General features: G+C 57.6%; 56 protein-coding genes and 3 tRNA genes (1 of these 59 cut by a window edge). 36 read left to right on the top strand and 23 right to left on the bottom strand.

Annotated features, from left to right (window positions below; translation table 11 throughout):
- Positions 1-38 precede the first annotated feature (38 nt).
- The gene (locus ABSB80_RS09390; RefSeq protein ID WP_428370354.1) at positions 39-593 is read left to right on the top strand and encodes a hypothetical protein; all 555 of its coding nucleotides are present in this window, start codon (positions 39-41) and stop codon (positions 591-593) included.
- Positions 594-721: 128 nt separating this feature from the next.
- On the opposite strand, the gene ABSB80_RS09385 is transcribed toward ABSB80_RS09390, so the two are convergent.
- From ABSB80_RS09385 to tes, 3 genes are all read right to left on the bottom strand, one after another.
- A complete protein-coding gene (locus ABSB80_RS09385; protein WP_428370353.1) occupies positions 722-1,864 on the bottom strand; it encodes a glycosyltransferase family 4 protein in 1,143 nt (380 codons plus the stop codon).
- Positions 1,865-1,886: 22 nt separating this feature from the next.
- Entirely contained in the window at positions 1,887-2,069 is a 183-nt protein-coding gene (locus ABSB80_RS09380; protein ID WP_428370352.1) for a hypothetical protein, read from the bottom strand.
- A 175-nt stretch (positions 2,070-2,244) separates the two neighbouring features.
- Entirely contained in the window at positions 2,245-3,711 is a 1,467-nt protein-coding gene (gene tes, locus ABSB80_RS09375; protein WP_428370351.1) for a tetraether lipid synthase Tes, read from the bottom strand.
- Positions 3,712-3,854: 143 nt separating this feature from the next.
- On the opposite strand from tes, the gene ABSB80_RS09370 reads away from it, so the two are divergent.
- The 4 genes from ABSB80_RS09370 to argF are packed head-to-tail and all read left to right on the top strand — an operon-like array spanning position 3,855 to position 7,106.
- A complete protein-coding gene (locus ABSB80_RS09370; protein WP_428370350.1) occupies positions 3,855-4,355 on the top strand; it encodes a CDP-2,3-bis-(O-geranylgeranyl)-sn-glycerol synthase in 501 nt (166 codons plus the stop codon).
- Complete coding sequence (gene pyrE / locus ABSB80_RS09365) at positions 4,349-4,864, top strand: orotate phosphoribosyltransferase (RefSeq protein WP_428370349.1); 516 nt, start codon at positions 4,349-4,351, stop codon at positions 4,862-4,864. Before ABSB80_RS09370 ends, pyrE begins: the two co-directional genes overlap by 7 nt.
- Positions 4,865-4,911: 47 nt before the next feature.
- Positions 4,912-6,198, top strand: coding sequence for a phosphoribosylamine--glycine ligase (purD, locus tag ABSB80_RS09360; RefSeq protein ID WP_428370348.1), 1,287 nt, complete (start codon positions 4,912-4,914; stop codon positions 6,196-6,198).
- Positions 6,195-7,106 (top strand): ornithine carbamoyltransferase, encoded by a 912-nt coding sequence (argF, locus tag ABSB80_RS09355; RefSeq protein ID WP_428370347.1) that lies wholly within the window; start codon positions 6,195-6,197, stop codon positions 7,104-7,106. The genes purD and argF overlap by 4 nt, the downstream gene beginning before the upstream one ends.
- A gap of 502 nt (positions 7,107-7,608) precedes the next feature.
- On the opposite strand, the gene ABSB80_RS09350 is transcribed toward argF, so the two are convergent.
- A complete protein-coding gene (locus ABSB80_RS09350) occupies positions 7,609-7,848 on the bottom strand; it encodes a hypothetical protein (RefSeq protein ID WP_428370346.1) in 240 nt (79 codons plus the stop codon).
- A gap of 15 nt (positions 7,849-7,863) precedes the next feature.
- Positions 7,864-9,363, bottom strand: coding sequence for a methanogenesis marker 14 protein (locus ABSB80_RS09345; RefSeq protein ID WP_428370345.1), 1,500 nt, complete (start codon positions 9,361-9,363; stop codon positions 7,864-7,866).
- A gap of 81 nt (positions 9,364-9,444) precedes the next feature.
- Here ABSB80_RS09345 and ABSB80_RS09340 point away from each other — a divergent pair, with 81 nt between their 5' ends.
- Positions 9,445-11,706: a tetratricopeptide repeat protein gene (locus tag ABSB80_RS09340; protein WP_428370344.1), complete on the top strand. Its 2,262-nt coding sequence runs from the start codon at positions 9,445-9,447 to the stop codon at positions 11,704-11,706.
- Between the two features lie 436 nt (positions 11,707-12,142).
- Here the strand turns inward: ABSB80_RS09340 and ABSB80_RS09335 are convergent, their stop codons facing one another.
- The 4 genes from ABSB80_RS09335 to carA all read right to left on the bottom strand — a co-directional run bounded on the left by ABSB80_RS09335 (position 12,143) and on the right by carA (position 18,373).
- Positions 12,143-13,348, bottom strand: coding sequence for an argininosuccinate synthase (locus ABSB80_RS09335; RefSeq protein WP_428370343.1), 1,206 nt, complete (start codon positions 13,346-13,348; stop codon positions 12,143-12,145).
- 172 nt (positions 13,349-13,520) lie between these two features.
- Positions 13,521-14,024, bottom strand: a complete 504-nt coding sequence (locus tag ABSB80_RS09330; RefSeq protein ID WP_428370342.1) for a cupredoxin domain-containing protein — start codon at positions 14,022-14,024, stop codon at positions 13,521-13,523.
- 131 nt (positions 14,025-14,155) lie between these two features.
- Complete coding sequence (carB, locus tag ABSB80_RS09325; protein WP_428370341.1) at positions 14,156-17,317, bottom strand: carbamoyl-phosphate synthase large subunit; 3,162 nt, start codon at positions 17,315-17,317, stop codon at positions 14,156-14,158.
- Positions 17,318-18,373: a glutamine-hydrolyzing carbamoyl-phosphate synthase small subunit gene (gene carA / locus ABSB80_RS09320; protein ID WP_428370340.1), complete on the bottom strand. Its 1,056-nt coding sequence runs from the start codon at positions 18,371-18,373 to the stop codon at positions 17,318-17,320.
- A 209-nt stretch (positions 18,374-18,582) separates the two neighbouring features.
- On the opposite strand from carA, the gene ABSB80_RS09315 reads away from it, so the two are divergent.
- The 12 genes from ABSB80_RS09315 (at position 18,583) to ABSB80_RS09260 (ending at position 28,851) form a co-directional block, all read left to right on the top strand.
- On the top strand, positions 18,583-18,873 hold the full coding sequence (locus ABSB80_RS09315; RefSeq protein ID WP_428370339.1) for a ferritin-like domain-containing protein: 291 nt from the start codon (positions 18,583-18,585) through the stop codon (positions 18,871-18,873).
- A gap of 16 nt (positions 18,874-18,889) precedes the next feature.
- The gene (locus ABSB80_RS09310) at positions 18,890-19,078 is read left to right on the top strand and encodes a ferritin-like domain-containing protein (RefSeq protein WP_428370338.1); all 189 of its coding nucleotides are present in this window, start codon (positions 18,890-18,892) and stop codon (positions 19,076-19,078) included.
- Positions 19,079-19,291: 213 nt separating this feature from the next.
- Positions 19,292-19,573 (top strand): glutaredoxin family protein, encoded by a 282-nt coding sequence (locus ABSB80_RS09305; RefSeq protein ID WP_428370337.1) that lies wholly within the window; start codon positions 19,292-19,294, stop codon positions 19,571-19,573.
- Complete coding sequence (locus tag ABSB80_RS09300; protein WP_428370336.1) at positions 19,570-20,073, top strand: ferredoxin-thioredoxin reductase catalytic domain-containing protein; 504 nt, start codon at positions 19,570-19,572, stop codon at positions 20,071-20,073. Before ABSB80_RS09305 ends, ABSB80_RS09300 begins: the two co-directional genes overlap by 4 nt.
- Positions 20,074-20,155: 82 nt before the next feature.
- Positions 20,156-20,494, top strand: a complete 339-nt coding sequence (locus ABSB80_RS09295; protein WP_428370335.1) for a hypothetical protein — start codon at positions 20,156-20,158, stop codon at positions 20,492-20,494.
- A 465-nt stretch (positions 20,495-20,959) separates the two neighbouring features.
- The gene (locus ABSB80_RS09290; RefSeq protein WP_428370334.1) at positions 20,960-21,604 is read left to right on the top strand and encodes a GNAT family N-acetyltransferase; all 645 of its coding nucleotides are present in this window, start codon (positions 20,960-20,962) and stop codon (positions 21,602-21,604) included.
- Positions 21,605-21,691: 87 nt separating this feature from the next.
- Positions 21,692-23,635, top strand: a complete 1,944-nt coding sequence (locus ABSB80_RS09285) for a proton-conducting transporter transmembrane domain-containing protein (protein WP_428370333.1) — start codon at positions 21,692-21,694, stop codon at positions 23,633-23,635.
- Positions 23,632-24,573 (top strand): respiratory chain complex I subunit 1 family protein, encoded by a 942-nt coding sequence (locus ABSB80_RS09280; RefSeq protein WP_428370332.1) that lies wholly within the window; start codon positions 23,632-23,634, stop codon positions 24,571-24,573. Before ABSB80_RS09285 ends, ABSB80_RS09280 begins: the two co-directional genes overlap by 4 nt.
- Positions 24,570-25,262 (top strand): hydrogenase subunit, encoded by a 693-nt coding sequence (locus ABSB80_RS09275; protein ID WP_428370331.1) that lies wholly within the window; start codon positions 24,570-24,572, stop codon positions 25,260-25,262. The genes ABSB80_RS09280 and ABSB80_RS09275 overlap by 4 nt, the downstream gene beginning before the upstream one ends.
- On the top strand, positions 25,259-26,737 hold the full coding sequence (locus ABSB80_RS09270) for a proton-conducting transporter transmembrane domain-containing protein (protein ID WP_428370330.1): 1,479 nt from the start codon (positions 25,259-25,261) through the stop codon (positions 26,735-26,737). The genes ABSB80_RS09275 and ABSB80_RS09270 overlap by 4 nt, the downstream gene beginning before the upstream one ends.
- On the top strand, positions 26,737-28,317 hold the full coding sequence (locus ABSB80_RS09265) for a hydrogenase large subunit (protein WP_428370329.1): 1,581 nt from the start codon (positions 26,737-26,739) through the stop codon (positions 28,315-28,317). Before ABSB80_RS09270 ends, ABSB80_RS09265 begins: the two co-directional genes overlap by 1 nt.
- Positions 28,318-28,326: 9 nt before the next feature.
- A complete protein-coding gene (locus ABSB80_RS09260; protein WP_428370328.1) occupies positions 28,327-28,851 on the top strand; it encodes an NADH-quinone oxidoreductase subunit B family protein in 525 nt (174 codons plus the stop codon).
- Between the two features lie 574 nt (positions 28,852-29,425).
- Here ABSB80_RS09260 and ABSB80_RS09255 read toward each other — a convergent pair.
- Positions 29,426-29,614, bottom strand: coding sequence for a hypothetical protein (locus ABSB80_RS09255; protein ID WP_428370366.1), 189 nt, complete (start codon positions 29,612-29,614; stop codon positions 29,426-29,428).
- Between ABSB80_RS09255 and ABSB80_RS09250 the strand changes: the two genes are divergently transcribed.
- Both ABSB80_RS09250 and ABSB80_RS09245 read left to right on the top strand, forming a co-directional pair.
- Positions 29,546-30,622, top strand: a complete 1,077-nt coding sequence (locus tag ABSB80_RS09250; protein WP_428370365.1) for a response regulator — start codon at positions 29,546-29,548, stop codon at positions 30,620-30,622. The genes ABSB80_RS09255 and ABSB80_RS09250 overlap by 69 nt on opposite strands.
- Before the next feature lie 87 nt (positions 30,623-30,709).
- Entirely contained in the window at positions 30,710-31,990 is a 1,281-nt protein-coding gene (locus ABSB80_RS09245) for a sensor histidine kinase (protein ID WP_428370327.1), read from the top strand.
- Positions 31,991-32,191: 201 nt separating this feature from the next.
- Here the strand turns inward: ABSB80_RS09245 and ABSB80_RS09240 are convergent, their stop codons facing one another.
- From ABSB80_RS09240 to amrS, 4 genes are all read right to left on the bottom strand, one after another.
- Positions 32,192-32,455, bottom strand: a complete 264-nt coding sequence (locus ABSB80_RS09240; RefSeq protein ID WP_428370326.1) for a DUF4405 domain-containing protein — start codon at positions 32,453-32,455, stop codon at positions 32,192-32,194.
- A 65-nt stretch (positions 32,456-32,520) separates the two neighbouring features.
- Positions 32,521-33,264, bottom strand: a complete 744-nt coding sequence (locus tag ABSB80_RS09235) for a response regulator (RefSeq protein ID WP_428370325.1) — start codon at positions 33,262-33,264, stop codon at positions 32,521-32,523.
- Positions 33,265-33,347: 83 nt separating this feature from the next.
- The gene (locus ABSB80_RS09230) at positions 33,348-33,842 is read right to left on the bottom strand and encodes a Mut7-C RNAse domain-containing protein (RefSeq protein ID WP_428370324.1); all 495 of its coding nucleotides are present in this window, start codon (positions 33,840-33,842) and stop codon (positions 33,348-33,350) included.
- Positions 33,832-34,845: an AmmeMemoRadiSam system radical SAM enzyme gene (gene amrS / locus ABSB80_RS09225; protein WP_428370323.1), complete on the bottom strand. Its 1,014-nt coding sequence runs from the start codon at positions 34,843-34,845 to the stop codon at positions 33,832-33,834. Before amrS ends, ABSB80_RS09230 begins: the two co-directional genes overlap by 11 nt.
- Between amrS and ABSB80_RS09220 the strand changes: the two genes are divergently transcribed.
- Positions 34,844-35,173, top strand: coding sequence for a hypothetical protein (locus ABSB80_RS09220; protein ID WP_428370322.1), 330 nt, complete (start codon positions 34,844-34,846; stop codon positions 35,171-35,173). The two genes, amrS and ABSB80_RS09220, sit on opposite strands and share 2 nt — an antisense overlap.
- A gap of 198 nt (positions 35,174-35,371) precedes the next feature.
- Positions 35,372-37,219, top strand: coding sequence for a histidine kinase N-terminal 7TM domain-containing protein (locus tag ABSB80_RS09215; protein WP_428370321.1), 1,848 nt, complete (start codon positions 35,372-35,374; stop codon positions 37,217-37,219).
- A 77-nt stretch (positions 37,220-37,296) separates the two neighbouring features.
- On the opposite strand, the gene ABSB80_RS09210 is transcribed toward ABSB80_RS09215, so the two are convergent.
- Positions 37,297-37,512, bottom strand: a complete 216-nt coding sequence (locus ABSB80_RS09210; protein WP_428370320.1) for a hypothetical protein — start codon at positions 37,510-37,512, stop codon at positions 37,297-37,299.
- On the opposite strand from ABSB80_RS09210, the gene pyrH reads away from it, so the two are divergent.
- From pyrH to ABSB80_RS09190, 4 genes are all read left to right on the top strand, one after another.
- Positions 37,496-38,200, top strand: coding sequence for a UMP kinase (gene pyrH, locus ABSB80_RS09205; protein ID WP_428370319.1), 705 nt, complete (start codon positions 37,496-37,498; stop codon positions 38,198-38,200). The genes ABSB80_RS09210 and pyrH overlap by 17 nt on opposite strands.
- A 392-nt stretch (positions 38,201-38,592) precedes the next feature.
- A tRNA-Pro gene (locus ABSB80_RS09200) sits at positions 38,593-38,667 on the top strand.
- A gap of 10 nt (positions 38,668-38,677) precedes the next feature.
- The gene (locus tag ABSB80_RS09195) at positions 38,678-39,331 is read left to right on the top strand and encodes an endonuclease III domain-containing protein (RefSeq protein ID WP_428370318.1); all 654 of its coding nucleotides are present in this window, start codon (positions 38,678-38,680) and stop codon (positions 39,329-39,331) included.
- A gap of 90 nt (positions 39,332-39,421) precedes the next feature.
- Positions 39,422-39,910 (top strand): hypothetical protein, encoded by a 489-nt coding sequence (locus ABSB80_RS09190; RefSeq protein ID WP_428370317.1) that lies wholly within the window; start codon positions 39,422-39,424, stop codon positions 39,908-39,910.
- A gap of 762 nt (positions 39,911-40,672) precedes the next feature.
- Here ABSB80_RS09190 and ABSB80_RS09185 read toward each other — a convergent pair.
- The 6 genes from ABSB80_RS09185 to ABSB80_RS09160 all read right to left on the bottom strand — a co-directional run bounded on the left by ABSB80_RS09185 (position 40,673) and on the right by ABSB80_RS09160 (position 45,580).
- A complete protein-coding gene (locus ABSB80_RS09185) occupies positions 40,673-41,704 on the bottom strand; it encodes an inorganic phosphate transporter (RefSeq protein WP_428370316.1) in 1,032 nt (343 codons plus the stop codon).
- A gap of 31 nt (positions 41,705-41,735) precedes the next feature.
- Complete coding sequence (locus ABSB80_RS09180) at positions 41,736-42,365, bottom strand: DUF47 domain-containing protein (RefSeq protein WP_428370315.1); 630 nt, start codon at positions 42,363-42,365, stop codon at positions 41,736-41,738.
- 58 nt (positions 42,366-42,423) lie between these two features.
- Positions 42,424-43,614 carry an inorganic phosphate transporter gene (locus tag ABSB80_RS09175; RefSeq protein ID WP_428370314.1) on the bottom strand — a complete coding sequence of 397 codons (1,191 nt, stop codon included), beginning with the start codon at positions 43,612-43,614 and terminating at the stop codon, positions 42,424-42,426.
- Entirely contained in the window at positions 43,611-44,240 is a 630-nt protein-coding gene (locus ABSB80_RS09170; protein ID WP_428370313.1) for a DUF47 domain-containing protein, read from the bottom strand. Before ABSB80_RS09170 ends, ABSB80_RS09175 begins: the two co-directional genes overlap by 4 nt.
- Positions 44,241-44,319: 79 nt before the next feature.
- Positions 44,320-44,391: transfer RNA gene (locus tag ABSB80_RS09165), tRNA-Ala, on the bottom strand.
- Positions 44,392-44,455: 64 nt separating this feature from the next.
- Positions 44,456-45,580, bottom strand: a complete 1,125-nt coding sequence (locus tag ABSB80_RS09160; protein ID WP_428370364.1) for a nicotinate phosphoribosyltransferase — start codon at positions 45,578-45,580, stop codon at positions 44,456-44,458.
- Positions 45,581-45,746: 166 nt separating this feature from the next.
- Between ABSB80_RS09160 and ABSB80_RS09155 the strand changes: the two genes are divergently transcribed.
- From ABSB80_RS09155 to ABSB80_RS09135, 5 genes are all read left to right on the top strand, one after another.
- Entirely contained in the window at positions 45,747-46,418 is a 672-nt protein-coding gene (locus ABSB80_RS09155) for an MTAP family purine nucleoside phosphorylase (protein WP_428370312.1), read from the top strand.
- Positions 46,419-46,438: 20 nt separating this feature from the next.
- Positions 46,439-47,749: an amidohydrolase family protein gene (locus ABSB80_RS09150; protein ID WP_428370311.1), complete on the top strand. Its 1,311-nt coding sequence runs from the start codon at positions 46,439-46,441 to the stop codon at positions 47,747-47,749.
- A gap of 103 nt (positions 47,750-47,852) precedes the next feature.
- Entirely contained in the window at positions 47,853-48,050 is a 198-nt protein-coding gene (locus tag ABSB80_RS09145) for a hypothetical protein (RefSeq protein WP_428370310.1), read from the top strand.
- A 332-nt stretch (positions 48,051-48,382) separates the two neighbouring features.
- Complete coding sequence (locus ABSB80_RS09140; protein WP_428370309.1) at positions 48,383-49,339, top strand: ABC transporter ATP-binding protein; 957 nt, start codon at positions 48,383-48,385, stop codon at positions 49,337-49,339.
- Entirely contained in the window at positions 49,332-50,093 is a 762-nt protein-coding gene (locus ABSB80_RS09135) for an ABC transporter permease (RefSeq protein ID WP_428370308.1), read from the top strand. Before ABSB80_RS09140 ends, ABSB80_RS09135 begins: the two co-directional genes overlap by 8 nt.
- Positions 50,094-50,272: 179 nt before the next feature.
- On the opposite strand, the gene ABSB80_RS09130 is transcribed toward ABSB80_RS09135, so the two are convergent.
- Positions 50,273-51,973 (bottom strand): AMP-binding protein, encoded by a 1,701-nt coding sequence (locus ABSB80_RS09130; protein ID WP_428370307.1) that lies wholly within the window; start codon positions 51,971-51,973, stop codon positions 50,273-50,275.
- 323 nt (positions 51,974-52,296) lie between these two features.
- Between ABSB80_RS09130 and ABSB80_RS09125 the strand changes: the two genes are divergently transcribed.
- The 3 genes from ABSB80_RS09125 (at position 52,297) to ABSB80_RS09115 (ending at position 54,027) form a co-directional block, all read left to right on the top strand.
- Positions 52,297-52,522 (top strand) — tRNA-Trp (locus ABSB80_RS09125).
- A 236-nt stretch (positions 52,523-52,758) separates the two neighbouring features.
- On the top strand, positions 52,759-53,550 hold the full coding sequence (locus ABSB80_RS09120) for a PhzF family phenazine biosynthesis protein (protein ID WP_428370305.1): 792 nt from the start codon (positions 52,759-52,761) through the stop codon (positions 53,548-53,550).
- A 60-nt stretch (positions 53,551-53,610) separates the two neighbouring features.
- Positions 53,611-54,027, top strand: a complete 417-nt coding sequence (locus ABSB80_RS09115; RefSeq protein ID WP_428370303.1) for a carboxymuconolactone decarboxylase family protein — start codon at positions 53,611-53,613, stop codon at positions 54,025-54,027.
- On the opposite strand, the gene ABSB80_RS09110 is transcribed toward ABSB80_RS09115, so the two are convergent.
- Positions 54,024-54,356: a carboxymuconolactone decarboxylase family protein gene (locus ABSB80_RS09110; protein WP_428370301.1), complete on the bottom strand. Its 333-nt coding sequence runs from the start codon at positions 54,354-54,356 to the stop codon at positions 54,024-54,026. The two genes, ABSB80_RS09115 and ABSB80_RS09110, sit on opposite strands and share 4 nt — an antisense overlap.
- A 357-nt stretch (positions 54,357-54,713) precedes the next feature.
- Between ABSB80_RS09110 and ABSB80_RS09105 the strand changes: the two genes are divergently transcribed.
- Entirely contained in the window at positions 54,714-55,301 is a 588-nt protein-coding gene (locus ABSB80_RS09105; protein WP_428370299.1) for a class I SAM-dependent methyltransferase, read from the top strand.
- A gap of 265 nt (positions 55,302-55,566) precedes the next feature.
- Positions 55,567-55,669, top strand: partial view of a bifunctional 5,6,7,8-tetrahydromethanopterin hydro-lyase/3-hexulose-6-phosphate synthase gene (locus ABSB80_RS09100; RefSeq protein ID WP_428370297.1) — the beginning only. The gene runs 1,079 nt beyond the window's last position; only the first 103 of its 1,182 coding nucleotides appear in the window; the start codon lies at positions 55,567-55,569; its stop codon lies beyond the right edge, outside the window.

Here is a 55,669-nt window from a genome sequence, read left to right as displayed (position 1 = left end):
GATTTCAAATTAACATTTTTTTATGGCCGGCTTTATTTATGAATCTCCCTCTTGAATCAAAAGTCTGGTATTTATGGATTTTTAATTTATTTGTTACTTTGAGTATCACTATTTTTTTGTTTAGTAGCGTAAATGATATAAAAAATCGGACGCCAATTCTTCCTGAAAATTCTGATAGAACAAAAAGAGAGATAATTAAATTATTTAAATCGGAGATTTCAAGAATCGAGAAAAATCTTAATTCAATTCCTGATGCATCAAGATTCCCAGATGAGTCAAGAAACACAGAAATGGTAAAATATGCAATGGAGATCGTCAATCGAGGGAATCCACATATTTTTCAATCCACACCCGTTTATTCTCAATATCAAAAAGAAATGTTGCAATTTAGCGAAGTATTGAGAGACAGATTGATTGCATTTTATGAATCAATTGAGTTACTTCACAGAAATGAGGATTTCCCCCTTGTTATAAGACCAGGATCGAATCTAAGTTATATCCAAATAAAAACCTATTTTGAAATTGCCAAAAAAGCGCGCGAACAAATTCAAAATCTAAAAAGATTATTTGAAATCGAAATGCAACAGGATTGAAAATTTTTTAAAGAAAGTTAAAGTAAACTTTTTAAAGCTTTGTCTTTTTGCGTTAACGTATACACCTTTTCAAAGTATCTGGTTTCCCTCGGCAGGTCCGGGTACACAGCGATATCCTTCGGTGATTTTCATGAAACCGTACGGGCATAGGTCTCTGTCAGTTTCCTGACAATCGGACCCCAGAGAAAGAAGCGATCCACTTTGGTTCTGCCTCGTTTCCCAAAGGCTCCTGCGTTCCCTGGTTCGTCCACCATCATGCTGATGCCCCATGCGAGCGATTCAGGGTCGACATCCACTTTGACACCATTTACAAATGCGTCAATGTTCTCAGATAGTCCGCCGACATTGGATGCGACAACACATTTCTCGGCACTCCATGCCTCCAGAAGCACAAGCCCGAAGGGTTCATTCCTGCTGGGGATGACGACGATATCAGCGGCGTTTAATAACCTGACATACTCAGAATCAGCGATGTACCCGACAAAGGTGACCGGCAGGTCTTGAGCCTGTTCCTGCAGGAACTGCCGCATATCCCCTTCCCCTGCAACCACAACGTTTACATGCCCCCGCTCCTGGCAGACTTTCCGTATCGCTTCTATGAGCAGGTCCGGCCCTTTCTGGTAGACAATCCTGCCGATAAACAGGATGAGCGGTGCATAGGGATGCATTCCATACGATCGCTTCACTTCTCCCGAATCCACCGCTGCCCGGAACTCGCCGGGAACCACGCCGTTTGGAATTACATCGCATTTCTCATCAGGTACATTGTATAACCACATCACCTCTTTTTTCAGGGATGCAGAAACTGCGGTTATTCGTTTGGCAATCAGCCCGCCATACCACTCCTTGCCGGAGATCTCCCGATACTCCCACCAGTCGCCGGACTGGTTGCCATTCCTCCCGTATTCTGTTGAATGGAAGGTGAGGATCGTATTCCGGTCCTGAAGCCGGTGGAGAGCCTGAACCGGATGCCAGTCGTGGAAATGGAGAACGTCAAAGCGGTGGGGCGTATCATAGAGGTAAAACTGGTCCACCATCGAGGCGCTCATGCTGTCGCAGTATTCAACTATGTTTTTTCCGGAGGGCTGGCAATAGTGATAACTGACACCTTTAATAGTCTGATCGGGAATATTCCCCCGCGTGAAGAAATGCACTTCATGGTTCTGGTTTACCAGTGTTTCTGCGAGATGCGTCGCAGCCCTGGCAAGACCACCCACCCGTTCAGCATACATCGATTCCCAGCAGAAGAACGCTACTTTACGTGACTCCATACTCGTTCCCTCCACGTATTGATCACACCGGGCAGTTCCTGCCGGTCAGTGCAGTTCCTGACGCTTCCGGCCAGTTTCTTATCGTCCAGCGTATGTTCGATCCAGTGGCGATATCCCTTCGCTCCTGGTGGTACGAAACCGGGTCGGCCGGCACTGCCTGGAGCCGGTCGCAGAACTGGTCGCCACTGTATGCCGCATAGCCCACGGATTATCCCAGTACGATGTGAGTTGATCCCTGAGGGAGATTAAATGTCTCTTCATGCCAATTTAAGACGGAAAAATTGACCGGGAAGATCCGGTTCCACGCCGTACTGTTCCCTTTCAGCGGTATCCGCCGTATCTCCCCTGGCCCTTTCCTTTCATTCAAAAAAAGGAACTTCTCACTCTTCCTGCTTCTTCGCAAACTTCTTCCAGACCTGCTCCCGGTACACGGGGCCGCTGTTGTAGGTGCAGAAGGGGATCAGTTTGCCGTCCGGCGTCGCATAGTGGATGCAGCACCGCTGAACCCGCTCGATATCATAGTTGTACTTGTCCATGAAGTGCATGATGCCGATGAAGAGCGCGTTCCAGTGGAACTCCCTGAGCGCGTCGAAGTTCTGGCCGATCAGCGTCTTGCCGATCATCTTCCAGAACTCCGTGGTATTGCCCTGCTCCCCCTTCTTTACGGAGTCGTGCATGCTCTTGACGCCTTCGAGAAGGGCCTTGTACTTGTTGATGGTCCCGCCCTTCCTGAGCGTCTCGGCCATGTGCTCGATCGACTCGAAGAAGCTGTCTACGTCTACCATCCGGTTGATCGGGACGATCCCGTCCTCCTGGACAAAGACGTAGGTGGCAGCACCGCAGTGCTGGTGGGCGGTGAACCGGACCTGCGGCCGCCCGGTGTAGGCCTCGACCAGGTCGGAGAACGGGAGGACGCAGGGGACCGGGTAGAAATCGTCCTTCCTGAGGACGCCGCCCATCTGCTCCTCGATATCCCCGAGGACATCGGGGATAGTGATCCGGGACTTCAGGAGGTCATCGTCGCTCGCTGCGCCGGTAAAAGCGATCGGCTGGAAGTTCACACCGCGTACAACCGAGATATGGTCTACGGCAAACCTGATGATATCGCCGAGCTCGTTATCGTTCCTCCCGCGGATCACTGTCGGCACGAGCACGATCCCGAGCCCCACCTTTTTGAGGTTCTCGATCGCTTTTTCATGGATCCTTATGTAGGGGTTTGTCTGCAGGGTCACGCCATCGAAGTGGAGGTAGACCGTGTTGAGCCCTGCGTCCTTGAGCTGCTGGGCAAGGGCGGGGTCTTTTGCCAGCTTGACGCCGTTGGTCGCGATCTGCACCTGGGGGAACCCCATCGCTTTTGCCTTCTTGATGATCTCGGGCAAGTCGTCCCGCATGGTGGGCTCGCCGCCGGAGAACTGGACGGCCGGGGCAGGGATGGGCTTCTCGTCCCTGAGTACCTGCATCATCCCGACGATCTCGTCAAAGCTTGGCTCGTAGATGAACCCGCAGGCCCGGGCGTTTGCAAAACAGAAGTCGCAGTCCAGGTTGCAGCGGTTGGTGAGATCGATATTTGCCAGCAGGGTCTGGGAGTGGTGGTTGTTGCAGATCCCGCAGGCAGTGGGACAACTTCCCGGCGGTGCCGTATTCTGGGGGTTTGCTATGCCGTTCCCCACGGCATCGTATTCCTGGAAGCGGTGATACATCCGGGCATCCGACCAGTAGAGGTGCCTGAAGTTTCCATGCACAGGGCATGTCCTTTTCAGCCAGATCTTCCCCTCCTCTTCGACAATCTCCGCATCCAGTACGGAATTACATGTAGGGCAAAGACTTCGGGTTCTTTTTATCAGCATTCATGTCCACCCGTTGCAGGTTGTTCATTGATTCCCGTTTGAGTAACCTTAATGTTTCTGTCTGCTCTTTATTACAGGTATCGGAGTGCTACATTATTAGTTTTGAGTTCTTGATAATACCATTGTTTTCCGCCGTCTGGATCATGCTCCCCGCGTATCTCCCCAACCCGGTAGCAGCACTCCTAGGCGGGGGAACCCCGGTGGACCTTGGCAGGAATTATACCGACGGGCGGAGGATATTCGGGGACGGGAAGACATTCCGGGGGCTCGTGGCCGGCATCCTTGCCGGGATCGGTATCGGGCTCGTGCAGATCTGGGCCTGGAGTGCGTACAACCTGGTTTTTCTCCCCGGCCAGACGCTCCTTTCGGTCGTCCTGCTCGCGGTCGGGGCACTCCTCGGCGACCTGGTGAAGAGCTTCTTCAAGCGGAGGTTTAAGAAAGAGCGGGGTTCGAGGTGGCCGGTGGCCGACCAGTACGACCTGGTTGCGGGGGCGTTCGTCCTCCTCCTCATTGCCGACCCGGGGTGGCTCTTCTCACGGGTCACAGTCCCGGCGTTCATCTTCATCCTCATCCTGACGCCCATCCTGCACCGGGCCGTCAACATCATCGGTTATCGGGTCAATGTCAAGGAGGTACCATGGTAGATACGAGGCTTGCAGACATGCTCAAAAAGTACCGGGCAATCGAGTTCGGGGACTTCACCCTTGCATCCGGGGCAAAAAGCACGTTCTATATCGATGTGAAATCGGCAGTCACCAACCCGGACCTGCTCTCTGCCATTGCCCACGAGATCGCCCGCTCCCATGAATTCGATGTCGTGGCCGGTGTTGCTGTCGGCGGGGTCCCCCTCGCTGTGGCAACGTCTATGGTCGCACAAAAACCCTACGCAATCATACGGGCCGCGGAAAAGAGTCATGGGAAAAAGGAGGTCATCATCGGCACGGTGAAAGACCGGGACGTGCTGCTCGTGGAGGACGTGACCACGTCCGGGGGATCGGCCCTGTACGGCATCAACGCCCTCCGTGGAGCAGGTGCACGGGCAGACCGGGTTGTCACGGTCGTGGACCGGGAGCAGGGTGCCGCACTCCTGCTGGAAGAGCAGGGTGTCCGGATCCTCCCCCTCGTCCGGGTGAGCGAACTGTTCCCCGGGTAAGGAACCAAGAGCAAGGAATTTTTATTCCAAGCGTACACTAGGATGGTATGAAGATTCTCGTTGTGGGCGGGGGCGGGAGGGAACACGCCATAGCCGGTGCCCTTGCCCGCAACACGAAGACTGAAATCTTTTCCGTAATGGCGAACCGCAATCCCGGTATCGACGCCATTGCAAAAAAAGTGCTCCTCTGCCGGGAGACCGAGACGTCCCGTATCGTCGCCTTTGCAAAGGAGACCGGTGCCGACTATGCGTTCATCGGGCCCGAGGCCCCTCTCGAGGCGGGGGTTGTCGATTCGCTTGAGGGAGCGGGCATCCCCTCTGTCGGGCCGACACGGGCTGCGGCCCGGCTTGAGACGGACAAGGGGTTCTGCCGGGATCTGATGGCGCAGGAGGCCATTCCCGGCTGTCCGAGATACCGGACGTTCGATTCGGCAGACGAGGCGGCCGGGTTCATCGAGAATCATGACGGCGACCTCGTGGTAAAACCCGTCGGACTCACCGGCGGAAAAGGGGTCCGCATCATGGGGGAGCAGGTGGACCGTGCGGAGGCGATCGCGTATGTCAGGTCCCTCGACGGGAAGGCGGTGATCGAGGAGCGCCTCCTGGGCGAGGAGTTCACCCTGCAGGCCTTCGTCGACGGCACGCACCTGGTACCAATGCCCCTCGTGCAGGACCACAAGCGGGCGTTCGAGGGGGATGTCGGGCCCAACACCGGGGGGATGGGGTCGTATTCCCTGCCGGACCACATGCTGCCCTTCGTGACTCAGGCGGACTACAAAAAAGCCATCGGGATCATGAAGTCCGCCGTCGCGGCCATGGAACGGAAAGGGCAGTCCTACAAGGGTGTCCTCTACGGCCAGTTCATGAACACGGCGCAGGGCCCCAAGGTCATAGAGTTCAACGCACGGTTCGGCGACCCGGAGGCTATGAACGTCCTCTCCCTGCTCACATCGGACCTTTCAGAGATCGTGTACCGGATCACCGAGGGGACCCTCTCGCCATCCCATGCGGAATTTGCTCCCCAGGCCACGGTCTGCAAGTACCTCGTGCCGGAAGGATATCCCGACTCGCCCCATGCCGGTGATCCGATAACCATGGGGGAACATCCCGATGCCCTCCTCTATTACGCTAATGTGGAAAAAGCGGGAAGCCGCCTCGTCACCCGGACTTCACGGACGCTTGCATTCGTCGGGATCGGGGATACTCTCGAAGAAGCCGAGCGGGGGGCCGAATCGGCGGCTTCGGCCGTTAGCGGGCGGGTGCGGCACCGCCGGGACATCGGGACCCGGGAATTGCTCGAGAGGCGGACGGCGCACATGAAGGAGCTTCGATGAAGAAGGACTTTATCTCCATCCTCGATGTCAACGAGCAGGAGCTAGGGCAGCTCCTCACGGAAGCACACGAGCTCAAGCGCCAGAAGATGGCGGGCACCACCCACCTCCTGCTCTGCGGCAAGACCCTCGCCATGATCTTCGAGAAGTCTTCCACCCGGACGCACATCTCGTTCGAGGTCGGGATGAACGAGCTGGGCGGCCACGCCCTCTTCCTGAACGCCCGTGACATGCAGATCCGCAGGGGCGAGGAGATCCGGGACACCGCACGGGCGGCTTCGCGATACGTCTCGGGCATGATGATCCGGGCGTACAAGCACAGCACCATCGAGGAATATGCAAAATATGCAACGATCCCGGTCATCAACGGGCTCTCCGATATGGAACACCCCTGCCAGCTCCTCGCCGACATCATGACCATGCAGGAGCATTTCGGCTCCACGCAGGACCTGAAAGTCGCCTGGGTCGGGGACGGGAACAATGTCTGCAATTCCCTCATCCTCTCGACGGTGCTCACGGGTCTTGACGTCACGGTTGCAACACCCGAAGGTTACGAGCCTGCCGGGGAGTTTGTAGCAAGGGCGCGAGCACTTGGCGGCAGGGTGACCCTCGTCCGCGAGCCGGAAGCTGCCGTGAAGGACGCAGAAGTCATCGTCACGGATACGTGGATCTCCATGGGCGACGAGGAAGAGAAGGGAGAGCGGACGAAGATATTCAGAAATTATACCGTGGATGGGCCGCTCATGAAGCACGCCTCACCCGATGCCCGGGTCCTCCACTGCCTGCCCGCCCACCGCGGCGAGGAGATTTCCGATGAGGTGATGGAGGGCGGCCAGAGCCTTGTCTGGGACGAAGCCGAGAACCGCCTCCACGCCCAGAAGGCGCTCCTGGTGCGGCTTTTGAAGAGATAGAATAACGGCTCTGGAAGTAATCGGAATTTATATTCAGGCGCTCTTGGGGGCTTCGGCATCTGATGCCCCCGCCCCCGCCGCTCGGGCACCCCCCAAATAAAGATAGTCCCTCAGAAGGTTAGTGAAAATCCAGTCGAAAATGGGGTCGAAGATTTACCTTGTAAATCTTCTTCTCTTCGAGGTCTGAAGACCTCTCAGAGATTCAAGGGGATGCACCCTTTGGGCTGCCTCCCCTCTGGGGAGACTGCTATTCCCAAATGGAATAGCAGGCTGAAGAAGAACCGATAGGTTCTTCGATCACGTCGAAGGTCGGCTCACGCCTCCCTTCACCTCGTCGAGGTTTTGAGAAACCTCTCCGATTTCCGAAGAGGTTCATCAGGACCAGAGGATAAGAAGAACTCATCAGAGTTCTTCGACATGAGAGAGGAGGTCACCCTCACAGCATCTTCAAGTGGTTTACAAAAAATAGGACACTGACAGGATTTCCACGGGATAAAAAAAATTACTTCTCTTCTACAAACGCCTTCAGCTGGTCGATCAGGTATTTTTCGACCTGCTGCATCACATCCCGTTTTCCCCGGAATGCGAGCAGTTCACGCTCGTCGCCTTCCATGTTGGCAAACTTGATCTTTTCCTTGCGCTCGACGACCTTGACATCGAACTTCTTGGTCACGTCGAGGATCATCTTCCGGGGCACCCCGGGAGGGATAACGATATCAAAGAGCTGTTCTTCCTCTGCCATGTTCTTTCACCAGACTCATTTACCTATCTTGATCCGCCGGCTCATAATACATGGGCCCCCGCGTACGCCCCCGATCGGGTTTTTGGGCTTTCCGAGCGAGTTCATGCACCGTCCCATGAGTGCCGCGCCCCGGGCAAGCCCGTCGTCCACGAAAACAAGGTGGTCGACAGGGTCGTCAAAGAGGTTGCGCCCGGTGATCCCCTCTAGGATATAGTCGGGCTTCCGGCCCGAGATCGCTGCCCTGCCGGTAAACCCGATCGAAGAGTTCCTCAGCACGATATGCTGTTCGACCGCTACATCAATTAACCGGAGTGCCATCTTCGCACAGACACGGTCAACCACTTCATTGAGGGTCGCAAGGTTGTATCTTTTATGGATCTCCGACCCGATTGCGACAAGTTTGTCAAGTTCGCTGCTGTTCACCCCGCAGTCACACCCGATCATCGCGATCCCTGAATCCTTGGCAATCCGGGCATTGACCGGCACCCGGCCGAACCGGTCACGCTCCGGGGGTACAATGCAGATATCGATATGCTTATGGCAGCGTTCCACGTACTTGTCCACGACGTTCCGGTTGCCGCCGCGGAACAGCCCGCCGCTCACGGAATATTCGCCGAAGATATCGAGCGCAGTTCCCGTCCGCCCGTCCACGAGCCCGGTTCCCCGGACAATTGCGTCAGGTATCGCACCTGCAAGCCCGCAGAAATTCCCGACCGTCTTTGCAAACGGGTTGGGAGCGTCAGGGGGCACATCGCTCGTGATACGGCCGTCGAGCGTTGTGCCAAAATCGATCGTGACGCAGGGGTTGCGGAAATCGACCGGTGTCCATTTCGCCCCTTCCTTGATCCCTGCCATCGCGAGCTCGCCCTCCATCTCGTTTGCCACCATCTCAACACCCGTTGAGCCGAGGGGGGGGATCACTCCCGCCACGGCGCCGATAAAGACCACCTTGTCGGCAAAGCTGAACGGCTGGAGTTTCTGCGACTGGTTCTCCTTCGACATCGGGGGCGTCATTTTACGGGGGGGCACCCCGGCAATGAGGCACCCGTTGGCAAGAGCGATCACAAAGTCACCCACCTGGTCCGGGGACTCCATCTCGGCAACGACGCCGGTGCTCCGGACAACAAAGTCAAGTTCCTTTACGACGTCAAGATGCGCCTCTTTGTGGCACTGGAGCAACGTATCCCTGACGAGTTCGGTTACCGCCTCCCGCGTCAGCTCGGTCCCGTCCAGTGTTGCGCCGAAGATCGTCTCGCCGGGTTTCGGGGGGCGGATGTCCCGGCTCATGCTCACCGTCTTGTTGATGACATAGGACATACCGGTTTCGAGATTTACCCCGGTGAGGATACACTTCGTCGTGGTGTTTCCCATCTCCACTGAAGCCACGATAAAATAGGGCTTGTTCTTGTATTCGGGGATCTGCATCCCGGCGCCATGGATGATGGAAGGCGGAGGAGGGCTTTCAACGATATGCGGTTTGGGTTTTATGAAGCGGGAAAAAAAATTGGCGCACATATACCCGATTCTTCGTTTTTGTATCCTTATAATTTTCTATTTGTCCGGAGGTGGCACGGGGTGGGAAAACCTTCATCTGGCATGACAGAAGAGATGCTCCTTATGAGCGATGCGCTGGAAGCCTACCTGTCCGGGCTCTCGTTTTCAGCGCAGGGAAAGCACGGGGAGGCCCTCCTCTCGTTTGAACACTCGCTGGCGCTGGACCCCGGAAACGCAGGTGCGTGGATCGGCAGGGGGCTTGCGCTCGCTTATCTCGGCCAGTACGAGCCATGCGTCCAGGCATTCGACCGGGCGATCGCCCTGAATGAAAATGACGAGATCACCTGGTACAACCGGGGAATTGCCTTCCATATCCTGAAACATGACGAGGAAGCCATCCTCTCGTTCGACCACGTGCTCCGGATCGCCCCCTCCCATACCCTTGCATGGGCGGGAAAAGCCCGGTCCTACGCCGCCCTTGAACATTACCGTGAGGCCATCGATGCCTATGACCGGTCGCTGGGTTATGGCACCGATGAGGTGAACTCGTGGACGGGAAAAGCCAACGCATACTTCGAACTGGACCAGTACGGGGAGGCACTCGCCTCGTTTGAGAAGGCGCTGGCCATCGATGTCGGGAATACCCATGCCCTGAACGGAAGGGCAGCGGTCCTGATGGAACTGGGGAGGATCGATGAATCGATCGGGACCTTTGAGAAGGTGCTGGCCCTCGATCCCGATAATGTCACTGCCCTGGCCGGCAGGGCCCAGGGAATGATCGTCCGCATACGGTACGATACGGCTCTCGGGGACCTGGAGCATGCGATACGGGTCGACGGACAGGACGGCAAGTCCTGGTACCTCCAGGGAGTCGCGCTCGGGTTATCCGGCAGAGTGGACAGGGCATTCCACGCGTTTGGCCAGGCCCTCGCCTTCAACCCGAACATAGCACTCGTATGGTACACCCAGAACGATCTCATCCATTTCATCGTCCGGGACCAGGACGAGATCAGGGCTTTCGGGCGCTCGCTGCCCATTGACCCCAACGTGAGTGAGGCCTGGTCGAGCCATGCCTACGGGCTCTCGCGGTCCGGAAGGTATGAAGAGTCCCTGCAGGAATATGAGAAGGAACTTGGCCTTGCCCCCGACTCGACCCTGGTCTGGTACAACAAAGGAGTTTCCCTCGACAGCCTCGGGCGGTACGAGGATGCCCTCCGCGCCTACGAGATGGCGGTCCTGAAAAATCCGGATCTGGCTGCCGCATGGTACAACAAAGCGCTGGTGCATGTGTATCTCGGGGAATACAGCAAGGCGCTTGAGTCCTGTGAACGGGCACTTGCAATCGACCAGAATGCGGCGGCCATCTGGTTCAATAAGGGAATCGTTTTCGGGTTACAGGGGAAGTACGAGATGGCGCTTGCTGCGTTCAACCGGGCGCTTTCGATCGCCCCGAAGATGGCCTCGGCCTGGTACAACCGCGGGGTGACATTCCGCAGGCTCGGCCGGCATGCCGAAGCCGCGGAATCGTACGACCGGGCGATCTCGTTTGACCGCGGTCTCATGACGGCATGGTTCAACAAGTCCTCGGAACTTGTCCGGACGGGAGCGTGGGAAGAAGCCCTGCAGGCCATCGGGATTGCACTCTCCATCCGGCAGAACGATGCAGTGAGCTGGTACGTGAAAGGATTTGCCCATGCCAACCTGAAACAGGGCCGCGAAGCACAAGCGGCCCTGGACAAGGCGCTGGCGACCGATACGAAACTGTACCTTGTCCAGTACCCGTTCGGCGGCGTCCTCTATCTCTCCCGTACCTATCATCCCGTATCCGCCGATGATGCCCGGAGCCGTGCCCCCGGACAGGGCGATGCCCGGTCCTGGTACGAGAAGGGGGTGACCCTCTACCGCGGTTACCATTACGAGGAAGCTGTTGGTGCCGTCGACCGGGCCCTTGCGCTCGATACCGGGACCGCCCGGTCGTGGGTTCTCAGGGGGCTCGCGCTCCATAAACTCGGGAGGTACGAAGAATCCCTCATCTCGCTCGGCCATGCCCTTGCATCCGATCCGGAGAACTACAAGACATGGAATATCCGGGGGCTGGTCCATAAAAAACTCCATGATCTGCCATCCGCGCTTGCGGATTTCGATCATGCACTGGCCCTCAACCCGGGAATTGCCGGCAGCTGGCTGAACCAGGGAGTTATCCTCCTCCAGCTGAACCGTGACCGTGAAGCGGTCGATTCCCTTGAGCGTGCAGTCTCCCTGGGTCCCGGGGACAGGCGGGCCCTCAACGCCCTCGCATATGCAAAGAAGAGGGTTGCAGCACCTGCGGGCCGGAGCGTGCAGAAAAAGGGATTGCCCGGGTGACTGGTTAAGACCTGAGCAAGACTGGGTGAGGACGGGAAAAATTATTAATTAAACATTATGAGGGTTCCCCACCTCAGGGCCTCTCCGAGAACAGCCCGCAGGGCTGTGGAGAAGTGCAACTTCGACTTATGAGTGGTTCGTCAGAACCGCGAAGTGTGAGATGTTCGCAGGAACTTCGAGCACGGCGGGCAAGGAAGTTGAACCGCCGCTGGGGTGAGTTGAAAATTCTCTGTCAGAGTATTTTCTTCAGCCCGCCCTGACTATCGGGTCACGGCTGGCATCCCGTTGGGGATATTCCCACGAATGCATAGCTCCTCGGGAAGGTAATACAGCACTATCTCTGAGCGCAGGGGCGGATGAATTCTCATTCGCCCTGAATCATGCACCACTCAAATCTTCAGGAAAAGAATATTTTTACGAAGAAGAGGGAAAATAATCATTTTTTCTTTGACTTTTTCTTTCTCTGCATCTGCCTGACCATACGCCCCTGGATACCGAAGTAGTTGGAGACACCGATCGCATGGCACTGGTCGATGGACGCACTGTCAAATGAGACGAAGTCGCTGGAATAGATTGCGTCGGGAGAACTCCTGCCGAGCACCCGGGCACTCCCCTTGTACAATTCAAGGTCCACCTTCCCGTTTACCCGCTCCTGCGTGGTGTCAATAAATGCATTCAGCGCCGCATAAAGCGGTTCGTACACAAGCCCTTTGTAGGCGAGTTCGGACCACCTGTCATCGACCATTCTCTTGAAGGCGAGTTCCTGCCGGGTAAGTACCAGCCCTTCCAGGTCGCGGTGGGCCAGGAGGATGACCGTGGCCGCCGGGTGCTCGTAGTTCTCCCGTGCCTTGAGGCCGAGGATCCGGTCTTCGATCAGGTCATTGCGGCCGATGCCGTGCTTCCCTGCAAGGGCATTGAGCTTCTGGATCAGGTCGTAGCCCCCGAGTTTCTTCCCGTTCAGTGCCACGGGGATGCCGCCCTGGAAGGTAAGCGTGATCTTCGCCGGCTTGTCCGGGGCGTCCCGTGGCGAGGTGGTCCAGAGATAGATCTCTTCGGGAGGGTGGAATGCAGGGTCTTCGAGGCGCCCACCCTCGATGCTCCGGCTCCAGCAGTTCTCGTCCATGCTCCACGGCTTCTCCTTTCTGACGGGGACGGGGATGTTATGCTCACGGGCATACTCGATCTCCCAGTCCCGGGTGAGGTTCAGTTCACGGATGGGGGCCACGACTTCGAGCCCGGCGCTGCGGATGATGAAATCGAACCGGAGCTGGTCGTTGCCCTTGCCCGTGCACCCGTGGCCTATGGCCGTTGCGCCTTCCTTCCGGGCGATCTTCACCACTTCTTCTGCAATGAGCGGGCGGGCAAGGGAAGTACCCATTGGGTAGCCCTCGTATGAACCGTTCGCCTTTATTGCCGGAAAGATATGCTCCAGGACAAACCGCTCCCGTACATCGATGGTATAATGGCGATCGGCCATCTTTCTGCCTTTTCTGGTTGCAACCTCAATCTCTTCGTCCCGCTGGCCGACATGTACGGCAACCGTGACCACGCGATCATATTCGTACCGCTCCTTCAGGAGCGGAATACAGATGGAGGTGTCAAGCCCCCCGGAATATGCAAGAACTATGGTGCCTTTTCCCATGATGGACTCCCCGTCCGGGTGATAATGCTGTACTGGTTGGCTCTTTTGACATATATGTTCGAGGGCGCAGCTGCGGGGTTCGTGATATACAACCCTGACCAGCCGGACCGGGAAACAGGAACAAAAAAATGGGTGTCCAGGCTTTCTGACCTGAACGGATATCGGGGCTGGGTTACTTGGTGACGGTGATGACTCCCTGCATTAATGGCTGGAATGTTGTTGTGTAGCCGAATGAACCGGCGACGGGGAAGGTAACCGTAAGGGGTGTTCCGTAGGGGATCAATAGGGCGTTCATGCTGCCAAAGTATTTCCCGGACTGGAATGCGGTTGCCTGAATACCGTGCGGCTTGAAAGGATCGTTGTTGACAAAGACTACATTGCTGCCGGCCTTGATAGTGACGGAGGTCCCGGGAATGATGGTCCCTGCCTGGCCGAAGGTGATCGTGACGGATGGGACGGGGGTCGGCGCCGGAGTTGGTGTAGCCGTTGGTGCTGCAGTTACATTAAGAACGGGGGCTGCCGTTGTCGGGACCGGTGTCGGGAGCACAGTTGTCATGACTGGTGTCATGACCGGTGTGGCAGTGGGGGTTGCTACGGGTGTTGCGGGTTGCGAGGTGCATCCCGCGAGCAGAATCCCGGTAAACAGGATCGCAAGAACAACAAGAAATTTCTTCATGCATCTTTTTTTGTTATTTCGGTATATAAGGATATTCAATTATCCGGCAGAATACTCCCGGCCGGACCGGACTGGCGGCAGGGTCCTCAATCCATGATAAAAGGAAAGACCGGGTATGGTTCACGCCGGCATTACTTCAGATAATGGCTGATCGGTTCAAGCGTGACCTTCTCTCGCTTGATGGCATCAATGGCAAGCGCCGCCGCCCGCGCTGCCTGAAGCGTGGTGATATACGGGATCTGGTAGTCTACTGCCGCACGCATGATCTGGTAATGGTCCTGCCGGGACTGCCGGTCCTGCGGGGTATTGATGATCAGCCGGATCTCCCCGTGCCGCATCATGTCCAGGACGTTGGGTGACCCTTCCTGGATTTTCCTGACAAGATTTGATTCGACCCCGGCATCGTGCAGGTAATCCACCGTGCCTTCCGTACCATAGAGAGTGAGGCCGAGATCCCGCAGCTGGCGTGCGATCGGTATCGCCTCGTCTTTTTGCTCGATATTCACGGAAATGAAGACATTTCCCTTGAGCGGCAGTTCGTTGTCGGCAGAGATGCAGGCCTTGTAAAAGGCAAGGCCGAAGTCGTAATCGATCCCCATGACTTCCCCGGTGCTCTTCATCTCGGGGCCAAGAACGGTGTCGACTCCCGCAAGCTTGTTGAAGGGGAGCAGCACTTCCTTGACCGCGACGTGGCGGATCTCCCGCTCCTTATACCCGAGGTCCTTCAGTTTTTTCCCGACCATGACCTTTGCTGCAATCTTTGCAACGGGGATCCCCGTTGCCTTGGAGACGAACGGGATCGTCCTGCTGGCACGGGGATTTGCCTCAAGGACGTACACGATACTGTCCTTGACCGCAAGCTGGAGGTTCACAAGACCGATCACCCCCAGTCCCAGTGCTATCTTCCGGGTATATTCCCGTACGGTATCCACGACCGCGGGTGGCAGGGACTGAGTCGGGATCACGCAGGCGGAATCGCCGGAGTGGATCCCGGCCTGCTCGATATGTTCCATGATACCGCCGATCAGGACCTCTTCGCCATCGCAGACCGCATCCACGTCAAGCTCGATGGCGTTCTGGAGATAGGAATCGATGAGGACCGGGTGGTTCCTGCTTACCCTGACTGCCTCCTTCATGTAAGTTTCGAGCTCGCGTTCGTCGTGGACGATCTCCATCGCCCTGCCACCGAGGACATAGGACGGCCTGACAAGGACCGGATACCCGATCTTTTCTGCCATCGCCCGGGCCTCGCTCTCGGAATAGGCGGAACTGTTCGCGGGGCTGGGGATGTTGAGTTTCGTCAGGAGCATGCTGAACCGGTCCCGGTCCTCTGCGATATCCATGGCATCAGGGCTCGTCCCGAGAATCCGGGTTTTAAGGCCGAGGCGTGCGATCTCGTTCTCTATGGGGACGGCGAGGTTCACGGCATTCTGCCCGCCGAACTGCACCATCACGCCGTAGTAATGGTCTTTCAGGAGGATGTTTGAGACGTCCTCGAGCTGCATGGGTTCGAAGAAGAGGCGGTCGGAGGTATCGAAGTCAGTAGAGACGGTCTCCGGGTTGTTGTTGACGATGTGGACCTCGACACCCTCGTCCCGCAGCGCCTGGACCGCGTGGACCGTGCAGTAATCGAACTCGATTCCCTGGCCGATACGGATCGGGCCGGAGCCGAGAATGAGGACTTTCTGGCTGGTGCTCGGGACAATTTCGCAGACCGGTTCCTGGGTCGAGTAGAAATACGGGGTGCTTGCCGGGAACTCGGCAGCGCAGGTGTCGACCATCTTGTAGGACGGGAGTCCTGCGGCCTGCTCGATCTCCCCGGCAGGTCTCCCGGAGATCTTTGCGATCTCCGCGTTCGAGAACCCGTATTTTTTTGCGGCAAGAATATCGGCAGGGCTGCAATGAACCGCGAGATGTTTTTCAAGGTCAACGATATTTTTGATCTTTTCCAGGAAGAACGGGGTGATCGAGGTGAGCTGCGCTGTCTCTTCGAGCGTGAACCCGAGGCGGAACGCATCGAACAGGCAGTGGAAACGCTCATCGGTCGGGCGGGAGAGGATCATCCGCACTTCGCTCGGGTTCGTGTGGGCCCGAACATCGGTGTCAATGGAGCGCTTCGCCTTCATGAATGCCTCTTCGAGCGTCCGCCCGATCGCCATCACTTCCCCGGTGCTCTTCATGGAGGTCGTGAGGGTCCTGTCCGCACCCTTGAACTTGTCAAACGGCCAGCGGGGGACCTTGACCACGATATAATCGATGGTTGGTTCAAAGGACGCGGGTGTGCACCCGGTTACCGTGTTGGTGATTTCGTCGAGGCGCAGGCCAATCGCGATCTTTGCTGCCACCCGGGCGATAGGGTATCCCGTTGCTTTTGATGCAAGCGCCGACGACCGCGAGACCCTCGGGTTGACCTCGATGACCCGGTAGTCACCGTCCTGGAACGCGAACTGGACGTTGCAGCCGCCCTGGACGTCGAGTGCCCGGATGATACGGATCGCCGCGCTGCGCATCATCTGGAACTCGTCATCGCGCAGGGTGAGGATGGGCGCCACGACAACGCTCTCGCCCGTGTGAATGCCCATCGGGTCGACGTTTTCCATGCCGCACACGATGATGCAGGTATCGGCGGCATCACGCATCACTTCGAACTCGATCTCTTTCCAGCCCATGACGCTCTCTTCGATGAGCACCTGGTGGATGCGGGACCGGGAGAGCCCGAGCTCGATGATCCGGATCAGCTCTTCGCGGGTCTTCCCGATCCCGCCCCCCGCTCCCCCGAGGGTATAGGCGGGCCGCACGACAGCCGGGAGGCCGATCTCCCGGATCGCCTCGTCCACCTGGCTGAGGGAATTGATGACCGTGCTCTTCGGTACCGGCTCGCCGATTGCGTTCATGAGGTCGCGGAATTTCTGGCGGTCCTCCCCCTTGTAGATCGCCTCGAGAGGAGTGCCGAGGATCTCGACACATTTCAGGGCACCCATCTCGGCGAGCTCCGCGGTGAGGTTGAGGCCGGTCTGCCCGCCCATTCCAGAGAGGATGCCGTCCGGCCGCTCCTTCTCGATGATCCTGGCGATGAAATCGGCCCGGAGCGGCTCGATGTAGACCTCGTCTGCCATCTCCGGGTCGGTCATGATGGTGGCCGGGTTCGAGTTGACGAGCACGACCTTCACCCCCTCTTCCCGGAGCGCCCGGCACGCCTGCGAGCCGGAGAAGTCGAACTCGGCAGCCTGCCCGATCTGGATGGGCCCCGACCCGATCAGGAGGACCTTCCTGATATCCGTCCTGCGGGGCATTTACGCGATCCTCCTGAAGAGCCCGTCGAAGAAGTGCTCCTCCGTGTCGCGGGGCCCCCCGTGGGCCTCCGGGTGGAACTGGACGGTCGTCAGGCAGAGGTCCTCGTTCTCGAACCCTTCCACGGTCCCGTCGTTCACGTTGGTGTAGGTGACGTTCGTCCCTTCGGGAAGGGACGCCGCATCCACGGCAAACCCGTGGTTCTGGGTGGTGATGAAGATCCTGCCGTCTTTGAACCGTACCGGCTGGTTTGCGCCCCGGTGCCCGAACTTGAGTTTGTAGGTGTCCCCGCCGAGCGCGAGCGCCGCGACCTGGTTGCCCATGCAGATCCCGAATACCGGCATCTGCCCGATCAGGTCCTTCATGCAACGGATGGCATCCGTCGCCTGCTTGGGGTCCCCGGGCCCGTTGCTGACGAACAGGGCATCGGGCCTGCAGGCAAGGACCTGGTCGGCCGTGGCATTATACGGGAAGACATGGAGGTCCCCGCCCCGCTTCGAGAGGCTGATCAGCATGTTCTTCTTGATCCCGAGGTCGATGACGGCGATCCGTTTTCCGCACCCCTTCACGTGGTAGGGTTCCCGGCAGGAGACCTCGGGGATCGGGACGGTGTCGCAGATCGTGGGGGTGCGGCGGGCAAGCTGTACGGCAGAGGCGCCATCGTCACTGCCGACGACGAGTGCAGCCCGCATCGTGCCATGGACACGGGTCTTGATGGTCAGGGCCCGGGTGTCGACCCCGGTCATGCCGAGAAGGCGGTTCTCTTCAAAAAAGGATCTGATGGAAGGCAGGGCGGCGGGTTTCTCGCAGATCTCTTTGGTTATGCACCCGAGTGCACAGACCTTCGGGTTCTGGAAGTTCTTCGGGTCGACACCGTAGTTCCCGATGAGCGGGAACGTGAACATCAGGATCTGGCCGAAATAACTCGGGTCGGTGAGCGATTCCATGTACCCGGTCATCTGCGTGTTGAACACGAGCTCGCCGGCGCATTCCCCCTCGACACCGAAACCTTCCCCGACGACAAATTGCCCGTCTTCCAGACCCAGAACTGCCTTCATGATTTCCATATGGTATGTGCCGGAATAGTTATTAACGATAGTGCAATTACCAGCGCCCCGTTTCGCCTCTTATCGCCCGCATTGCATGCTCACGCCGTAGATACCTGAAACAGGCATTGCCGGAACCCGCGTCTGTCTGAAAAAATACGAATAAGAAGATTACGTGCTGATATTCAATGATAACGTCAACCCGGTTGACGGTGAACAGAATGGGAACACAAGGCAGAAAGATTGTAGGGACCGATGTTGCGGAACTGCTCAGGCTCCTCAACAAGGCATTTTCCGATGAATGGCTTGCGTATTACCAGTACTGGATCGGCTCCAAAGTCGTCCGCGGGCCGGGCAAGGAGACCGTTATCGCCGATCTGACCCTTCACGCAACCGAGGAACTCGGCCACGCGACCCTCCTCACGACGAGGATTATCCAGCTCGGAGGGACCCCGGTCACGAAGCCGCAGGACTGGTACAAACTCACCAACTGGGTACGAGGCCCCCGATGACCCGTTCATCGTCAGGGTGCTCGAGCAGAACATCAAGGGGGAGCAGTGCGCCATCAAGACGTACAATGCTTTCATGAAGAAGACAAAGGACAAGGACCCGGTCACGTACAACATGCTCCCCACCATCCTTTCACAGGAGGTGGAGCACGAGGAGGACCTCCAGGCCCTGCTCGAGGATGTCAACCTGATCATGCACTCAAAATAATCTCTCTTTCTTTTTTGGTGACGGTGGATACGTCCGGATTCTTTACCCGCATGAAAAAAATTAACCTGCAAAAAAGGGCGGTATCTCCTTCCGCTTCCTTAACGCATGATAAAAACCGGTTATTTTTAAAGAATACCTCCTGGATGCCCATTTTTATATAGTATCCATCGCAATTTCCTTGTATAAAAACGTGTTTCAGGTAGTGAATTTTCCATGATAGGTGAACATGTGAACGGGAAGAACGTGGGAAAAGTCGTGCTCTATGCCCTCAGCACCTGTGGCTGGTGCGAAAAAACCAAGCAGCTCCTCCGGACCACCGGAATCGCGTTTGATTTTATCTATGTTGACCTGCTGGAAGGCGTCGAGCAGGACGATGCGATGGATATCGTCGAGAGATGGAACCCGCACGGTTCGTTTCCCACGCTGGTCATCAACGATCGGAAATCCATTGTCGGTTTCAGGGAAAAGGAGATCCGGGAGGCAATTGGTTTATGATCTTCGAAGGGCTGATGGAGACCGACGTTGAGAACCTGTACCAGACTCTGAACCGGGAAGCGGAAGCCGGGGGTTACCACTTGAACCCGGATATCGAGTTCACGAAAAACCTGGTACGGGGACTGATGAAGAACGAACGGCGCTACGGCTACCGCTCGTGCCCCTGCCGGCTCGCATCCGGCAAACGTGCAGAAGACTTGGACATCATCTGCCCCTGCGACTACCGGGACCCGGATATTGCAGAATACGGCGCTTGTTATTGTTCCCTGTATGTAAATAATCTGATCAGGGCTGGAGAACACCTGCTCTTTCCCGTACCTGAACGCCGCCCACCCCGGAGCCAGCGCAGTCTCAAGACCGTCATGGCGACACCCGGGCCAATCCTCCCGTTTCCCGTGTGGCGCTGCAAAGTCTGCGGGTACCTCTGCGCCCGGGACCAGCCCCCGGATGTCTGCCCGATCTGCAAGGCCACGAAGGACCGGTTCGAACGCTTCATGTGAACCACCAAAAATTTCACCCCTTTTTTCCCGGGGAGGGCCCCGATGACGAACACTAAATAGTGCCCGGAACAACACTACTGGCATGGCAGGAACCCTCCGGGTTGAAATCGTCGGCCTGAAAACCTCTGAATGCTCCCCCTTTCCCTGCGATGAGGACCGCACGTGCGGCCTGTCTGGCTGCTATCTCTCAGGAAAACTTACCGATGCGTTCAATGAACTGGAAAAAGTCCTCACCGAAACCTATGGCGACCGTGTCGAGATGAAACTCACCCTGCTCGACGGCGGTGCCCCCGATCACATCCGCGCCATCATCGAGAAGGAGTATCCCCCCGTCCCCATGGTCCTGGTCAACGGCCGGGTGACGAAGATCGGGAGGATCACCCTGGACCGGATCAAAAGAGAGATCGAGAAGGAACTTTAAACCGGTTTTTCCTTTTTTTCGGCTCTGGAGAAACCTATTTTTCAATAAATCAGGTTATCATTTCAAGTGGTTATGAGGAAGCCTGTTCTTTCCTTCGGGAAGAGCGGTCTCCTCCAATATATCTACAATGAATATCGATGATTTCTCCAAAGTTTTTTTTCAACTATTTTTCAACTATGTATCTCTTTGAAACGCGCATAACGGGAAATGTCCGGAATCCACCGTTTTTACGAACCAGCAGGTATTCCGCTGTGCCGTCCCGGTGATTTACCTAGACAGGGAACCGGCTCGCTCGTGACCCGGGAAAAATACGCCCTCTCCCGCAGTAGAATGCAGCACCAGTTATATATGGGGGGAGAAATAACCGGTGTAAATCGTTTTCAGAAAACTATCTCCTGATGATCCCGATGTATACAACCTGTTGTGATTCTCACTTCGTCCTCTCCGGAAGAAAGGAGGTGCCGGATGCCGGCCCTGTCGGCATATTCCGATTCTGAACCGTTCAACGAGGACCAGACGCTCCTCACGCTCTACGCGCTGGCAGGAGAGGAGAGCGGGGGCTTTGTTACCTTCCGCCCGCACTTCCTCCACCGGATCGGGAAAGCGTTCTTTGACGGTGGTGCTGTCCCTGCTCCCCTGGGGGTCGTCGGTTCAGCCGAAGTCAGGGAGCTCTCGGAGGAGGAGATGGCCAGGGCCGAACGCGAACTCTGGATCCATTACCACCAGCAGAAAGCAGACCACCGGAACGACCGCCTCTTTGCAGCGTTCGCCGGGACCAAGCTCATCGGAGTGGCCCGCTGTGCCCGGCACCCCGACGGGCTCGAAGTGGACGCGGTGTACGTGCTCGACGAATACCGGCGGCAGGGGTTTGCCCGCTCGGTCATGGCACTGCTCGTCGGGGAATGCGGGAAGAACGACACCCTCTACATGCACTCGAAACTTGAACTCGTGGACTTTTACGGGAGCCTCGGGTTCCACCCTATCCGCGAGGCCGAGCTACCGAAGTCCATCCGGGACCGATTCAGTTTTGCGCTCGGCAACCTTGGGGGGCTCGATGTCTTACCTATGAAACGTGATGCAGGGGCAGTCCCTGCAACGGAAAATACCTGAAGGGAAACAGATGGTGGCGGGATACTGCATTCGGGATGGAAAGAGGGACGCCCGGCGTTCACTGCCACAGGAGAACGGGGGAATACGATGATTCCTGAGATCTTTTTCACCGCTCTCGTGCTGCTGTTCCTGGGTTTTGTCGTTCCCCTGGTTTTCGCGCAGTACGATCGCCGGGTCATCCGGACGTTCTCCCTCACCTGTATCCTCTGCGCATCAGTCCTGCTGGGTTTTGTCGCGCTGGATGTCCTTGCAGGCGGCGGCACCCTTGCATTTGTCGGTTACCAGCCCGTTGCCGGGATCTCCCTCGCGTTCATGGTCGACCGGCTCGCAGCATTCTTCATCCTGATCATCGCGCTCGTTTCAGGGTGCGTGGCGATCTACTCGCATGAATATACCGAACACCTTACCGGCGGGTCGCGGAGGAACCTCCTCTGCGGCTGTACAAACCTCTTCATTCTTGCCATGGCCCTTGTCGTCGCCTCGGCCACGACGCTCTCCTTCCTCCTCTTCTGGGAGCTGATGGCGGGTGCATCGTTCTTTCTTGTCATGTACGAGTACCGGGAGCCCGAGACCCGGAAGGCCGGCATTTTCTATTTCGTGATGACCCAGATCTCCACGCTCTTCGTCCTCCTCGGCATCATCGCCCTCTACGAGCAGACCGGGTCGTTTGCCATCGCCCCCCTGGGAGCTGCAGCCTCGCCCCTCGTTACGGCGGCTTTCCTCTCGCTCTTCCTGGGGTTCTCCATCAAGGGCGGCATCATCCCGTTCCACAAGTGGCTCCCGTACGCCCATCCTGCAAGCCCGTCGCCGATCTCCGCGCTGATGTCGGGCGTGATGCTGAAGATAGCGGTTTACGGGCTGATCCGGTTCCTCCTCGGTCTCTTCACCCCGGATCTGTGGTGGGGCGTCCTGATCCTCGCTGCAGGCACCGCTTCAGCAGTCCTCGGGGTGATCTACGCCCTGAAGGAGCACGATGTCAAGGGGATGCTCGCCTACTCAAGCATCGAGAATGTCGGGATCATCTTCATCGGCACCGGGCTCTTTGTGATCTTCACCGCGTACCACCTCCCCCAGCTCGCCCTGATCAGCCTCCTCGGTGCGCTCTTCCATTCCCTGAACCATGCGCTGTTCAAGAGCCTTCTCTTTCTCACCTCTGGCTCGGTCATCCACGCCACCCGTACGCGGGACATCGAGCAGATGGGCGGCCTCGCCCACCGGATGCCGTATACCTCGGCCCTCTTCTTCATCGGGGCCCTCGCGATCGCCGCCCTCCCCCCGCTCAACGGGTTTGCAAGCGAGGTCCTCATCTTCATCTCGTTCTTCTCGTCCGTGGCACTAGTCGACCCGTTCTTCAAGGTCCTGCTCTTCATCTGCCTCTCCCTGTTTGCCCTGACGAGCGCACTCTCGGCAGCCTGTTTTGTCAAGGCCTACGGCTCCATCTTCCTCGCCCTCCCCCGCTCCCCGGAAAGTGCCGGGGCCCGGGAAGTGCCTGCGGCGATGATCGCCGCCCCCGCGATCCTCGCTGCCGCGTGCGTATTCCTCGGACTCTTCGCATTCCAGATCTTCTCCCTGTCGGGCTTTCCGGTTCCCATGCCGGACATGCTGCTCGTCGGCCTCCTCCTCCTTGTGATGGCAGCGCTTGCGTACGTGGTCCTGTACTTCACCGCTTCCCGCGAGGTCCGGATCTCCGAGACATGGGGCTGCGGCACCCCGTCGCAGCAGCCGTCCACGGAATACAGCGGCCATGGGTTCTCGGAACCTATCGATGTCATCTTCTCGGCCATCTACCGCACCCGGATCAGGAACGAGCGGACGTTCTTCGACGGACAAAACTGCATCTTCCGGGAAGGGACCGGGGAGATCCGGCTCATGAAAGTCTTCGAGGAGTACTTCTACCTGCCCGTGGCGCGGGCCTCGTGCCGGGCTGCGGCTCTGCTCTCAAGGTTCCAGAACGGCTGCCTCGACACGTACCTCCTGTACGTCTTTGTCACGGTCATTGCCATCATCCTCTTCCTCGGGTGGTTTGCATGAACCTGTCGTTTGTCCTGTACCTCGTGGTGAACACGCTCCTTGTGCTCGCAATCTCCCCGCTCTTTGTCAGCCTCATCAAAAAGGTGAAGGCGTGGACGCAGGGGAGGAATGGCCCGTCCGTTTTCCAGACCTACTTCACGCTGGCAAAACTCGCAAAAAAGGAGGTCATCTACTCCCCCCACGCCTCGGCCATCATGCGGGTCACGCCGATCGTGAACATCGCGGCAGTCCTGGTCGCCGCCCTCTTCGTCCCCCTCGTCTTTGTCCCTGAACCGGTCGGGGGCATCGGCAATATTATCCTCCTGCTCTACCTGCTCGCCCTTGCCAAGTTCTTCATGGCCCTCGCCGGGCTCGATGCGGGGAGTTCCTTCGGCGGGATGGGCAGTTCGCGGGAGATGAGCATCTCGGCCATCATCGAACCCACGACCATCATCGTCTTTGCCGCCCTTGTCTTCGTCTTCAGGACACTCAACGTCTTCGATATGTTTGTGGCATCCGCTGCTGCCGGTACGCTCTCCACGCCGACCCTGATCCTGATCGGGATCTCCCTCTTCATCATCCTCATCGTCGAGACCTCCCGTATACCGGTCGACAATCCGGAGACGCACCTGGAACTTACCATGATCCACGAAGGGATGATCCTCGAGCAGTCGGGGCGCAACCTTGCCCTGATGGAGCTCTCGTCCGCGGTGAAGCTGACACTCCTGATGGCGCTCCTCATCAACCTGGTCGTCCCGTACGGGCTAGCGACCAGCATCACCGCGGCCGGAATCCTTGCAGCAGTTGTACTCTTCATCATCAAGGGCTCCGTTCTTGCAGGGGTCACCGGGCTCTTCGAATCCTCCATGGCCAAGATGCGGTTCTTCCGGCTCCCCAGCCTGTTTGCCATGGCATTCTTCTTCTCCACCCTGATCATCATCATCGAGGTGTTCGCATGATCGACCCGGCCTATATCCAGAGTATCGTCAGGATCCTGTTCGCCATCGTGATCATCACGGCGGCCTATATCATCTCTACCCGCAACCTGCTCTCGGTCGTCTCCGTCTACGCCCTCCAGTCTCTGACGCTCGTCTGCATAGCGCTCGCCCTCTGGTCGCTCGAAGGGACGACCGTCCTCCTTGCCATCGCGGTCCTCACATTTGTCACCAAGGTACTGGTCATCCCCTACTTCATCGCTGCCATCCAGGAGCGGGTGCGGATCAAGCGGGACATCGAGTTCCATTACCTGAGCCCGACGACCTCGCTCCTCCTCTCGATGGGCCTGATGCTGGTCATTTACAGCGCGCTCTCGAGGATCCTGCAGGGGACACCGGCTCGGGAGAGCCTCTTCTTCTTCGGTGCCGTCCTTGGGATCTCCCTGATGCTGATGGGGATGATGGTGACCTTCTCGAGAAAACGTGCCATCACCAAGGTGCTGGGCTACCTTTCCATGGAAAACGGGGTGCTGCTCTTCGGCATGTTCGTCACCGAACTGCCGTTCATTATCGAGTTTTTGATCATCATCGACCTGATCATCCTCGTCCTCCTGACCACCATCCTGACGGTGGGGATCGACTCGACGCTCGAGGACTACCACAAACGGCTGCACCGCTTCCACCTCCTTGAAGGGATGGAGGAGACACCATGATCCTGGAAGCATCTGTCCTCACGGCGGTCTGTGCACTTGTCCTGGTAGCCGCAAGCCGCACCCACCGGCAGATGAATGCAGTCTGCATCCTTGAGGGGGTCCTGTTCCTGATGCTGGCAGGCTTCGTCCTCCTGTCAGGGATCCCGGTATCGTCATTCATCGTCGGCAGCCAGTTCTTTTTCATCGACCACCTCGGCATCTACGAAGTGCTGATCACGGCTGTGGTCTTCACCCTCGCCGCGGTCTATGCCCGGGGGTATGTCGAGGGACTGCTCGAGAGCAGGGAACTCGGGAAAGGGAGCCTCAGGCTCTTCTACGCGGCGTGGGCCCTCCTCCTCCCCATCATCGTCCTTGCGTTCTTCTCGGACAACCTCGCCCTCTTCTGGATCTTTGCCGAGCTGACCACGGTCATCTCCGCCATGCTCGTCGCGATCCTCTATGCCCGGGAGAATATCGACGCTGCCATCAAGTACATCTTCATTGCATCGGTCTCGATGCTCTTCTCGTTCGTCGGGCTGATCTTCCTCTTCGAGATCTCCCGCACTGCGACGGGGAGCGGCAGCCTGAACTGGACCGCCCTGATCCAGCAGGCCCCCTCGTTCCCGGCGGGCATGATGGTCGCCGCGTTCGCCCTCGTCTTTGTCGGGTTTGCCGCAAAGTGCGGTATCTTCCCGTTCCATACCTGGCTCCCGGAAGCCCATGCCAAGGCGCCCTCTGCCGTCAGCGCCGTCCTCTCGGGAGTCCTCCTGAACGTGGGGATGTACGGCATCCTCCGCGTCTTTGCCATCGTCCACCAGACCCCGGCCGTCTCCACGGTTGCCCCGCTGATTGCCCTCTTCGGGCTCTTTACCGTCGGCATTGCCGCGGTCTCCATGCTGGGCGAGAAGAACCTCAAGAAACTGGTGGCGTTCTCGAGCGTGGAGAATATGGGCATCCTGCTCCTCGGCATCGCGGTAGCCACACCCCTGGCCATCTTCTGGGTCCTCTTCCACGTCATGGCCCACTCCTTCACAAAAGCCTCCCTCTTCTTCTCGGCAGGGATCCTCCACCGCCAGTACCGGAGCCCGCTCTCGAGCGATGCTGCCGACGAGATCCGGGACGTCTTCCGGCTCCAGCCGCTTGCCGCCTGGGGCATCATCATCGGCGGGCTTGCTATCAGCGGCATGCCTCTCTTCCCGATCTTCTTCTCCAAGCTCTTCATCCTGCTCCAAATCGGCACGGTCTCACTCTGGGAGGTACTGATAGTCCTTGTCCTGCTCTTTATCGCGGCCTCGGCACTCGGTTACTACGTGATCACGACTTTTACTCAGGTGTCGTCCCCAGAACATCCGACTGATATCCGGCAGTACCCTACTCCTGCCGGCATGAAGGTGCCCGTTATCGTCCTGCTCTGCATTATCCTCGTCCTCGGGATAGTCTTTACCAAGGGGGAAGTGACATTCCTCAATCAGATCGTCGCGGAGCTGAGGTTCTGATGACAACCGACGAGATTCCTGATATCGCAGACGTTCGCCAGCTCCTGGGGCCCGGAGGGGCGGCCCTGCAGATAGACCGGGGGTGCAACGGTGAATATTACGTGGCTCCCGGTGAACGCGGGTTCCTGCAGGTTATTACAAACCTCGCTGCCCGCAAGTGCGTCCTGATCGGCCTGTTCTGTGTGGAAGGGTTCTCCGCATCAGCACGGTTCTCGCTCTTCTATGTCTTCGAGAAGAAGACCCGGATCATCATCCTCATCCGGGACTGCGACGGGAGGACCAGTTCGGTTGCCCGGATCTTCCCTTCCGCATCCTGGTTCGAGCGCGAGTGCCGGGACGGGTTCGGCGTTGAGTTCGACGGTGCCTTCGACACGAGGAGGCTCTTCCTCCACGAGACCTATCCCGACGGTTTCCACCCGCTGGCCAGGTCGTTCCGGAACGGGCCCGTTGTCACCCGACAATCCGTGGATCCTGCGGATGAATACCCGTTCAGGAATGTCAGCGGCGAAGGCGTGTACCAGGTACCGGTCGGGCCGGTCCACGCGGGCATCATCGAGCCGGGGCATTTCCGGTTCAGCGTGATCGGCGAGACCATCTTCAACCTCGAGGTCCGCATGTTCTACACGCACCGCGGGATCGAGAAACTCGCGGAGGGGAAGACCCCGCAGGAGTCCGTCGGAGTCGCCGAGGCGGTGAGCGGCGACGAGTCGGTGGCAAACGCGGGGGCATTCTGCCTCGCGGTCGAGAAGATCTCCGGCACTCCTGTACCGGAACGGGCCTGGTACCTCAGGACCATCCTTCTCGAGATGGAGAGGATCTGCTCGCACCTCGGGGACCAGGCCGGCATGCTGGTCGATGTCGCCTTCCCGCTCGGGGCCGCCCAGTTCTCCGTCCTCCGGGAGGACGTCTTCCGCATGAACGCCCGGCTGACCGGCTCGCGGTTCATGCGGGGGGTGATCGTACCCGGCGGGCTTGCACAGGATGTCAGTAAGGCGGACCTCTCCGCGCTTGCGGCATTCACCCGGCAGTTCCGGAAGCGCTACCGGGTCGGCCTGAAGATCGTCCTCTCCACCACCTCCGTGATCGACCGCTTCGCGACGACCGGGGTGATCCGGAAGTACCTGCTGCGCCCGCTCAATATCACCGGTCCAGCGGCGCGGGCTTCCGGGGGCAGGGTCGACGTTCGGGTCAACCACCCGTACGGCATCTATGACCGCTTCGCCCCGGCCATGAAACCGCTCAACGACGGGGACGTCCTCTCGCGGTTCACGGTGAAAGCAGCCGAGATCCTCGACTCGCTCGACCTGGTCGACCGGCTGCTTGCCCAGGTGCCCGAAGGCCCGGTGAAGGGCGACGTGGCGGTCGGCGACGGGTATGCACTGGCACTCGTGGAATCGGCCCGGGGGCAGAACCTCTGCTGGGTGCGGGTCAGGGACGGGCTCATCGACCGGTACAAGGTGAGGACCGCCTCGTTCTGCAACTGGCAGGCTATCGAACACGCGGTGCAGGGGAACATAGTCCCGGATTTCCCGGTCATCAACAAGAGTATGAACCTGTCCTATGCCGGGACGGACCTGTGAGGTGGAGCGATGGTCAACGCATTTTCCTGTTTTATCAAGAAGAAAGTGACCGAAGAGGGGCCGGCCCGGGACGGGGAGATTGAGATACTGGGCCGGAAGATCCGGCGCTCGGTCGACGCGGTCTTCGGGAGGAGCCTTGCCATCCGCGAGCTGGACGCGGGCAGCGACAACGCGACCGAGATCGAGATTAACAACCTGAACAACCCGTATTACGATGTCGAGCGGTTTGGCATCACCTTTGTCGCATCCCCCCGGCACGCGGACGTGCTGATCATCACGGGCGCCGTGACCCACAACATGGCGATTGCCGCGAAGAAGACCTACGATGCGATGCCTTCCCCGAAATTTGTCGTTGCTGTCGGGGACGATGCCTGTGATGGCGGGATCTATCGGGGCACTTATGCCGTGCTTGGGGGGGCGGACCGGCTGCTGCCCGTGGACCTGAAGATCCCGGGTAACCCGCCCACACCCGTGCAGATCCTTGAAGGGCTGCTGGCACTGATGAGGAAGGCGGGAGAGAAAGACCGGGACTGATGCTCCTCCCTTTTGACAGGCAAAGGTCTCCGGGTGTTCTGACAAAGGTTACCTTTCCCGGCAGGAACGGTTGATGGTTGCTCCGGATACCGGGGGCCGGTACCCTGCTGCCGGGAGGGACAATTTATACCCCGGAAGATAACCGGTAGCGTATGGGGGCCGTTCGGAAATGGGGGCACAGGCCGTATTCGCTCGGCCGTTATCCACGGCGGCCCGGGGGCCCCCGGTGAGGTCGCGCCGGTTGCACGGGTACTTTCAGCAGCCCGACCTCTCTTAATACGACCTCATCCCAGGTCTTCATATCCGGGGCAAACCCTCTCCGTCTGTTTTCCATTCAGCCTGAACCGGTTCAGCTGTAAAATATATAGGAGATTATTGCAATATATACCTCTCAATCCAAAATATAGTCATCATTCGAAAAATAAATATCCCTCTCAATTCCATACCTGATCGGAAAACAGGAATCACCGGATTTTCCTCCTCAGGGAGATGGATAATCCTGAACCCGGATCTTTCCAGCGTAACCGTGACTCAGTGAGGATCACCCATGCCCACACAATGCCGTCAGCAGGACTCAGGAGATAACGATCGTCCCGTTCATGCAGGCCCCGGCACCAGAACAACGAATAACCGTACATCCGGTCGCCCTCCATCGGATATAGCACTCTCCCGGTCTCCCGGGCAGCCGGTCCATGTGCTCCTGGTGGATGATGAGCCGCTGCTCCTCGAAGTCAGCAAGCTGTATATCGAGCAGCACTTTCATATGAATGTAACAACTGCTGAATCGGCAGCCGATGCCCTGGAAAAAATCCGCAAAAGCACGTTTGATGTAGTCGTCTCCGATTACCAGATGCCGGAGATTGACGGGATTGCGTTCCTGAAGATGATACGGAAGACCACTCCTTTTCTGCCGTTCATCCTCTTCACCGGGAAGGGCAGGGAAGAAGTCGTCATCGATGCCATCAACCACGGGGCGACCTTCTACATGCAGAAAGGCGGGGAACCGAAGGCGCAATATGCTGAACTTTCGCACAAGATCCACCGTGCCGTGGACCAGTGCCGCTCCGAGTCCGCGCTCCGTGAAACGAATGACGTGCTGAACGCGATCCTTGCCGCATCGCCGAACGGGATCGCCCTCGTCCGGGAACGTACGCTCCAATGGGTGAATGATTCCCTTGCCCGGATGCTGGGATATTCGCCCGCAGACCTTGTCGGCATGCACCTTTGCAGGCTCTACGAAAATGAAGAGACCTACCGGCAGATAGCAGGCCAGATCGTCAGCGACCTGAAAGAGACCGGCAGATCCAAAGTGACAACCCGGTTCCTTCACCGCAGGGGATTTGCTATCGATTGCGAGATCCACATCGCGCCCCTTGACCGGGGTAATCTTCACTTCGGCCACATGATCATGATGAACGATATATCCCGGAAACTGGCTGCGGCACGGGAGCTCAAGAACATCGCGGCGTTCCCCCACCTTGAAATTACGCCGGTCATCGAACTGAATATCAACGGACGGATAACCTACTTCAACGATGCAGCAATCGAAGCCTTAGTAGAATGCGGAAATGGTGCCCGGCTCGAATCGTTTATCCCGAAGGATATTCGCGAGATCCTGGCTGATATCGACCGGGCCGTACTTCATTCAGTACACCGTACCGTAAAGGTCGGGCTTGCCGAATTCCGGGTCCACGTCACCCTGAGTTCGAGGTTCCGGATTGCCAGGATCTCTGCCATTCACACCGGTAAGAGACCTGAGGAAGGATCTTAAGCATGATCGCGGGCGGCGGCCCGGTACTCCGGCTGCCAAATCCCATTGAATAAATTCATCAGACTTTCAGGCAATAGGTACGACAGAATGGACCGGCAGATTTTTTTCACCAGTCTCAGGCCATCCCTGCTCGTGGTATTTCTCGGTACGCTTATCGTAATGACCATTTTTGAGCTGGTCAAGCAGATTCTGGATCCCGGGATCACCGTGTGGGAATCCCACACCTTCACCATCCTGTTCACCAGCTGCCTTGCAATTGTCATAGCCTATTTCACCTTCCAGTCTCTCCATGCAGCGCACCGGACAGCATCGGAAGAGCTTGCGAAGAGGATTGCCGCCGAGAACCTCCTGAGGACGTCGGAAGCCCGGTACCGCTCGTTTGTTGAGTCTGCCGATGAATCGATCTATACGGTCGACCCCGAGGGAAAGTACCTCCTGATGAATACCCACCATCTCGCACGGCAAGGAATTTCTTCCGGGGAATTCCAGGGAAAAACGTATGCCGATCTTCATTCCCGTGAAGAGACCGGGCGGTTCTCGGACCTTGTTAAAAAAGTGATCAGCACCGGATCTTCCCTTCAGGATGAGTACGGGCGGAAAGGGAGATATTTTCTCCGGCAGCTTCACCCGGTCATCGACCCGGCATCCGGCGAGGTCATTGCCGTAACCGTGATCTCAAGTAACATAACCGAAAGAAAACAGGCAGAGAAGGCGATCCTTGAGGCCAACCGGAAACTCAACCTCATGAACAATGTAACCCGGCACGATATCCTCAACCAGCTCTCCGCCCTTTCCGGGTATCTGGTACTGGGGAAAGAGCAGAATGACATAACAAAATCCCGGGAATTCTTTGAGAAATGTGAACGCGCTGCAGATACCATCCGCTCCCAGATCTCCTTCACAAAGGAATATCAGGATATCGGAGTGCATGCCCCCGAGTGGCAGAACCTGCACGAGACCATCGAGCGTTCACGGGGATTGCTCGTACTTGGCACTATCCAGCTGCAGAATGACTGCGCCGGGTACGAACTGTATGCCGATCCTCTTCTCAAGAAGGTCTTTTACAACCTGGCTGACAACGCCCTCCGGTATGCAGTGCCGTTCACCCGCATCCGTTTTTCATGTGAGCAGCACCGGGGATCTCTCGTAATCATCTGCGAAGACGATGGAGCCGGGATTCCCCCTGAGGAAAAAATCCGGATCTTCCAGAGGGGATACGGGAAAAATACCGGGTACGGGCTCTTTCTCATCAGGGAGATCCTTTCGATCACCGGTCTCACCATATCAGAAACCGGGGAAACGGGGAAAGGTGCACGGTTCGAGATTGCCGTTCCGGAAGGCAATTACCGGGCAGCAATTGAAAAATAAACCTGGTCGGCCTGTCAACGAAGGCTGGTCAAAGCACGGTAACATTCTTTGCGGAACCTACGTATCCATCGCGGTGCCTTTTACTCCCCGGACCGGTATCTGACCGCAAATACGGATTTTCTCTCTATTTTACGCAGCGTAAAACCACATCTGTCAGGGAAACGATTCCCCTGCTGATCTTGTTTTAAAAACGGATTTATTTCACTCCATCTCCCCTGCAACGATCCTCCTCGTCATGGTGATGACCCACTTCCGGTTCAGGTACAGGTGGATGAATACCAGCACTCCCAGGAGGATACCTGACTGGTCATGGAGGTCGGACAGGAATGCAGAGGGCAGGACCACGTTGTTCAGCCCCGACAGCTGCAATAATACGGTATATTTGAGGAGCCCGGTCACAAAGCAGACCAGGAACGCAATTCCCATCAGGAGATCAACGACCCATATGAGAACCTGGGGTTTCATCGCCACTCATCTTTCCCGTTCAATGGTATGGGGCGGGAGATAATGGATGTTTGGAAAGTGGGAGGTCACCAGCTGGGCATGGGGAACCCTTTTGCCATGAACGCTGACCCGATCTCGCGCTTCAGCTGTTGGATCCGGTCTTCGCTGGACCGCGTGGTCATCACCATCTGTTCGATGACCTTCTTTGCCTCGCTGTTGGTGATCTCCTCCCGCACCGGCCCCCGGTAGGTCTTCTCCAGCATGCCGATCAGTTTCCGGTTGACCGATACGCGCTTGGAGAGTTTGGCAAATTCGCAGAACATCTCCTTGTCAACCCCCGCTTTCTTCGCGAGCACGATCGACTCCTCGATCTTCCGCTTCCGCAACAGCACCTGCTCGACCGCAGCATAGAGATCGTTCTGGCCGAACGGCTTCATGACATAGTCCTCGATGCAGATGTTGTACTGCCGTGCCTCGGCCGGCGTGATCGCCTTGCCGGTCAGGATCAGGGTGGGAATGGTTTTGGTTCGGGGGTCTTTCTTAATGTGTTCGAGGGTCTTCCACCCGTCCATGGGGGCCATCAGGACATCGAGAAGTATGACCCCGGGGCGCTCTTTTTTCAGGATATCGAGGCACTCCTGCCCGCCCGATGCAATGATGCTCGGGTAGCCTTTCCTATCGAGGAAGAGCTTGATAAGATAGGAAATATCCGGGTCGTCATCGACGATAAGGATCATCTCTTTTTCCGACCGCCCGGCTTCCTCTCCCGTAAACAGCGTCCTGACTGCGTCCATATAACGGGACATCCGGTTCTGCGGGTGAGCTTCCATGAGCTATACTGAGTATCCCGATTGACAATAAAAATGTTATTATAATTCCATAGCGCCGCAGGAGACTCTTCCTCACGGGATGGTTATCGCTCCCGCAGTTCCCGCCCGATCCGTTCGGAAATATGCTTCCCGTGCGATCCGTTCCAGTAGAGTTTCCCGCACTGCCCGCACCAGAAGAAGGTGAGTCCGGTCCTGTCCCGGGGGGCATAGTCCGAACCGGCAATCTCCGCTTCGTCCGCGTCGCGCAGGGGAGTGTTGCAGAGCGAACACCGGCTCAGGTCCAGCCGCCGCCTCGCAAACCCGAGGTCGATCAGCTGCTGCACCTGCTCCATCACGTTCTCGGAGATGATGAATACGGCCTGCTCTCTCCCGCGCCGGGCGAGTTCTGCGTCCCGTGTGAGAAGGACACGGTGCTCCTGCCGTGCCATGTCGAGGAGAAGGGTGTCCTCTTTACTGTTCCCGGCGGCAAGCCTGTTTGCGCTCGTGGTGTCATAGCCCATGAACCGGAGGTAGCGGGTCAGGGTGCCCAGCATCCGGTCGGCGATGAACCGGGTCTCCATGGAGGTATCAGCCGACATGCCGCACGATCTCGATCGTTTCCCCGCATTTCCTGCACTGCTGCCCGTCGAGCTCCCGGAACCGGCTCGAGAACCCCTGGCGCTCGATGAGGGTCGCCCCGCACGACGGGCAGTACGTGTTCTCGTACTCGTGGTGGTAGACGTTCCCGAGGTACGGGAAGCGGAGCCCGAGTTCCTTTGACATCCGGTAGATCTTCTCGAGTGTGGCGACCGGGGTCGCCCCGCGGTCGGTCATCTTGTAGTCCGGGTGGAATGCCGAGAAGTGCATGGGGGTTGCAGGCCCGAGGTGTTCGATCACCCACAGGATCAGGGCCTTCATCTCGTCCATGCCGTCATTGAGGCCGGGGATGACGAGGGTGACGGTCTCGACGTGCATGCCGAGCTCGCGTGCGAGGGCCGCGGAATCGAGCACCGGCTGGAGCCGGGCGCCGCAGACCTTCCGGTAAAAGTCGTCGCTGAACGCCTTGAGATCGACCCGGTACGCCCCGAGCATAGGGGCGAGCTCCCGCAGGGCCTCTTCGGTGATGTACCCGTTCGTCACGTACACGGTGCCAAGTCCCTTCTTTTTTGCCAGCATGCCCATGTCAAGGGGGTACTCGTGCCAGATCGCTGGCTCGTTATAGGTCCACGAGATGCTCGCGCTCCCGCTTTCCCGTGCACGGCTCACCCCTTCTTCCGGGGAGAGGTCGCGGAGCACCGCCCCTTTGAGTTCAGCCCTCGAGATATGCCAGTTCTGGCAGTGCTCGCAGTGGAAGTTGCACCCCACGCTGCCAAGTGAATAGGACAATGTCCCGGGCAGGTAGTGGAACAGGGGTTTCTTCTCGATCGGGTCGACGGCCTCCGCGCTGATCTTCCCGTACGTTGCCGCGTAGAGCGTGCCCTGTTCATTGATGCGGACCCCGCAGATCCCGTGCTTTCCCTCATGTATCACGCAGCGGTGGTTGCAGAGGGAACACTTCACCGTCCTGTTCTCAAGTTTAGCGTACTGGAGGGCTTCGTGCATGGGTATCTCCGGATGGAGGATCGTTCTTCCTGAACATGAAGATATGGGTGCTGTGGGGGACTCTTCCGTTTCCGTTGAAAATCGTATTATTCGGATATCACTGGAGGGTGGTTTCTCTTTTATCATTGCGATGAACGCCGCCGCAGTCGAAGATTTTTCCCTGAAAATCTTCTCCACAACCTTCGGCTGTCCCCAACGGGGAGCCTGCCGCGACATGATGGGCAGGGCTGGCTTGAGAAAATTCTCTGAGAGAGAATTTTCGACTCGCCCCGAGACTCGGCAAGAGGAAGTTTTTCCAAACTTCCTCTGCTTCATCCGTACAGGATGAAGCAAGTCGAAGAATCCATGAGGATTCTTCTCCAGTCAATCCTCGCTTATGCGACGATTGACTCCTCTGAGAGGCCCTGAGGCGGGGAGCTCTCGTAACGGAATAATTCTCATGGTTTCGGAGTGAACTCGATTGATTCATGTCTGTTTCCCTTGAGAAGAATCCCTGACAAAGCCACGGTATATCCGGAACCAGCTGATGGAGATCGGATGGGAAATGGACGGCAGACGTACCGGGAAAGACCGCAGGTTACCGGAACCCTTTTCCCTGTCCCTGCAAGAATACCAGTATGGTGCGGAAGCAGGAAGGCAGGACCCTATGAGTTGGCAGTACTCCCCCCTTGCGCTTGTCCTTGCGATTTCAGCAGTTCTTCTCGGGTCATTCACGCTCTTTGCATGGAAACGCCGCCATATCCCGGGGATCATCCCGGTTCTTGTTCTCTTCGCTGCCGCAACAGTCTGGTTGGGCACATCCGCGTTCTCGCTGGCGCATACTGATCTCACCACTGCAATCTCGATGGACCGGCTGGCGTATCCTGCAATAGTTACCATCCCCGTTGCGTACCTGCTCTTTGCACTCTGGTATACCGAGCATGACAACCGGCCTTCCCGTCTCTTCCTTGCGCTCCTTTTCGTGATCCCGGTCCTGTCGGTCTGCCTTGTTCTGACGAATGATTTTCACCACCTGTATTATACCGGCTTTTCTGCCATCGGGGGCCCGAGGAATTCTCTTATCTGGACATTCAGCCGCGGCCCGCTCTTCTGGATCACCGCGTCGTACTCGTTTGTCCTTATCCTGACGGCGTTCCTCCTCTTTGTTCTCCGCTACCGGACAGTGGGAACGCTGTTCCGTACCCAGATATACCTTATCCTTGCAGCGGGTTCTGTCCCCTTTCTTGCAACCCTTTTCTATATCTTCGACTTCGGACCCGATCCTGGGTTCGACTGGACCCCGGTTACCTTCGTGATCTCGGGCTTTGCACTCATTGCTGCAACGCTCAACTTCGAGCTCTTTTCCCTGCAGCCCCTGACGCATTCCCTCCTCGTAAAGACGATGAAGGATGGCGTTGTTGCTACAAATGCGGACGGCCGCATAACGCTCATCAACCCTGCCGGAACAGCTCTGCTCGGGGTATCTGAAGACGAAGGGGTGGGCCGGCAACTGGCCAGATGCGTGCCAGGACTGGCACGCTTTGTCGCTCCTGCCGGGACACCGGGAGTGGAGGGGGGCGAGATCACGCTTCCAGCCCGGGGTTCCCCCCGCATCTATGACGTCCAGACCGTTACCATCCCGTCTGAAGGATATCATGAGGGAGGCCATATTCTTACGTTCCGCGACGTGACGGACAGGAAAAATGCCGAGACCGCTTTCCGGAAGGCGAACTCCCAGCTCAACCTCCTCTCCAGCATCATCCGGCACGACGTGAAGAACAAGCTGACCGCCCTCTTCATCTACCTCGACCTCGCTTCAGACCAGGACGTGGGGAACGGGCAGCGGGAAGACCTCGCAAAAGCACGCGGTTCTGCAGAAGGAATCCTGACCCTTGTCGATTTTACCCAGAAATACCAGGACCTCGGTGTTGCCGCTCCGTCCTGGCAGAACGTCGGGGAGCTCCTGAAGGAAGCGGCGGGCCATCTCGACTGTTCCGGTGTCCGGACCGTTGACGATACCCGGGGGCTTGAACTGCTCGCAGACAAGCTCTTCGAGAGGGTGATCTACAACCTCCTCGACAACGCGCTCAGGTATGCACACGGGATGCAGACATTTTCCGTCAGGTACGCCCTGAAGGACGGGACCCTTGTCCTCTATGCGGAAGATGACGGCCCGGGGGTTCCGGCCGGTGAGAAGAAACGGATCTTTGAGCGGGGGTTCGGGAAAAATACCGGGCTCGGGCTCTTCCTCGTCAGGGAGATCCTCGGGATAACGGGAATAACAATCCGTGAGAGCGGAGAACCGGGGAAGGGGGCGAGGTTCGAAATGACGGTCCCTCCGGGAGCGTTCCGGTTTTCAGGGCAGGACGCGACCGGCGGGATCCTGCCCGGCTGATGGTAGAACCGCTGCCGGCGTGAAGGGGCTCATTCTTTCGGTAAATGAAGGTCGGATCCTGAGGGCAGTGCTGACTGTCAGGGGTTTTCCGGTTCGGTATCTTCGGGAGAAGTATCAGCCTCAAGGACAAACGACCCCCGGTACCCGCATTTCTTACAGAGGTATACCTGTCCGATGTACCCGCCGGCCACCGGAAAGATCTGGTCGCTTTTACAGGAAGGGCAGTAGAGCATGGTCAACAACTCTATATGAGCACCCGGTACAAAAACTAGTGCAATGAAGAAGGTTGTCATCTCGCTGGGCGGCTCCATCCTGATCCCGTCCCTCGAAAACCATACGATCAGGGAATACGTTCCCGTCCTGAGGAAGATCGCAAAGCACTGCCGCCTCTACGTTGTAGTCGGGGGAGGTGGCGAGGCCCGCAGGTACATCGGCATCACCCGCGAGCTCGGGATCGACGAGGGCACATCCGATGAGGTCGGCATCCTCGTCACCCGGCTGAACGCGACCATGCTGATCGCGGCCCTTGGCGAAGACGCGTACCCGAAAGTGGCGGAGAGCCACGCGGAGGCAAAGAAGTTCGGGGAGTCGGGAAAGATAGTCGTGATGGGGGGTATCACGGCAGGCCAGACGACCGATGCGGTGGCAGCGGTCCTCGCCGAACGGGTCGGTGCCGCGGTCTTCATCAACGCGACCTCGGTGGACGGGATCTACACCGCCGACCCGAGGGAGAACCCGGACGCGACCCGGTTTGACGCGATGACACCGAAAAAACTGCTGGAGATCGTGGGCGGCACCGCGCTTGGCGCCGGCTCGAACAACGTGCTGGACATCGTCGCCGCACGGGTGGTGGAGAGGAGCCGGATCCCGCTCGTGGTCCTTGACGGGCGCGAACCCAGGAACCTCTCGAATGCAGTCCTCAAGGGCAGATACCGGGGTACCGTGGTCTCTGATGGGGAGAAGAACCCGCTGCCTCTGTGAGAAATAATCCTTCGGTTCTTCAAATCAGAAAAAATGAATGTTTTTTCCGCAGGAAAGATCTTTTGCAGGAATTCCCCCCCTCTTGCACCACCAGTCCCACCATTTGGGGGACGGGGCGCAATTGCGATGGGGACGATATTACCCGCACAAGTGATCTTTTGGAAAAAAGATGAAGGACAGTGAATCAATATCTTCTCAATAACTTCCCTGCCCCCGCCATGCTCGAAGTTCCTGCGAACTTCTCACACTTCGCGGTTCTGACGAACCACTCAGTCCTCGGAGGTGCCCCGAGGCGGGGAGCTCTCGCTCTATTTTTCGCGTAAATCTTTGATATGCAGAATCCACATCTACCATACCCTTTTTTTATTCCCCCACCCCATTTATGATGGCGCGGGGTAGTAGGGTAGCCTGGTCCATCCTAGAGCGTTTGGGACGCTTTGACGGCGGTTCGAATCCGCCCTACCCCATCGAGCAGCTATGAAAAAACAGGATGCCGCCCGGATCTATTCACTCCTTCTGAAGCGCTATCCGGATGCACGTGAATCCCCGGAGACCGTTGCCCGGGGATCGCCGTTTGAAGTGCTCATCCTCACGATCCTCTCTGCCCAGACAACGGACCGGGCGGTCCTCAGGGTGAAGGGACCGCTCTTTTCGGAATACCCGTCAGCGGCAGAACTGTCAAAGGCAAGGATCGAGGATGTGGAGACGATCATCCACAGCCTCGGCTACTACCATGCGAAAGCCCGGAACATCATCGCTGCTTCCCAAGCCCTCCTGTCAGACTTCGGGGGGACAGTGCCGGGAACGATGGACGAACTGCTTACAATCCCCGGTGTCGGGCGCAAGACCGCCAACATCGTCCTCTACCATGCGCTGGGCAGGAACGATGGCATCGCGGTCGACACCCACGTCCGCAGGCTGGCTCAGCGGATCGGGTTTTCTGACACCGACAACGTAAGCGTCATCGAGCGGGACCTTATGGCGCTCTTCCCCCGGGACCAGTGGGGGGACCTCACCGATCTCCTCATCGCCCACGGGCGGGCGACCTGCGATGCGAAGAAGCCGAGATGCGGCGAGTGCGTGATCCCGGAGTACTGCCGGTATTACCGGACGGTTATTAAAAAAAATTGATTTCATTTGTTCAATTTGAAGTCAAAACTTTTATTGTATCAAATTAGTATGACTAACTATTGCATCCTTTTGAGATTTAGGTTAATCATCATGGTAACTTCAGAGGAAATTCAAAAATTAAAAGATGAGTTGAGAGGAGAATCTGAACAAGTAACGAGACTCTATTTTGAAAAAATAATTGATTTCTTGAAATGGACAACAACAATTTCGTTAGGTGCACTTCTTTGGATTGGAACAAATTATCATTCAATTGGTAATAGTATTTGGCTAAATACTTCATTAGCCAGTTTTGGATTATCGATTATGTTTTCATTTGTATATGTTATTTTTATTTTAAATTGTGTGAATAAAACCTCAAAGTTGACGATTTACCATTTTGATACGGTTTCATCACTTATTCCGGGTGCTCCGATAACTGATGATGTAAGCAAAAAAATTGCGGAAATTGGGACTAGAAACTCAGAAAAGCCTAAAAAAATATCCAGTTTTCTTGGCATGCTAAATTGTCTGATAATATTTCACGGAGTATGTCTTATTGGAGGAACATTGTGTTTCCTTCTAGCGATGCTATTTAAATAATATTTTTCATAAGCTACCCACTCTTTCATGGTGTAAATGAGTCTGCCCACCCCCTTCGGGCGTCGCGGCGACGCCTCGCCGAGTCGCCGCTGGGTGAGGTTCCGGATCAAGGTATGTGCGTAGTCAAGGTAAGCGAGTAGCGCAAAATGTCGAGTCTCTTCAGAGACGAGACAGGAGAATCTCGAATGTTATCAGACATGAGAGAAGAGAAGAACGGAGTTCTTCGACTGAACGTATCGGCGTTCTTCGAGTCCCGACGAGCCGTTTTACGCGTAGGGCATCCCGCCGTGGTGGTGTTTGGAAAACGGTCTCCGAGAAAATGCTCTGTCCAGACTCTCCTTTCAGCGATGGTCCGGACTTACGATTCCCCTGAAAAATAAGTGCCCATAAATTGCCCCGTTTGCCAAAATAAGCCCGATTTGAAAGATAGGTTTTTTGATAGTCGCATTTTTTCGCGAATTATAGAACAACGATTTTGAGATACGCCTGCTATTTCGTTATTTCGCCTATATGGGGGTCATTTCTGCCTCTGAAAAACATCTAATTGTTGCCTTTTGGATGATTTGGAGGAGGGGAGCCCGAAGATCAGGTCCCGAAACGAAATGGCAGGGGGTCACGATCCAGAGCTCCGGATATACCGAACAGACCTCTGGCATTCGCCACAAGAATCCGATCGGTCGATTCTTTCATAAAAAAATTAAAAAAAACGGAGCAGTCCCCAAAAAATTTCCCGGAAAAATTTTTAAAAAATTCCGGAATAAATCAATACCCAATAACAACCCGTATCACGGCGAATGCCGCAAACCCGATCAGGGCACTGACCGGGATCGTGAGGATCCATGCCCACATGATCCTCCTCGCCACGCCCCATTTCACCGTGCTGGTGCCCATGGTCGTCCCCACTCCCATTATGGACGAACAGATAACATGGGTCGTGCTCACCGGAATACCTGCAATCGATGCGCCGATGATGGTCGTTGCACCTGCGGTCTCCGCGGCAAAACCATGGACCGGACGGAGCTTGGTGATTTTATATCCCATGGTCTTGACGATCCTCCATCCCCCGGAAAGAGTACCGAGCGCTATTGCGAAATGGGCGATCAGGATGACCCAGACCGGGACTGGGAGATGGTTCGGGTCGGCAGCGGCGCCGAAATATCCGACTGAAAAGAGCAGGGGGACGATGATGCCCATGGTTTTCTGGGCATCGTTGGTGCCGTGGGAAAAACTGTACGCGGCAGCAGAACAGAGCTGGAGCCGCCTGAAATGGCTCTCGGCCGTCTCCTTGTTGGCTTTTTTCGTGAGGTTGAGGATCGCTGCCATAAAAAGGAAACCGCATGCGAGTCCTATGACGGGTGAAATGACCATGAAGAGGGCGACCTGTCCGACGGTATCCCACTTGATCGCCGCCAGGCCTGCAGCTGAAATACCGGCGCCTGTCAAACCCCCGATAAGGGCATGGGAGGACGATGTAGGGAGGCCGGAAAGCCAGGTGATGATATTCCAGCTGATGGCACCGATAAGGGCCCCCAGCACGATGAAGGGGATCACCGCGGTCTGCACGTACCCCAGCTCTACGATCTTGCTGATGGTACTTGCGACGGCGACCCCGAACCCGAACGCGGCGACAAAATTGAAAAATGCAGCAAAGGCAACCGCGTTGCGGGGTGAAAGGACCTTGGTTGAGACTACCGTTGAGATCGAGTTCGCCGAGTCATGGAACCCGTTGGTGAAATCAAAGACCAGCGCGATACCGATGATAGCAGCGACCAGTGCCCACGTAGCTTCGATCATGCCAGCCCCTCAGAAGTTCCTGCCATCGCACTCATGAGTGCCGGATGGCGATATCGGAGAGCACATTTGCGACATCTTCACAATAGTCGGTGGCGGTCTCGAGGTGCTCGTAAATGTCCTTGAACTTGATGATCGCGATCGCGTCGGTCGTCCTGAACAGGTCCGTCACCGCATGGGCAAGCACGTCGTCTGCGAGGTTCTCGAGCCGGTTCACCTCGATGCAGCGCTCCTCGATATACCGTGGGTCCTTGATCGAGCGTATCCCCTTGACCGCGCCTTCGATCTCCGCGGAGGACATGTGGATAAGTTTTGCCAGCTCGATCATGTGCGAATCAGTTGCTTTGATGCCATAATAGAACATCTTCTCGGTCGCACCGTCGACGTAGTCCAGAACCTCGTCGAGGGCCGAGGCGAGCCGGGAGATCTCTTCCGGATCGAGGGGGGTGATGAAGGTACGGTTCAGCTGGTTGTAGATGTCGTGGGTGATCTGGTCACCCTGGTGCTCCAGCAACTCGATGGCGTGCCGTTTCTCCTTGACGCTCGTGAAGTCCTCGGTCAGCGCCACCAGCTGCCACGCCGCTTCCTTCACCACTCTCGCCTGTTTCTCGAATAAGTCAAAAAAGACCTTGTCCTGAGGTATCAACAACTCACGAAGACCCATAACAAACCTAAAGGTTATCGGCGAATGTCCTTAAAAATATAGTGAAATATAGTTGACTCTATACTGCCGCCAGCGCAAAGGAGACCACAAAGTAGCCGGCAAAAGCGACGACGACCGCAAGAGGAATCGTGATGATCCACGCTTCCATCATCTCGCGGACTACCCTCCACTGCACAGCGTTCTTTCCCCGGGTCGCACCGACGCCGATGATCGCCCCGTTGATCGCATGGGTCGAGGAGACCGGGATACCGTTCTGGGTCACCATGACGAGGATCGCGCTGCTTGCCGTGGCCGCACAGAATCCCTGGTAGGGGCGGATCTTCGTGATGCCCCTGGCCATCTTGTCCACCACCTGCCAGCCGCCGAAACAGGTCCCGAGCCCGATCGCAATAGCCGACACAAGGATGACCCAGGAGGGCACAGCGAATGTCAGGAGGATCCCGGAAGAGACGAGCAGGGCAGTGATTACACCCACCGCATGCTGCCCGTCATTTGCCCCGTGGGCGGTGGCCTGGGCGAGGCACGCGAGCACATGGAGGGGCTGGAAGATCCGCTTCATATGGTTCTGCCTGGAGTGCTTGAAGAGGTGCGATATGATGATATCGAAGAGGAATGCCCCGACCATGCCGATGATCGGGGATATGAAGATGAACAGGACGATGCCAAGGAGCCCGGAGAGTCTGATGACGCCGGCCAGCATCATGACAGGAATGATGAGCGCAGCCCCGCAGATCGCGCCCAGCATTGCGCCAAGACGTATGTCCTCGTGGAATGACGAGGTGAACACGCCGAGCAGGACGGCTCCGGTGACAGCGCCGATGAAACCGTACAAGACGACCTGCCCGAGGACGGTCCAGCCGGGGAGAAGGACTGCGGAGAGCCCTCCGGCTGCTATCCCCGTTCCCAGCAGGCCCCCGACTAAGGCATGGCTGCTCGATAACGGGATGCCGGCCCGGGTCGCAACAAAGACAAGGATGATGGCTGCTCCCATGGCAACAACAATCGAGAGGGGGGTCAGGCCGCTCTGGCTCACAATCGCCGTGCCGATAGTGGTGGCAACTGCCGTCGTGAAAATGAACGGGCCGACCATGTTGCAGATCGCCGTGAAAAAGACCGCTCGTCCCGGGGAGAGCGCTTTGGTAGCGACAACAGTCGCGATCGAGTGAGAAGCGTCGTTGAGGCCGTTGACAAAGTTCAGCGCGAGTGCAAGGATGACCCCGAACAGGATGATGGGTTCCAGGCCGGTCATGCGTGGCTCATCGCGATATCGTTGAGCGCATGGCCGACATCATTACACTTCTCCATGACCCTCCCGAACCCCTCGTAAATATCCTTGAGCTTGATGATCAGCAGGAGGTCGTTGGTCTTGAAGAGCTCGAGGACTGCCCGGGCCTGGAGTTCGATGGAAAGGTTGTAGATGCGGTTGATCTCGTCGGCATGCGTCCGCACGTCTTCCGGCCTTTTGAGGGTGGAGAGTGAATCGATCGCGTGGCAGATCTCGTCGATGGAGAGCTTGATGAGGTAGGAAAATTCACGGAGGGTGTCATTGGACTCCGCGATACCGTAATTGCAGAGCTGGTGGGTGACCCGGTCGATGCGGTCGAGCACATCGTCCATCACCGGGGCAAGGCGGGAGATCTCCTCCGGTTCGAGAGGGGTGATCAGGGACTCGTTCAGTTGTTCATAGATGCGCCGGGTGATCTCGTCCCCCTGGTGCTCGATCTGCCGGACCCTGTGGGACTTCTCGATCCCCAGCGGCAGCTCGTGGGTGATCTCGTTGAGGACGTCCGCCCCTTCTGCGATTGCCTGTGCCATCTCCTTGAAAAGGGTAAGAAATACCTTGTCCTCCGGGAGGATCAGATCGCGGATACGCATGGTTGTTCAGAGCTACCCTTACTCCGGAAGTATAAAAAAGTGCGTCCGACAACGGATCGTCAGTCAGAACAAAAAGAGATGGACCGGGCGGGAATTGAACCCGCGGCCTCTTCCATGCCAAGGAAGCGATCTACCACTGATCTACCGGCCCGCCGCATGCTGGCCTTATACTGTTGTGCGGCATTGGTTAAAAGAATTGTTCGTTTCCGCCCGGTTCAGGAATCCCGGAGAACCGCCGGTTTTCCGGCAAGGAACTCCCGCGCCGCGCCCATGTCCGGCCGCTGCAGGATCCGACCGTTACCGATATACCTCGACAGGAGCGGCATCGACCCTGCCGGGGGCGATGCAGCGGCAGGGAGCACCACATGCTCGCCCGACGGACATTCGTACACCTGTTTTGCCCCGCTCCGCTTGCCCCGCTTGGCTTTCGGCTGGCCGCCAATCTCAACGATATCCAGGGCAAAGTCAATGACCGGGGCATTGGCTATCGCCCCGCCGACACCAAAGGCATCGACAATATCCCGGTACGCAGTGACGTCCTCGCGGGTCACCCCGCCGGACAGGAAGATCTTTACGCCGGAGTAGCCGTGGGTGTCGAGCTCCCAGCGGACTTCCTCGATGATCGCGCGCATGTTCCCGCGGCGGGACCTCGGGGTGTCGAGCCGGACTGCCGCCGCCCCGCACTCCGCTGCCCGGAGCGATTCCGACTTCTCGTCGCAGTACGTATCGCAGAGCATGATCCGCGGGACGTCTGCCGGGGCGTTCCGGTCAAAGGACCGCCATGCATCTTCCGGTGTCGGGTAACACATCACGAACGCGTGGGGCATCGTCCCGACCACCGGCATCCCTTCCGGTGCGCACGTGTTCGAGACCCCGTCGACGCCGCCGATCCACGCGGCCCGCTCGATCATGGCCGCTATCGCCGGGTGCTGCCTGCGCGAGCCGAACGAGTAGACCGGGCGGCCCCGCGCTGCACGCTTGATGTGTGCCGCTGCGGAAGCGATACCGGAAGCATGGCAGAGGAACCCGAGGATCGCAGTCTCGTACCGGCAGAAGTCCCGGTATCTCCCGCTGATGCGGAGCACCGGCTCATTCCGGTAAAAGACGGCCCCTTCCGGCATCGCATCGACCGTGACCGGCAACCCTTCGAGGAGTGACAGGACATCGGGCAACCCGCAGAAGACCGCCCACGTGTCGGGCAGGGCCGAGGCAGTCACTTCCATGACCACGGCGGGGTTCAGCCCGTCCCGGCCCAGCGCCTCTTCCGTGCGCACGAAATAGATGTCCGTGCATTCCCCCTTCTTTATCGCCTCATCGCTGACGGTGAGAAACGTGCCCATAAAGAAGATCTTGGCGCTCATCCGCATTTACGCTTGCCCCCGTCAACGGGAAATGCGCTAATTATTAGTGCTCTCTCGCCAACCCTTCACTGCGAAGGGATAGTATGCAGAGAATGTTCACCAGCGGATCTTTTTCTATGGCCGGGTTCCCCGGCGGGGGGTACTGATGCTCGGGATCATCGGCGGCACCAGCCTCCTCTTCTCCACGCTCCCGGAACTGGAAAAACAGCGCGTGGACACGCCGTTCGGCAGTGCCGAGATACTCTCCGGCGATATCGTGATGCTGATGCGCCACCAGGACGGGCTCCCGCCACACCGCATCAACTTCCGGGCAAACCTCGCGGCCCTCGCGATCGCCGGGGTCACCGAGATTGTCGCCTTCGGTTCCTCGGGCTCCCTCAAGCCGAAGATCGTGCCGGGGTCCCTCCTGATCCCCACGGACTACGTCAGCGTGACTGATATCCCCTCCATCCACGACCACCGGATCGAGCACGTCCGCCCGGAACTCTCGGAAGACCTGACAAAGGAACTTGCCCGCACCGTTCCTTCAGCCCGCCACGGGGGAGTGTATGTCCAGACACGGGGCCCCCGGATCGAGACCGTTGCCGAGGTGAAGGCGCTGGCATGGATCGCCGATGTCGTCGGGATGACGGTCGCATCGGAGGCGACCCTTGCCTGCGAACTCGGCATGAAATTTGCCGCCCTCTGCACCATCGAGAACTATGCCAACGGGCTGGGGGACGAGGTGCTCACCTACGAGCGCATTGTCAGCACCTCGAGAGAGCACCGGCACAGGACGGAAGAGATCGTGAACACCATCATCAGAAAAATGGGCTGAAGACGATGACGGATTATGAAATGAGCGGGATTTTCGGGAGACGCCGTTCCCTGCTTATCACGAACGTGGTGGCGGACAACCGCACCGTCGACATCTTCGTGGACGATAATGGGACCATCGCTGGGATCGGGGAGGGCGTACGAAAAAATCACAGGGGCGAGGCGGATTTCATCATCGACGGCAATGGGGCGCTCGCGCTCCCGGGCCTGGTCAACACCCACACCCATGCGGCGATGACCCTCCTCCGGGGCTATGCCGACGACATGATCCTGCAGGACTGGCTCTCGCAGAAGATCTGGCCGCTCGAGGCCCACCTCACCGGCAACGATGTGTACTGGGGTACAAAACTTGCCTGCCTCGAGATGATCCGGAGCGGCACGACCGCGTTCAATGACATGTACTTCTTCATGGAGGACGCGGCCCGGGCAGTGGACGAATCAGGTATCAGGGCGGTCCTGTCCTACGGGTTCATCGACCTCTTCAATGCAGAGAAGCGGGAGAACGAGTGCAGGGCGACCGAGAGACTCGCAGCCCACATCCGCTCCCTGTACAACCCCCGGATCAAGACGGCAGTCGGGCCCCACGCGATCTACACGGTCTCCCCTGAGGGGCTGGAGTGGTGCGCGGAGTTTGCACGCGAACAGGAGATCGGCATCCACATCCACCTCTCGGAAACGGAGAAGGAAGTGAACGACTGCATCGCACAGCACGGGAAGCGCCCGGCTGCGCTGCTGGACGATTGCGGCATCCTCACGCCCCGGACGGTGGCAGCCCACTGCTGCTGGCTCGACGATGCGGAATGCACCCTCCTTGGCAGGCGCGGCGTTTCCGTGTCGCACAACCCGGCAAGCAACATGAAACTTGCCACCAACCGTGCGATGCCGTACCGGGCCCTCTCCGGCGCCGGTGCCAACACCTGCCTCGGGACCGACGGCTGCGCCTCGAACAACAACCTCGATATGTTCGGGGAGGTCAAGATCGCGGCACTCCTCCAGAAGTTTTACTGGAACAGTCCGACCCTTCTCCCGGCACCGGAAGCGCTGGCGATGGCAACGGTGAACGGGGCAAAGGCCCTCGGCTTCGGTACCGGGACTCTTGCGGCCGGCGCACCGGCCGATATCATCCTCGTCACTGCCCGGGCTGCCTGCAACACCCCGCTCCATAACGCGACCTCGAACATCGTCTATTCCTGCAGCGGCGGCTCAGTTGAGACCACCATCTGCAACGGCAGGGTGCTGATGCTCAACCATGAGGTCCCCGGTGATGAAGAGGTACTCTCCGGCGCTGCGGGGGCAGCCCTCGGGCTGGTGAAGCGGGCGCACTCCGCGTAAGCGGGACAAAGCCACTCTCCAATCACCCTTGCGGTCTCATGCAGATTCCGTTCCCCGGCAAATCCGACATTATTTTACCTTTTTACGATCAACCGGCGTTACTATGTCGCATCATGAAGCGTTTGAACAGCACGATCACCACGACCCCTCAAAGGCCTGCCGGTTCTGCTCTTCCACATATTCCCACGAGGAGCATCCGTCAGCGTTTGGCATCTGCGAGAGGTGTGCCTACAAGGTCCTGATCGTGCTCTTCATCGTCATGATCGCCGTCTCGTACGTGGCGTGGTTCGGGGTCTTCTGATATCTGTCCTGTTTTTATCATTCCCCCGTGACTTCCAGTACCCGGCTCCTGTCAGACCACTATTTTCCTGAATTAAGGGTGAAAAATGGCGAATGAGAATAAAATATTTTCAGAAATCCCGCCACCTCGCCAAATATATCGGCAAACGCATCGCACCAAAGCAACATACCCTTTTTAGTACAAGACACCTTCGGGTTCCTCGGCCACGGGTGGTGCAGGCATGACCAAGGCCATCCGGATCTTCACCAGCATCACTGTCCCGACCGGCGGCAATGTCGTTTCAGAATGTCCGCTATCCTTAACACCAATCACAACCACATCCGGTACTGACCATGAACGCGATCGAAGTTTCGCACCTCACGAAAAAATTCGGCAAGCTGGTCGCCGTCAACGACATCTCCTTCTCCGTCAAAGAAGGCGAGACCTTCGGGTTCCTCGGCCCCAACGGCGCAGGAAAGACCACGACCATCCGGATGCTGACGGGCATCACGGTACCGACCGGCGGGGACGCGAAGATCTTCGGGAAGGATGTCGTGAACGAGACGATCGCCGCCCGGAAGCAGATCGGGATCGTGCACGAGACCTCGAACATCTATACCGACCTCACCGCGTGGCAGAACATGATGTTCACCGCGGAAGTGTACGATGTGGGAAAAGCCGTCCGCGAGAAGCGGGGCAGAGAGCTCCTCGAACTCTTCGGGCTCTGGGAGCGCAAAGACGACAAGACGAACGGGTACTCGAAGGGCATGAAGCGGCGGCTCACGCTCGCGATGGGGCTCATCAACGACCCCCGGCTTATCTTCCTCGACGAGCCCACTTCGGGCCTTGACGTCCAGAGTAACCTCATCATCCGCGACGTCATCCGCGATGTCACCGCCCGGGGGGTCACGGTCTTCTTAACGACCCACAACATCGAGGAGGCAAACGTCTCCTGCGACCGGGTCGCGATCATCAACCACGGCATGATCGCCGCGATCGACTCTCCTGAAAAACTCAAGAAGACCATCCAGAGCGTCCAGTCGGTCGAGGTCGCGCTCGACCCGGTCCCGGCGCAGTGGGCGGACGGCCTCCGCGGGATCGGGACCGTCAGCGAGGTGCGGAAACTCGGCGACAAGTTCCGGCTCATCACCGAAGACCCCCCGGCCGTGATCGCCGGCGTCATGGCATACGCGGAGCAGCATCATACCCGGGTCATCAGCGTCAACACGTACGGGCCGAGCCTGGAAGACGTCTTCATAAAACTGACCGGCCTTGAAGTCCGGACCCGGGGGGTGAAGACCGTTGACTGATCATGCCGAATGGCTCAGGCAGCTCCGGGCCGAATTCCTCGCGGCGTGGGCGATAGCAAAGAAGGACATGCTCATCTACTATATCAAGCCGAACATCATCGTCTCCGGCGCGCTCTTCCCCCTCTTCATGTTCCTCGCATTCGCGGTCGGGCGCCCCGAAACCCCCTCGGTCATGATCCCCGGTCTCATCGCGATCACCATCCTCTTCTCGGCCTCGTCCATCGAGCCGGTCTCGATCCCTATCGAGCGGCGGATGAAGACCTTCGACCGGCTCATCTCCGCCCCTGTCTCCCTCCACGCGGTCGTCTTCGGGGAGAGCCTGAGCGGTTTTTTGTACAGCATCGGGATCGCGGCCGTCCCGTTCATCGCGGGGATCGTCATCTTCGCAACCTCCGTCACCAACCCGGTCCCGCTCGTCATCGGCGTCCTCCTCACCTCGTTCTGCTTTGCGACAATGGGCACCCTCTTCGCCGCGTACCCGACCGAGAGCCCGGGCGACATCATGTCGATGCTCAACGTGGTCCGTCTCCCGCTCATCTTCATCTCGGGCATCTTCATCCCGGTCGATCAGATCCCCTCGATCGGGCAGTACGCGTCGTACTTCTCGCCCCTCACGTACGGTAACGATCTCATCCACGCCGCGTACTCCGGGACCACGTACTTCAACCCGGTCGCCGACATCGTCATGCTCATCGTGTTCATCCTGATCTTCCAGTTTGCGGCGAACCGGCTGTACAGGAAGTTCAATGAGTGAGGAGCCCATTCACCAGGACAGCGAATTCTGGAGGAAAGGGGAGATAATACAGGAACGTCATGAGAAGGACATCCCGCGAAAACCGTGACGGGTGGGATTGCCATATATGACGCAGGCAATCTTCATTCAGCCCTCCGGTGAACGGGGTCAGAGGACCCCGTGACCGTACATTCTTTTTATCAGGCAGTCTCGATCTTGTCGGCTTCCTGGAGCCCGAGCACTTTTACCGACTCTTCCCGCATCTTGAACTTCTGGATCTTGCCGGAGATGGTGACCGGGAAGTCATCGACGAACATGACGTACCGGGGGATCTTGAAGTGGGCGATCTTCCCCTTGCAGAAGTCCTTGACGTCCTGTTCAGTCATGGTCTGCCCCGGTTTCATCTTCACCCATGCGCAGAGCTCCTCGCCGTACTTGATGTCCGGTACTCCGACGACGTACACGTCGGCGATCTTCTCGTGGTGGTGCAAAAACTCCTCGATCTCCCGCGGGTAGATATTCTCGCCGCCACGGATGACCATGTCCTTGAGCCGGCCCACGATCCTGAAGTAGCCCTCCTCGTCCATGGTGGCGAGATCGCCCGTGTGGTTCCAGTGGTCCTTGTCGAGCGTGGCATGCGATGCCGAAGGGTTGTTGTAATAGCATTTCATGACGCAATAGCCCCGGGCGCAGATCTCGCCGATCTCGCCGAACGGCACGATCTTGCCGGTCTTGGCGTCGACGATCTTGAGCTCGGTGTGCGGGAATGCCCGGCCCACCGTCGCGACGCGGCGGTCGAGGGGATCTTTCGTCGTCGTCATCGTCACGCCGGGGCTCGTCTCGGTCTGGCCGTACACGATCACGATCTCGCTCATGTGCATCCGGGTGTTGACCTCTTTCATCACCTCGATCGGGCAGGGCGAGCCGGCCATGATGCCGGTCCGGAGGGAGCGGAGGTCATACTTTGCGAAGTTCGGGTGGGAGAGCTCGGCAATGAACATGGTCGGGACGCCGTGTACCGCGGTGCAGTGCTCCTTCTCGATGGTCTTTAATACCTCCTCGGCATCGAAGGCCGGGGCAGGGAGGACCATCGTCGAGCCGTGGGTGACGCAGGCGAGGTTGGAGAGGACCATGCCGAAGCAGTGGTAGAAGGGGACCGGGATACAGAGGCGGTCCTTCTCGGAGAAGCCCATACCCTCGCCGATGATGAACCCATTGTTGAGGACATTGTGGTGGGTCAGGACGACTCCCTTCGGGAACCCCGTAGTGCCGCTCGTGTACTGGATGTTGATCGGGTCATCGAACGAGAGGGCCTCGCCCCGTTCGATCAGTTCGTCGGTATTGATCTCCTCCGCTTTCTTGAGGAAGTCGCTCCACGTATACATGCCGTTGTAGGGGATATCGCCAAGGAAGATCGCGTTTTTCAGGAATGGGAACTTCTCGCTCGAGATCCTCCCGGGCTTCGCCTCGTACGCTTCCGGGCAGGCCTCGTAGAACATACCCACGTAATCCGAGGTCTTGAACCGGCCCTGGACGATCAGGGTCGAGATCTCGGACTGCTTGAGCACGTACTCGAGCTCGTAGGTGCGGTAGGCGGGGTTGATGTTCACCATGATCGCCCCGATCTTGGAGGTGGCGAACTGGACCACCACCCACTCGGCATGATTCATGGCCCAGATGCCGACCCGGTCGCCCTTCTCCACCCCGAGGCCCATGAGGGCACGGGCCACCTGGTTCACCTGGGACAGGAAGTCCCGGTAGGACCACCGGATGTTCTGGTGCATGGATACGATCGCGTCGGTCTCCGGATATTTTGCCGCAATACTGTCGACCATCTCGCCGATGGTCATTCCCAGCAGGGGTACTGCTGATGTTCCGCACGTGTAGCTGCCCTCGACCATTGCACAACTATTGGGGCCCGGGATATTATATGCATAATGCTTTGTACCGGCTTGTGGTGCACCCGAGTTTCCTCTTCCCGGGCAACGATTGGGTATGCCGTAATTTTTTCCACCGGGCATCCCTCTGATGATACCTCCGGCTCCGGTGAAGCTGGAGGTACGGACCGCAGTGGTGCACCCGTCAGCCATTCTGGTGCAGGGCCTGGCGTTCCCCCCCCGTTGCGGGATGCCTGCCGGTCAGGGTCGGAAAGAACACAACTCTTAAGTTTATACACTGCGATTTTATTGAGTCAGCACGGGGAATGTCCCGCTGCAGACAGCACGGGGTTGTGGCCTAGCCCGGTATGGCGACGGGCTCCAGCGGTCTTTGCGTTCTTCGTGCTCGCAGATGATGAACAATGGGTCTACTGAGTTGACCTTTCCGGCATCAGCCGGAGAGGGCAAGGAGAAACTCGTAAGAGTTTCGAATTGATGCGATGATGACCCGTTGGAGCACTGATGCATGTCGGAGAGACCCGTCGATCGTGAGTTCAAATCTCACCAACCCCACGTTTTCCTTTTAGAGATTTTAGCCTGATACTGTTCAGGTTTTTGCATTGGGGATTTTAGAAAAAGGTCTGTTCTGACGCTCTTGGGGGCTCTGCCCCCGCCGCGTGGGCATCCCCCGGTTGCGATGGTGCCGCATTACCTTTTTTCACAAACGTGTGGAATTTTTATGGATATACCGGGGTATCGCAAGTATCCCCGCCCGATCTTTTATGCTTCCTGCCGGCAATCTTCCTTGCATGAGTCACGAGATGCATCTGGTGGATGCCTTCACCGGTGCCCCGTTCCGCGGCAACACGGCAGCGGTATGCATCCTGGACGGGCCGGCCGAGCCTGCATGGATGCAGCAGGTAGCAGCCGAGATGAAGCACTCCGAGACCGCATTCCTGCATCCCGGTAAAGACGGATGGAACCTTCGCTGGTTTACTCCGGAACGCGAGGTGGAGCTCTGCGGCCATGCCACGCTTGCCGCCGCGTTCGTCCTGTGGACTGTCGGTCACGCGGAACCGGGATCGGCGATTGCGTTTGAGACGAAATCGGGAACACTGACTGCCGATAAGGACGGGGACTCGATCACCCTGAATTTCCCTGCCGAGCCCGTCACTTCCACCGCACCCGTCCCCGGGCTTGACCGGGCGCTGGGCGTCACGCCGCTCTATACGGGCCGGAACCGGTTCGATATCCTTGCCGAGCTCCCGTCAGCGGCCGATCTCTGCGCCCTCGAACCCGATATGGCGGCCCTTGCCGCGATCCCGGCACGGGGAGTTATCATAACCGCGGCCTCCGATCACCCGCATTTCGATTTCGTGTCCCGGTTCTTCGCGCCTGCCGTCGGAGTACCGGAAGACCCGGTCACCGGCTCGGCCCACTGCTGCCTCGGGCCGTACTGGGGAGAGAAACTCAAAAAGATCGAGCTCTCCGGGTTCCAGTGCTCGGCCCGGGGCGGGAGCGTGAGGGTCACCCTGCTCGGCGACCGGGTCCTGCTCGGGGGGCATGCGGTCCACATCGCATCCGTCCGGCTGCTTGTCTGACGGGGACATGCCGGCCGTTCCCGGAAGCGCTGCCCGTTTTTTCGTGAAGTTTTTTTGCTCATGCAGCGTACACAGGACCGGGTTACCATGACCAGCGAACGCTATAAACGCGGATGGGAGAAGCTGAAAGAGGTAGATGGCGAGGCGGGCGAGAAGGTGATCGCGAGCCTTCAGGATATTGCACCGGACCTCGGGCGTTTTACGATCGAGTTCCCGTTCGGGGATATTTACACCCGCCCGGACCTGGATCTCCGCTCGCGGGAGATCGCGGTTGTCGCCGCCCTCACGGCGCTCGGCAACGCTGCACCGCAGCTGAAGGTGCATATCAACGGGGCGCTCAACGTCGGTGTAACGCGGGACGAAGTGGTCGGGATCATCACGATGATGGCTGTCTACGCGGGGTTCCCGGCTGCACTCAACGGGATGGCAGCGGCAAAAGAGGTATTTGCCGAACGCGACGGAAAAGGATTGTCCTAGTCCCGTTTTTTCTTCTTCTTCCGGACTTCTTCCAGCCCGTCAAGTGCGGCGGGGAGGCATTCGAGGACGCCGAAGAGCCCGGTCAGGTGCAGGTTCATGACGATCGCGCCCACGATCTCGTCCCTGGTCGCCCCGGCCTGCCACGCCATGATGGCGTGCAGCCGCACTCCTTCGGGGTTCCGGGTGGCGGTCTGGATCGCGATATTGATGAGCTGTTTTGTCTTGTTATCGAGGCCGCTGAGGGTCCGCTGGACCTCCACGAGGTTGTTGAACCGCTCCTCAAGCTCGGGGCACTCCTTCCGGAACACTTCATAGGAACTCTTCGCCATAGTGAACGCTCGTAATAATTAGGTAATATCTGCATCAGCCCGCGAAATTAAATAACCTTGTATTTCGAACAGGTCATCAGACCTGTGAGACGAGAAGATTCTGACGCAGGAAGAATCTTCGAGTTCGGGGACGTCCCCATATGAAGTCACATCAGTGATTTCCGAGACGAGAAGATACCGGAGGCGTCTTCGGGTTTGAAGACGGGTACCGATGCACATGCCTGTAATCGAAGATAAATTATTTGTTAACGAAAATAATATGTACATCCGTTGGGATTTTACACGGGATTGCTTACATGACCCTGTCAAGAAAATACCTAAATTGCTTACGGAAAACCCTTCTTGAGGTTAGCGGATATGAATGCCACCGGGGATGTTGAGAAATTTAATTGCTGGTCAAGTACCTATGAGGATTCATGGTCGCAATACCTGTATTTCGATCGGATCCATAAAGGAGTCATCGGTTTGGTCAATGTGGAATCTGCTCCCGGAGACATAGTGGATATCGGATGCGGAACTGGTAGACTGTTACGAAAAATCAGGGAACGCTGGCCTTATGCACGGCTGATTGGTGTTGATCCGGCTGAAGGTATGGTGAAAAAAGCCCGGCAAATGATGCCGGATTCTACGTTTATTGTTAGCCCTGCCGAATCAATCCCGCTCCCTGATGCTTCTGTCGATCTCGTGTTCAGTACTATTTCTTTTCATCACTGGTCAGACCAATTACAGGGTATACGTGAGATACGGCGTGTCTTACGATCCGGGGGCCAGTTCTTTCTATCCGATATAGCAGCCCCCAAATTCTTATTCAGATTTGTTCATCACGGCCAGATTCGCAATCAATATGAGGTACGAAAAATGTTTGAACAGGTGGGTCTGGAGGTCCGGACACAGCGACGGCTATTGTTGGGGCATATCCTTGTAACCTCCGGTATCCGACGCTGACGACCGGATGCAGTTTCGATAAACGTAATCGACACACTCCAAAAGCCCGTGAAACCTGGGGAAGATCTTCTCGACTCGCCGGCCATTTGCGCACATACTCATAGTCGAAGATTTCCTGATGGTAGATTTGTTATAACCGTTATTGCTGCACATACTCGTAGTCGAAGATTCCTGCGGAATCTTCTCCACTCGTATGTTGCTTTGCAACATACTCGTTTTATGATAGATGACGGGCAGATACTATTACCATCATACGGAGAGTTCCATGTATCTGGTCGGAGAAGCACTTATTGGCGATGGCGCGGAACTGGCGCACATCGACCTCTTAATGGGAGATAAGGAAGGTCCCATCGGAGCAGCGTTTGCAA

Origin of the sequence: Methanoregula sp. (assembly GCF_050010295.1) — an archaeon.
Taxonomy (GTDB): Archaea; Halobacteriota; Methanomicrobia; order Methanomicrobiales; family Methanospirillaceae; genus Methanoregula.
The sequence above is the reverse complement of the archived record's forward strand: the minus strand, read 5'-3'. Positions and strand labels throughout refer to the sequence as shown.

Excerpts from the sequence above, each read along its gene's own strand:
- pyrH (WP_428370319.1), top strand. The coding sequence starts at position 37,496 with ATGAAGAAGGTTGTCATCTCGCTGGGCGGCTCCATCCTGATCCCGTCC.
- ABSB80_RS09215 (WP_428370321.1), top strand. The coding sequence starts at position 35,372 with ATGGAGATCGGATGGGAAATGGACGGCAGACGTACCGGGAAAGACCGC.
- ABSB80_RS09155 (WP_428370312.1), top strand. The coding sequence starts at position 45,747 with ATGCTCGGGATCATCGGCGGCACCAGCCTCCTCTTCTCCACGCTCCCG.
- ABSB80_RS09175 (WP_428370314.1), bottom strand. The coding sequence starts at position 43,614 with ATGACCGGCCTGGAACCCATCATCCTGTTCGGGGTCATCCTTGCACTC.
- ABSB80_RS09170 (WP_428370313.1), bottom strand. The coding sequence starts at position 44,240 with ATGCGTATCCGCGATCTGATCCTCCCGGAGGACAAGGTATTTCTTACC.
- purD (WP_428370348.1), top strand. The coding sequence starts at position 4,912 with ATGAAGATTCTCGTTGTGGGCGGGGGCGGGAGGGAACACGCCATAGCC.
- ABSB80_RS09195 (WP_428370318.1), top strand. The coding sequence starts at position 38,678 with ATGAAAAAACAGGATGCCGCCCGGATCTATTCACTCCTTCTGAAGCGC.
- ABSB80_RS09260 (WP_428370328.1), top strand. The coding sequence starts at position 28,327 with ATGGTCAACGCATTTTCCTGTTTTATCAAGAAGAAAGTGACCGAAGAG.
- ABSB80_RS09150 (WP_428370311.1), top strand. The coding sequence starts at position 46,439 with ATGAGCGGGATTTTCGGGAGACGCCGTTCCCTGCTTATCACGAACGTG.
- ABSB80_RS09105 (WP_428370299.1), top strand. The coding sequence starts at position 54,714 with ATGAATGCCACCGGGGATGTTGAGAAATTTAATTGCTGGTCAAGTACC.
- ABSB80_RS09235 (WP_428370325.1), bottom strand. The coding sequence starts at position 33,264 with ATGGAAGCTCACCCGCAGAACCGGATGTCCCGTTATATGGACGCAGTC.
- ABSB80_RS09220 (WP_428370322.1), top strand. The coding sequence starts at position 34,844 with ATGGGTATCTCCGGATGGAGGATCGTTCTTCCTGAACATGAAGATATG.
- ABSB80_RS09115 (WP_428370303.1), top strand. The coding sequence starts at position 53,611 with ATGCAGCGTACACAGGACCGGGTTACCATGACCAGCGAACGCTATAAA.
- tes (WP_428370351.1), bottom strand. The coding sequence starts at position 3,711 with ATGCTGATAAAAAGAACCCGAAGTCTTTGCCCTACATGTAATTCCGTA.
- ABSB80_RS09185 (WP_428370316.1), bottom strand. The coding sequence starts at position 41,704 with ATGATCGAAGCTACGTGGGCACTGGTCGCTGCTATCATCGGTATCGCG.
- ABSB80_RS09240 (WP_428370326.1), bottom strand. The coding sequence starts at position 32,455 with ATGAAACCCCAGGTTCTCATATGGGTCGTTGATCTCCTGATGGGAATT.
- ABSB80_RS09145 (WP_428370310.1), top strand. The coding sequence starts at position 47,853 with ATGTCGCATCATGAAGCGTTTGAACAGCACGATCACCACGACCCCTCA.
- ABSB80_RS09275 (WP_428370331.1), top strand. The coding sequence starts at position 24,570 with ATGATCGACCCGGCCTATATCCAGAGTATCGTCAGGATCCTGTTCGCC.
- ABSB80_RS09390 (WP_428370354.1), top strand. The coding sequence starts at position 39 with ATGAATCTCCCTCTTGAATCAAAAGTCTGGTATTTATGGATTTTTAAT.
- ABSB80_RS09345 (WP_428370345.1), bottom strand. The coding sequence starts at position 9,363 with ATGTGCGCCAATTTTTTTTCCCGCTTCATAAAACCCAAACCGCATATC.
- ABSB80_RS09110 (WP_428370301.1), bottom strand. The coding sequence starts at position 54,356 with ATGGCGAAGAGTTCCTATGAAGTGTTCCGGAAGGAGTGCCCCGAGCTT.
- ABSB80_RS09120 (WP_428370305.1), top strand. The coding sequence starts at position 52,759 with ATGAGTCACGAGATGCATCTGGTGGATGCCTTCACCGGTGCCCCGTTC.
- ABSB80_RS09285 (WP_428370333.1), top strand. The coding sequence starts at position 21,692 with ATGATTCCTGAGATCTTTTTCACCGCTCTCGTGCTGCTGTTCCTGGGT.
- ABSB80_RS09130 (WP_428370307.1), bottom strand. The coding sequence starts at position 51,973 with ATGGTCGAGGGCAGCTACACGTGCGGAACATCAGCAGTACCCCTGCTG.
- ABSB80_RS09245 (WP_428370327.1), top strand. The coding sequence starts at position 30,710 with ATGGACCGGCAGATTTTTTTCACCAGTCTCAGGCCATCCCTGCTCGTG.
- ABSB80_RS09385 (WP_428370353.1), bottom strand. The coding sequence starts at position 1,864 with ATGGAGTCACGTAAAGTAGCGTTCTTCTGCTGGGAATCGATGTATGCT.
- ABSB80_RS09295 (WP_428370335.1), top strand. The coding sequence starts at position 20,156 with ATGGCAGGAACCCTCCGGGTTGAAATCGTCGGCCTGAAAACCTCTGAA.
- pyrE (WP_428370349.1), top strand. The coding sequence starts at position 4,349 with ATGGTAGATACGAGGCTTGCAGACATGCTCAAAAAGTACCGGGCAATC.
- ABSB80_RS09280 (WP_428370332.1), top strand. The coding sequence starts at position 23,632 with ATGAACCTGTCGTTTGTCCTGTACCTCGTGGTGAACACGCTCCTTGTG.
- ABSB80_RS09340 (WP_428370344.1), top strand. The coding sequence starts at position 9,445 with ATGACAGAAGAGATGCTCCTTATGAGCGATGCGCTGGAAGCCTACCTG.
- ABSB80_RS09140 (WP_428370309.1), top strand. The coding sequence starts at position 48,383 with ATGAACGCGATCGAAGTTTCGCACCTCACGAAAAAATTCGGCAAGCTG.
- ABSB80_RS09335 (WP_428370343.1), bottom strand. The coding sequence starts at position 13,348 with ATGGGAAAAGGCACCATAGTTCTTGCATATTCCGGGGGGCTTGACACC.
- ABSB80_RS09180 (WP_428370315.1), bottom strand. The coding sequence starts at position 42,365 with ATGGGTCTTCGTGAGTTGTTGATACCTCAGGACAAGGTCTTTTTTGAC.
- ABSB80_RS09255 (WP_428370366.1), bottom strand. The coding sequence starts at position 29,614 with ATGAAAGTGCTGCTCGATATACAGCTTGCTGACTTCGAGGAGCAGCGG.
- ABSB80_RS09230 (WP_428370324.1), bottom strand. The coding sequence starts at position 33,842 with ATGTCGGCTGATACCTCCATGGAGACCCGGTTCATCGCCGACCGGATG.
- ABSB80_RS09330 (WP_428370342.1), bottom strand. The coding sequence starts at position 14,024 with ATGAAGAAATTTCTTGTTGTTCTTGCGATCCTGTTTACCGGGATTCTG.
- ABSB80_RS09350 (WP_428370346.1), bottom strand. The coding sequence starts at position 7,848 with ATGGCAGAGGAAGAACAGCTCTTTGATATCGTTATCCCTCCCGGGGTG.
- carA (WP_428370340.1), bottom strand. The coding sequence starts at position 18,373 with ATGAAGGCAGTTCTGGGTCTGGAAGACGGGCAATTTGTCGTCGGGGAA.
- ABSB80_RS09370 (WP_428370350.1), top strand. The coding sequence starts at position 3,855 with ATGCTCCCCGCGTATCTCCCCAACCCGGTAGCAGCACTCCTAGGCGGG.
- amrS (WP_428370323.1), bottom strand. The coding sequence starts at position 34,845 with ATGCACGAAGCCCTCCAGTACGCTAAACTTGAGAACAGGACGGTGAAG.
- argF (WP_428370347.1), top strand. The coding sequence starts at position 6,195 with ATGAAGAAGGACTTTATCTCCATCCTCGATGTCAACGAGCAGGAGCTA.
- ABSB80_RS09305 (WP_428370337.1), top strand. The coding sequence starts at position 19,292 with ATGATAGGTGAACATGTGAACGGGAAGAACGTGGGAAAAGTCGTGCTC.
- carB (WP_428370341.1), bottom strand. The coding sequence starts at position 17,317 with ATGCCCCGCAGGACGGATATCAGGAAGGTCCTCCTGATCGGGTCGGGG.
- ABSB80_RS09290 (WP_428370334.1), top strand. The coding sequence starts at position 20,960 with ATGCCGGCCCTGTCGGCATATTCCGATTCTGAACCGTTCAACGAGGAC.
- ABSB80_RS09300 (WP_428370336.1), top strand. The coding sequence starts at position 19,570 with ATGATCTTCGAAGGGCTGATGGAGACCGACGTTGAGAACCTGTACCAG.
- ABSB80_RS09210 (WP_428370320.1), bottom strand. The coding sequence starts at position 37,512 with ATGACAACCTTCTTCATTGCACTAGTTTTTGTACCGGGTGCTCATATA.
- ABSB80_RS09270 (WP_428370330.1), top strand. The coding sequence starts at position 25,259 with ATGATCCTGGAAGCATCTGTCCTCACGGCGGTCTGTGCACTTGTCCTG.
- ABSB80_RS09160 (WP_428370364.1), bottom strand. The coding sequence starts at position 45,580 with ATGGGCACGTTTCTCACCGTCAGCGATGAGGCGATAAAGAAGGGGGAA.
- ABSB80_RS09190 (WP_428370317.1), top strand. The coding sequence starts at position 39,422 with ATGGTAACTTCAGAGGAAATTCAAAAATTAAAAGATGAGTTGAGAGGA.
- ABSB80_RS09265 (WP_428370329.1), top strand. The coding sequence starts at position 26,737 with ATGACAACCGACGAGATTCCTGATATCGCAGACGTTCGCCAGCTCCTG.
- ABSB80_RS09315 (WP_428370339.1), top strand. The coding sequence starts at position 18,583 with ATGGGAACACAAGGCAGAAAGATTGTAGGGACCGATGTTGCGGAACTG.